The sequence below is a fragment of the Acidimicrobiales bacterium genome (genome assembly GCA_040219515.1).
In the GTDB taxonomy this organism is placed as follows: Bacteria; Actinomycetota; Acidimicrobiia; order Acidimicrobiales; family Aldehydirespiratoraceae; genus JAJRXC01.
The window spans coordinates 1-57671 of record JAVJSI010000014.1 but is presented as its reverse complement, the minus strand read 5'-3'; the positions used below and the strand labels follow the sequence as shown (position 1 = coordinate 57671).

49 protein-coding genes (1 of these 49 running past the window's edge) are annotated in these 57671 nt (G+C 68.5%); 16 read left to right on the top strand and 33 right to left on the bottom strand.

The annotated features are described in order from the left end of the window. On the top strand, positions 1-28 hold the end of the coding sequence (locus RIB98_13600) for a nuclear transport factor 2 family protein (GenBank protein ID MEQ8842011.1). It extends 596 nt beyond the left edge of the window; the window shows 28 of its 624 coding nt (coding positions 597-624); its start codon lies beyond the left edge, outside the window; its stop codon occupies positions 26-28. Positions 29-35: 7 nt separating this feature from the next. Here the strand turns inward: RIB98_13600 and RIB98_13595 are convergent, their stop codons facing one another. The 9 genes from RIB98_13595 to RIB98_13555 form a co-directional block, all read right to left on the bottom strand. Beyond that, positions 36-791: an SDR family NAD(P)-dependent oxidoreductase gene (locus RIB98_13595; GenBank protein MEQ8842010.1), complete on the bottom strand. Its 756-nt coding sequence runs from the start codon at positions 789-791 to the stop codon at positions 36-38. Continuing rightward, a complete protein-coding gene (locus tag RIB98_13590) occupies positions 788-2080 on the bottom strand; it encodes an NAD(P)/FAD-dependent oxidoreductase (GenBank protein MEQ8842009.1) in 1293 nt (430 codons plus the stop codon). Before RIB98_13590 ends, RIB98_13595 begins: the two co-directional genes overlap by 4 nt. A gap of 75 nt (positions 2081-2155) precedes the next feature. After that, positions 2156-2983, bottom strand: coding sequence for a sulfurtransferase (locus RIB98_13585; GenBank protein ID MEQ8842008.1), 828 nt, complete (start codon positions 2981-2983; stop codon positions 2156-2158). Positions 2984-3026: 43 nt separating this feature from the next. Beyond that, a complete protein-coding gene (locus RIB98_13580) occupies positions 3027-3785 on the bottom strand; it encodes an SDR family NAD(P)-dependent oxidoreductase (GenBank protein MEQ8842007.1) in 759 nt (252 codons plus the stop codon). A gap of 13 nt (positions 3786-3798) precedes the next feature. Further along, a complete protein-coding gene (locus RIB98_13575) occupies positions 3799-4614 on the bottom strand; it encodes an SDR family oxidoreductase (GenBank protein MEQ8842006.1) in 816 nt (271 codons plus the stop codon). After that, complete coding sequence (locus tag RIB98_13570; GenBank protein MEQ8842005.1) at positions 4611-5996, bottom strand: wax ester/triacylglycerol synthase family O-acyltransferase; 1386 nt, start codon at positions 5994-5996, stop codon at positions 4611-4613. Before RIB98_13570 ends, RIB98_13575 begins: the two co-directional genes overlap by 4 nt. Beyond that, on the bottom strand, positions 5993-7285 hold the full coding sequence (locus RIB98_13565) for an alpha/beta fold hydrolase (GenBank protein MEQ8842004.1): 1293 nt from the start codon (positions 7283-7285) through the stop codon (positions 5993-5995). Before RIB98_13565 ends, RIB98_13570 begins: the two co-directional genes overlap by 4 nt. Before the next feature lie 53 nt (positions 7286-7338). Next, positions 7339-8568 (bottom strand): hypothetical protein, encoded by a 1230-nt coding sequence (locus RIB98_13560; GenBank protein ID MEQ8842003.1) that lies wholly within the window; start codon positions 8566-8568, stop codon positions 7339-7341. Positions 8569-8606: 38 nt separating this feature from the next. Beyond that, positions 8607-9425, bottom strand: a complete 819-nt coding sequence (locus RIB98_13555; GenBank protein ID MEQ8842002.1) for a TauD/TfdA family dioxygenase — start codon at positions 9423-9425, stop codon at positions 8607-8609. A gap of 40 nt (positions 9426-9465) precedes the next feature. Between RIB98_13555 and RIB98_13550 the strand changes: the two genes are divergently transcribed. Both RIB98_13550 and RIB98_13545 read left to right on the top strand, forming a co-directional pair. Further along, positions 9466-9981 carry a GNAT family N-acetyltransferase gene (locus RIB98_13550; GenBank protein ID MEQ8842001.1) on the top strand — a complete coding sequence of 172 codons (516 nt, stop codon included), beginning with the start codon at positions 9466-9468 and terminating at the stop codon, positions 9979-9981. A gap of 40 nt (positions 9982-10021) precedes the next feature. Continuing rightward, on the top strand, positions 10022-11548 hold the full coding sequence (locus RIB98_13545; GenBank protein ID MEQ8842000.1) for an FMN-binding glutamate synthase family protein: 1527 nt from the start codon (positions 10022-10024) through the stop codon (positions 11546-11548). Between the two features lie 7 nt (positions 11549-11555). Here RIB98_13545 and RIB98_13540 read toward each other — a convergent pair whose 3' ends face one another. The 5 genes from RIB98_13540 to RIB98_13520 form a co-directional block, all read right to left on the bottom strand. Next, entirely contained in the window at positions 11556-12203 is a 648-nt protein-coding gene (locus tag RIB98_13540; protein MEQ8841999.1) for a hypothetical protein, read from the bottom strand. A gap of 229 nt (positions 12204-12432) precedes the next feature. Next, on the bottom strand, positions 12433-14016 hold the full coding sequence (locus RIB98_13535) for an alpha-amylase family glycosyl hydrolase (protein MEQ8841998.1): 1584 nt from the start codon (positions 14014-14016) through the stop codon (positions 12433-12435). A 68-nt stretch (positions 14017-14084) separates the two neighbouring features. Continuing rightward, positions 14085-17129, bottom strand: a complete 3045-nt coding sequence (locus RIB98_13530; GenBank protein ID MEQ8841997.1) for a UPF0182 family protein — start codon at positions 17127-17129, stop codon at positions 14085-14087. A 52-nt stretch (positions 17130-17181) separates the two neighbouring features. Further along, positions 17182-19107: a hypothetical protein gene (locus RIB98_13525; protein ID MEQ8841996.1), complete on the bottom strand. Its 1926-nt coding sequence runs from the start codon at positions 19105-19107 to the stop codon at positions 17182-17184. Between the two features lie 71 nt (positions 19108-19178). Beyond that, on the bottom strand, positions 19179-20336 hold the full coding sequence (locus tag RIB98_13520) for a S16 family serine protease (protein MEQ8841995.1): 1158 nt from the start codon (positions 20334-20336) through the stop codon (positions 19179-19181). Between RIB98_13520 and RIB98_13515 the strand changes: the two genes are divergently transcribed. Next, complete coding sequence (locus RIB98_13515; protein MEQ8841994.1) at positions 20320-20715, top strand: hypothetical protein; 396 nt, start codon at positions 20320-20322, stop codon at positions 20713-20715. The genes RIB98_13520 and RIB98_13515 overlap by 17 nt on opposite strands. Here the strand turns inward: RIB98_13515 and RIB98_13510 are convergent. Next, the gene (locus RIB98_13510) at positions 20712-21167 is read right to left on the bottom strand and encodes a hypothetical protein (GenBank protein ID MEQ8841993.1); all 456 of its coding nucleotides are present in this window, start codon (positions 21165-21167) and stop codon (positions 20712-20714) included. The genes RIB98_13515 and RIB98_13510 overlap by 4 nt on opposite strands. A 131-nt stretch (positions 21168-21298) precedes the next feature. Between RIB98_13510 and RIB98_13505 the strand changes: the two genes are divergently transcribed. Then, positions 21299-21901, top strand: a complete 603-nt coding sequence (locus RIB98_13505; protein MEQ8841992.1) for a HEAT repeat domain-containing protein — start codon at positions 21299-21301, stop codon at positions 21899-21901. Between the two features lie 10 nt (positions 21902-21911). Here the strand turns inward: RIB98_13505 and RIB98_13500 are convergent, their stop codons facing one another. The 3 genes from RIB98_13500 to RIB98_13490 are packed head-to-tail and all read right to left on the bottom strand — an operon-like array spanning position 21912 to position 23620. Beyond that, complete coding sequence (locus RIB98_13500) at positions 21912-22928, bottom strand: rod shape-determining protein (GenBank protein MEQ8841991.1); 1017 nt, start codon at positions 22926-22928, stop codon at positions 21912-21914. A 3-nt stretch (positions 22929-22931) separates the two neighbouring features. Beyond that, positions 22932-23141, bottom strand: a complete 210-nt coding sequence (locus RIB98_13495) for a hypothetical protein (GenBank protein ID MEQ8841990.1) — start codon at positions 23139-23141, stop codon at positions 22932-22934. Continuing rightward, positions 23138-23620 carry a molybdenum cofactor biosynthesis protein MoaE gene (locus tag RIB98_13490; protein ID MEQ8841989.1) on the bottom strand — a complete coding sequence of 161 codons (483 nt, stop codon included), beginning with the start codon at positions 23618-23620 and terminating at the stop codon, positions 23138-23140. The genes RIB98_13495 and RIB98_13490 overlap by 4 nt, the downstream gene beginning before the upstream one ends. 89 nt (positions 23621-23709) lie before the next feature. On the opposite strand from RIB98_13490, the gene RIB98_13485 reads away from it, so the two are divergent. Further along, positions 23710-25071, top strand: coding sequence for a S1C family serine protease (locus RIB98_13485; protein MEQ8841988.1), 1362 nt, complete (start codon positions 23710-23712; stop codon positions 25069-25071). Here RIB98_13485 and RIB98_13480 read toward each other — a convergent pair. Beyond that, the gene (locus RIB98_13480) at positions 25048-26109 is read right to left on the bottom strand and encodes an NAD-dependent epimerase/dehydratase family protein (protein ID MEQ8841987.1); all 1062 of its coding nucleotides are present in this window, start codon (positions 26107-26109) and stop codon (positions 25048-25050) included. The genes RIB98_13485 and RIB98_13480 overlap by 24 nt on opposite strands. A 76-nt stretch (positions 26110-26185) precedes the next feature. Between RIB98_13480 and RIB98_13475 the strand changes: the two genes are divergently transcribed. Beyond that, a complete protein-coding gene (locus tag RIB98_13475) occupies positions 26186-27391 on the top strand; it encodes a zinc-dependent metalloprotease (GenBank protein MEQ8841986.1) in 1206 nt (401 codons plus the stop codon). On the opposite strand, the gene RIB98_13470 is transcribed toward RIB98_13475, so the two are convergent. The 5 genes from RIB98_13470 to RIB98_13450 are packed head-to-tail and all read right to left on the bottom strand — an operon-like array spanning position 27388 to position 32793. Then, the gene (locus RIB98_13470) at positions 27388-28962 is read right to left on the bottom strand and encodes an MFS transporter (protein ID MEQ8841985.1); all 1575 of its coding nucleotides are present in this window, start codon (positions 28960-28962) and stop codon (positions 27388-27390) included. The two genes, RIB98_13475 and RIB98_13470, sit on opposite strands and share 4 nt — an antisense overlap. Continuing rightward, the gene (locus tag RIB98_13465) at positions 28959-29435 is read right to left on the bottom strand and encodes an NUDIX hydrolase (protein MEQ8841984.1); all 477 of its coding nucleotides are present in this window, start codon (positions 29433-29435) and stop codon (positions 28959-28961) included. Before RIB98_13465 ends, RIB98_13470 begins: the two co-directional genes overlap by 4 nt. After that, positions 29428-31566 (bottom strand): polyphosphate kinase 1, encoded by a 2139-nt coding sequence (gene ppk1, locus RIB98_13460; GenBank protein MEQ8841983.1) that lies wholly within the window; start codon positions 31564-31566, stop codon positions 29428-29430. The genes RIB98_13465 and ppk1 overlap by 8 nt, the downstream gene beginning before the upstream one ends. Then, on the bottom strand, positions 31563-32498 hold the full coding sequence (locus RIB98_13455; GenBank protein ID MEQ8841982.1) for an ROK family protein: 936 nt from the start codon (positions 32496-32498) through the stop codon (positions 31563-31565). Before RIB98_13455 ends, ppk1 begins: the two co-directional genes overlap by 4 nt. Positions 32499-32511: 13 nt before the next feature. Next, a complete protein-coding gene (locus RIB98_13450; GenBank protein ID MEQ8841981.1) occupies positions 32512-32793 on the bottom strand; it encodes a hypothetical protein in 282 nt (93 codons plus the stop codon). Between the two features lie 245 nt (positions 32794-33038). Between RIB98_13450 and RIB98_13445 the strand changes: the two genes are divergently transcribed. Beyond that, positions 33039-33281, top strand: coding sequence for a WhiB family transcriptional regulator (locus tag RIB98_13445; protein ID MEQ8841980.1), 243 nt, complete (start codon positions 33039-33041; stop codon positions 33279-33281). 18 nt (positions 33282-33299) lie between these two features. Here RIB98_13445 and RIB98_13440 read toward each other — a convergent pair whose 3' ends face one another. From RIB98_13440 to RIB98_13415, 6 genes are all read right to left on the bottom strand, one after another. Beyond that, the gene (locus RIB98_13440) at positions 33300-34121 is read right to left on the bottom strand and encodes a zf-HC2 domain-containing protein (protein ID MEQ8841979.1); all 822 of its coding nucleotides are present in this window, start codon (positions 34119-34121) and stop codon (positions 33300-33302) included. Further along, positions 34118-34603 (bottom strand): sigma-70 family RNA polymerase sigma factor, encoded by a 486-nt coding sequence (locus RIB98_13435; GenBank protein ID MEQ8841978.1) that lies wholly within the window; start codon positions 34601-34603, stop codon positions 34118-34120. Before RIB98_13435 ends, RIB98_13440 begins: the two co-directional genes overlap by 4 nt. A 47-nt stretch (positions 34604-34650) precedes the next feature. Next, positions 34651-34833: a twin-arginine translocase TatA/TatE family subunit gene (locus RIB98_13430; protein MEQ8841977.1), complete on the bottom strand. Its 183-nt coding sequence runs from the start codon at positions 34831-34833 to the stop codon at positions 34651-34653. Between the two features lie 60 nt (positions 34834-34893). Further along, positions 34894-35181 carry a WhiB family transcriptional regulator gene (locus RIB98_13425; protein ID MEQ8841976.1) on the bottom strand — a complete coding sequence of 96 codons (288 nt, stop codon included), beginning with the start codon at positions 35179-35181 and terminating at the stop codon, positions 34894-34896. Positions 35182-35298: 117 nt separating this feature from the next. Next, positions 35299-40428, bottom strand: a complete 5130-nt coding sequence (locus RIB98_13420) for an EAL domain-containing protein (protein MEQ8841975.1) — start codon at positions 40426-40428, stop codon at positions 35299-35301. Between the two features lie 59 nt (positions 40429-40487). Next, complete coding sequence (locus RIB98_13415; GenBank protein MEQ8841974.1) at positions 40488-42524, bottom strand: hypothetical protein; 2037 nt, start codon at positions 42522-42524, stop codon at positions 40488-40490. A 110-nt stretch (positions 42525-42634) separates the two neighbouring features. Between RIB98_13415 and RIB98_13410 the strand changes: the two genes are divergently transcribed. Genes RIB98_13410 through RIB98_13400 form a run of 3 tightly spaced genes read left to right on the top strand, consistent with a single transcriptional unit; the run spans position 42635 to position 45306 of the window. Beyond that, positions 42635-43240: a helix-turn-helix domain-containing protein gene (locus tag RIB98_13410; GenBank protein ID MEQ8841973.1), complete on the top strand. Its 606-nt coding sequence runs from the start codon at positions 42635-42637 to the stop codon at positions 43238-43240. Positions 43241-43256: 16 nt separating this feature from the next. Beyond that, positions 43257-44096 carry a MaoC/PaaZ C-terminal domain-containing protein gene (locus tag RIB98_13405; GenBank protein MEQ8841972.1) on the top strand — a complete coding sequence of 280 codons (840 nt, stop codon included), beginning with the start codon at positions 43257-43259 and terminating at the stop codon, positions 44094-44096. A 43-nt stretch (positions 44097-44139) separates the two neighbouring features. Further along, the gene (locus RIB98_13400) at positions 44140-45306 is read left to right on the top strand and encodes a family 1 glycosylhydrolase (GenBank protein ID MEQ8841971.1); all 1167 of its coding nucleotides are present in this window, start codon (positions 44140-44142) and stop codon (positions 45304-45306) included. Positions 45307-45381: 75 nt separating this feature from the next. On the opposite strand, the gene RIB98_13395 is transcribed toward RIB98_13400, so the two are convergent. After that, positions 45382-46800: a sigma 54-interacting transcriptional regulator gene (locus RIB98_13395; GenBank protein MEQ8841970.1), complete on the bottom strand. Its 1419-nt coding sequence runs from the start codon at positions 46798-46800 to the stop codon at positions 45382-45384. Positions 46801-46869: 69 nt separating this feature from the next. Between RIB98_13395 and RIB98_13390 the strand changes: the two genes are divergently transcribed. From RIB98_13390 to RIB98_13375, 4 genes are all read left to right on the top strand, one after another. Next, on the top strand, positions 46870-48975 hold the full coding sequence (locus RIB98_13390; GenBank protein ID MEQ8841969.1) for a hypothetical protein: 2106 nt from the start codon (positions 46870-46872) through the stop codon (positions 48973-48975). Positions 48976-49156: 181 nt separating this feature from the next. Beyond that, on the top strand, positions 49157-49906 hold the full coding sequence (locus tag RIB98_13385; GenBank protein ID MEQ8841968.1) for a succinate dehydrogenase cytochrome b subunit: 750 nt from the start codon (positions 49157-49159) through the stop codon (positions 49904-49906). After that, positions 49906-51828, top strand: coding sequence for a fumarate reductase/succinate dehydrogenase flavoprotein subunit (locus tag RIB98_13380; GenBank protein MEQ8841967.1), 1923 nt, complete (start codon positions 49906-49908; stop codon positions 51826-51828). The genes RIB98_13385 and RIB98_13380 overlap by 1 nt, the downstream gene beginning before the upstream one ends. Positions 51829-51895: 67 nt before the next feature. After that, entirely contained in the window at positions 51896-52666 is a 771-nt protein-coding gene (locus RIB98_13375; GenBank protein ID MEQ8841966.1) for a succinate dehydrogenase/fumarate reductase iron-sulfur subunit, read from the top strand. Here the strand turns inward: RIB98_13375 and RIB98_13370 are convergent. Next, positions 52638-55292, bottom strand: a complete 2655-nt coding sequence (locus tag RIB98_13370; GenBank protein MEQ8841965.1) for a hypothetical protein — start codon at positions 55290-55292, stop codon at positions 52638-52640. The genes RIB98_13375 and RIB98_13370 overlap by 29 nt on opposite strands. Before the next feature lie 442 nt (positions 55293-55734). After that, the gene (locus RIB98_13365) at positions 55735-56610 is read right to left on the bottom strand and encodes an alpha/beta hydrolase (GenBank protein MEQ8841964.1); all 876 of its coding nucleotides are present in this window, start codon (positions 56608-56610) and stop codon (positions 55735-55737) included. A gap of 61 nt (positions 56611-56671) precedes the next feature. Between RIB98_13365 and RIB98_13360 the strand changes: the two genes are divergently transcribed. Continuing rightward, positions 56672-57580 (top strand): DUF368 domain-containing protein, encoded by a 909-nt coding sequence (locus RIB98_13360; GenBank protein ID MEQ8841963.1) that lies wholly within the window; start codon positions 56672-56674, stop codon positions 57578-57580. The last annotated feature ends 91 nt before the right edge of the window (positions 57581-57671 follow it).

The window sequence follows — 57671 nt, the reverse complement described above, 5'->3', positions numbered from 1 at the left end:
GCCCGACCCCCGTATCCGGGTGCGCTGACCTGCGCTCAGCGTACGAACGGGAACTCGTGGCGTCGCAACGGGTCGTGGACGCCGAGCGTGACCCAGATGCCGCCGGTGTCGTCGAGCGCCTGATCGAGCACGAACTCGAGCGCCTCGGCGATGAACTCTGGGGGAGCGAGTTCGACCTCGGACCGGCGAACGTCGGGCGGGATCAACGGGGTGTCGGTGCCGGCCGGGCAGACCGCGCCGATCGTCACCCCCCGTTCGGCCAGCGAAGGAGCGAGCGCCCGGACGAGCGCGATGATCCCGGCCTTGGTCATGGAGTAGGCCGGGTCTCCCGGCCGGGGATCGAGACCCGACATCGACGCGGTCACGACCATCGACCCACCGTGGCGGGCCACCTCGTCGACCGTGGCGAGCACACCGAAGGCGACGCCGTCGAGGTTGACGCCACGGACCAGCTCGTAGCGTTCACGCATCCAGTCGATCGGATCGCCATCGTCGATGGCGGTCCCCCTGGGTCGCGACATCACCCCGGCGTTCAGCACGACGCGATCGAGTCGGCCGTGGTCGGCGACGATGCCGGCCACGGCCTGCGCCCATTCCTCGTGCGAGGCCACATCGAAACCCATGGCCACTCCGCCGATCTCGGCGGCCACGAGCGACGCGGCGGCCTCGTCGACATCGGCGACGACGACGCGGAACCCCCGAGCCGCCAACCGCGCACAGACGGCTCGGCCGATGCCGCCGGCGCCGCCGGTGACCAGGGCGACCAGTCCGTCTCGGTCGGTCTCGGTCAACGCGGCGTCTCCGGTCGGGCGGCGAGGATCTCGGCCGAGGGCACCACCACTCGGCTCCCCCGGTCGAAGGTCAGATAGTTCCACATCCAGTTCACGAGCACATTGGCGCGATTGCGGAAGCCGATCAACATCACGAGGTGCAGGCCGAGCCAGGCCGCCCACCCGAGCGGTCCGCCGAGGCGCCAACCGTTGGGCAGCTCGGCCACCGCGGCGTGACGCCCGATCGTCGCCATCGAGCCCTTGTCGCGGTACACGAACGGCCCGGGGTCGTCGGCCGTGCCGAGCGCAGCCGAGAGCACGGCGGCGACATGGCGACCGCCCTGCACCGCCACCGGCGCGACCTGGGGAAGGGCACGACCGTCGGCCGTCGGGCTCGCGGCGAGATCGCCGATGACGTAGACGCTGGGATGGCCGGGCACCGCCAGCGACTCGTCGACCACGATCCGCCCCGCGGGACCGGTCTCGAACGGTCCGTGCTCGCCGATCGGGTTGGCCCGCACGCCGGCGGCCCACACGAGCGTCTGGGTCGCCAGCTCCGTGCCGTCGGCGAAACGCACCGACGTCGCCGTCACCTCCTCGACCGCAGTGTGCGTCAGCACCTCCACGCCGAGTTGTTCGAGCGTTCGGCGCGCCCGCTGCGAGAGCGACGGGTGGAAGGTCCCGAGCACGCGGTCGGCTGCTTCGATCAGCACGATGCGGGCCATGGCCACATCGAGGGACGGGAAGTCACGGCGCAACACCCGATGGACGAGCTCGGCGAGTCCGCCCGCGAGTTCAACGCCGGTCGGCCCGCCGCCGACGATGGTGAACGTGAGCGCGCCGTCGCGTGCGAGTTCTGGCCGGGCATCGACCGCCTCGAAACGTTCGAGCACATGGGCCCGCACGGCGATTGCGTCGGCCGCGCTCTTCAATCCGAAAGCATGGTCGTCGACCCCCGTGACGCCGAACGTCGCCGTCACCGCCCCACAGGCCAACACCAGCGTTTCGTAGGCGAGTGTGGCCGCACCGTCGTCGAGTTCGACGAGCTTCTCGATCGGGTCGATCCCGGTGACCCGACCGAGCCGCACCCGAGCGTTTCGTTGGCGTTGGAACACGCCGCGCACCGGGTGGCACACGTCGTCCACGTCGAGCCCCGCCGTCGCCACCTGATAGAGCAACGGCTGGAACGTGTGGTGGTTGCGGGCGTCGACGATGGTGATGTCGACCGGGAGATCGGCCATTGCGCGGGCGGCTGCGAGCCCGCCGAAGCCGGCGCCCACCACGATGACCCGATGTCGTCGAGCGGCCATGTCCGCACCTCGTCTCGAGCATCCGGTGACGATCACCGGAGCTTGTGATCTACTTCACAAGCCTAGTCGTGGACGTCAGGGTTTCGAGCCGGTGGACGCCGGGCGGTCGTCGTCGGCCCCCCACTGCGACCACGAGCCCGGGTAGAGCCGCCCGTCGGGGAGGCCGGCGAGGCGGCGGCCCAGCAGGTCGGCGCAGGCGGTCACGCCGCTGCCGCAGTAGGCGATGACGTCCTCGCCATCGGCGTCGAGCGCCTCGTAGACCTCGAGGAGCCGGCGGGGCGACTTCCATCGGCCACCGTCGAGATTGTCGGCCACCGGGGCGTTGCGAGCACCGGGGATGTGGCCGGGTCGCGGGTCGACGGCGCCGCCGTCGGCGTAGCGCTCGGGGGCCCGCGCGTCGAGCACGACCGCACCCGCCGCCAGCGCGGCGGCCACGCCGTCGGCCGAGGCCCGCGCGTTCTCCGGCCACGGCCGCGGGGTGAACTGCGCGTCGTCGGCCTTCATGCGGGCCTTCGAGAGCTTTCCGTCCCAGGCCTGGATGCCACCGTCGAGTACGGCGACGTCGCGGCGCAGCACGTCGAGCATCCACCAGAGCCGGGCCGCGATGATGCCGCCGGCGTCGTCGTAGACGACAACGCGCGTGCGATCACCGATGCCGAGCCGGCCCATGGCCTCGCCGAACGCCAGCGGTGTCGGCAGCGGATGGCGACCGGCCCCCGCCGAAGCGGCGCCGGAGAGGTCGACATCGAGGTCGGCGAACACCGCACCGGGGATGTGGCCCTCGTCGTAGGCATCTCGTCGAGGGCCGTCGGCCAGCGTCCAGCGCACGTCGACGATCACCTGGCCCTCGTCGTGGAGGTGCTCGGCGAGCCACTCGGGACTGACGATCGGGCCGAAGTTCATGCAGTCAGTCAATCGCCCGCTGCTGCGCGCTCCACTCCCGGCATCAGCGCAGCGGGGCGAATTCGTAGCGCCAGATCGGTTCGTCGACGCTCATCGTGACCCACACCACGCCGGCATCGCCCACCGGCGAATCGAGAATCGTCTCCAGCGCGCCGGCGACATGGTCGGGCGGCGCGAACGAGTAGCCGGCCGCCCGGAAGTCGGGTGGCACCATCGAGGTGTCGACCCCTGCCGGGCACACCGTGCCGATCATGATGCCTCGGGCCGCGAGGGTGGAGCCGAGACTGCGGACCAACCCGATCACGCCGTGCTTCGTCATCGAGTACACCGGGTCCTCGGGTTGGGCGACGAGCCCGGCCATCGACGACGTCACACTGATGGCTCCGCCACCCCCGGCGGCCAGATGCGGAACGGTCGCCATCACCCCGTAGGCGACGCCGTCGAGGTTGACCGAACGCACGAGGTCGTAGCGTCGGGCCATCCACTCGAGCGGATCGTCACCCGCCATGTCGACGCCCTTGGGGCGACTCATCACTCCCGCGTTCAAGGCAACGAGATCCAGTCCACCGTGCTCGGCGACGAGATCGGCGACCGCGAGGTCCCATGCGGCCCGATCGGCGACGTCGAACGACGACGCGCTCCCGTCGACCGCCGCAGCCACTTCGGCGGCCCGGTCGAGGTCGACATCGGCCACGACCACGTGGGCGCCGCGAGCGGCCAGGCGCACGACCAGGGCCTCACCGATCCCGCCACCACCCCCGGTGACGAGCGCGATCTTCCCGTCCAGCCTGGTGTTGCTCATACCCATTCCCGTGTCAGAGACCGGATGTCTTGCGAATGGCGAAGTCGCGCAGACCGGTCGGCATCAGCGTGCCGGTGAGCACCTGGAGTTGGGCGTCGAGTCCGACCGGATAGCGGGCCTTCGGCGCCCGCGATTCGGCCACTTTCGCGATCACCTTGGCCACGGTCTCGGGTTCGGTCATGAACCGATCCAGACGACCGAACATCTCCTGGGATGCGGCATAGGCCTTCTCGTAACGAGAGCCACGGTGAGCCTCCAGGTCGACGAACTCCTCGGAGAGTTCGCTGCGAAACACCCCCGGCTCGATGAGCGAGACCGCGATGCCGTCGGCCGCCACCTCGAGGCGAAGGGCGTCGGATACGCCCTCGAGTGCGTGTTTCGCCCCCTGGTACCAGCCCATGAGCGGGAAACTCGCCCGGGCCGACAATGACGAGATCTGGATGATGCGGCCCCAACCCCGCTCCCGCATGTGGGGAAGTGACTGACGGGCGAGCCGGATGGGCGCCACCACCATGGTCTCGAGCAGGGCCCGGGCGTCGTCGTCCTCGACCTCCTCGACCGCCGAATAGAGCATGTAGCCCGCGTTGTTCACGAGCACGTCGGGTTTCACCGCCTCGATCAGAGCCGCTCCCGCCTCGGCGTCGGTGACGTCGAGGATCTCGACCTCGACATCGACGCTCTCGGCCCGGGCGGCCGACGTCACTTCCGCGGCCTTCGCGTCGGAACGCACGGTGCCCACCGAACGATGCCCACGGCGCGCCATCTCGATGACCGTGGCGAGCCCCAGTCCGCCATTGGCACCGGTGGTGAGAACCGTGCGGAGGGTCACGCCTCGCCCGCCACCGCGAGCAGCGCCTGGAGTTCCTCGGCGATGTCGTCGGCCAACTCGAAGGGTTTGTCGAGCATGTCGGCGCTGCTGAGAATGCCGATGTCCATCTGGTCCATGTAGCTCATGGCGCCGATGAACAGTCCGGCGCCGTCGTAGACGATGCCCATCGACTGGAACGCCTTGATCGGTGCGCCCTGGTTGTAGAGCGGCTCGCGCGGTCCCGGCACGTTGGAGATCACGACGTTGAACATCGGCGGGATTCGCTTGACCAGCTGGGTCTTGCCGTAGAACCGCGCGGCCAGCGCCATCATCGCCGGCGGTGGCACGTCGGCGAGGCTCATCATCATGTCGACTCCCATGGCCTCCTGCATCTCTTTGGATGCGCTGGTGCTCTCGTGGATCGCCTTCAGTCGGGCGCCGGGGTCGTCGAGGTCGGTGGCGAGCGATGCCGTCATGCCCGAGATCATGTTGCCGGTACCGCCCGATCCATCGGGGCGGGCACTCACGGGTATGGAGGCCACGAGCGAGTCGGTCGGCAGCTCGTCGCGGTCGGTGAGGTAGCGCTTGAGTGCGCCCGAGATCATCGCCACGTAGACGTCGTTGAGCTTCACCCCGAACGCGTTCTTCACCGTCTTCATCTCGCTCAGCGACACCGTCGTGTAGGACCACGCCCGCTTCTGCCCGACCGGCCCGTTGAACCGGGTGCGGGGGACCGCCTGAGGCATGGCCGCCCCGGTGCTGCGAATGACATGGGGCAGCCGCGGGATCATCGACACCATGTCCTTCGAGGCGCGCACGTGCGAGCGGGCGATCGCCGGCAACGAACTGAGCGCGATCGCGGCAGCCGACGGGAACTTCTCGGACCGCCATCCGTCGTCCTCGATGACATCGGGAGGACGCCAGTCGGGATCCGAGTCGAACATCATCTCCTGCATGCCGGCGCCGGCCATGCCGTCGATGCAGGCGTGGTGGATCTTCCAGAGCAGGGCGACGTGACCCTCGGCCAGCCCGTCGAGCACCCAGAGCTCCCAGAGCGGACGACGGCGGTCGAGACGATGCCGATAGATGTCCTCGGCGGTGGACGCCAGATCCTCGCGACCACCGGGCGACGGCACCGGCATCCGGCGAATGTGCCAGTCGAGATCGAACTCGGGGTCTTCGATCCAGTGCGGCGCCGTCAGCCCGAGTTGGGACTCGATGACCCGCCACCGCAGCGGCGGCAGCTGGTTGAGACGGCTGGCGAAAGAGCGCTTCAGCACATCGATGCTGAATCCGCCCGCGATCTCGGCCGGGTCGAAGATGGTGATGCAGGCCACGTGGGCCGGCCACTGCTTCGTCTCCGACGTCAGGAACGCAGTGTCCAGACCCGACAGCCGCTTCACGACGCCGCCCGCTCGCGCGTGACGCTCGCGTAGCCCGACGACCGCAGGGCCCGATCGATGAACGACCGCACCTCGCGCGACCACGCGAACGCGACGTGGGCGCCGCGATACCAGAGCACCGATGGCTGTTCCCAGTGCACCCACAGGCGATACGCCTCGCCGGGCGTTGCCATTCGGTCGGCCACACCGGCATAGACGAACCGGCGATCGTGGGGAACCAGCGGGTCGAGGGCCAGAGGCGACACGACCGAGTGGATGCGAGCCGCCCGCTCGCCCAGCAGCCGGTACTCGTCGGCCAGCACCCGGTCGTCCTCGGGGAGATGGCGGTTCATCACCCAGGAGAGGTCGACGGTCGGCACCCCGCTGATGACGCACCCGACACGCTCGTCGAGACCGGCCAGCAGGGCGGCGAGATAGCCACCCATCGAGACACCGTGGACGGCGACGGGTCCGGCGTCGGGATCGGTCGCCTCGATCCACGAGATGACCTGTCGCACGTCGGAGATGGCCTGGCTCACGGCGTGGACGTTGTTCAGATAGTCCATGGTCAGCGCGTCTTCGCCGCCGACCTCGGCCCGCGGACCGTGGCCCGGGAACACCGGCTGGATGACGTTGACACCGAGATCGCTGAACAGGTGACGGGCCCGCAGCGCAACGACGTCGCTCTCCTTGCCCATGCCGAACCCGTGGAGCTGCACGACCCACGGCCGCGGTGTGGGGTGGCGCAGCACATAGGCGTGCACCGTCTGGTTCGTGGTCACCGACATCCAGCGGGTGGTGCCGGGAAGCGGCACCGCGGGCGTGTAGCCACTCATGAACTGGAGGTGCTCGAAGCGCAGACCGCGATAGCGAGCCGGCGCGATCCGGGCTGTCGGCGCCTCCGGCCGAGGATGAAGAACCCGCGGGTCGTCGAGGGCTCCGGCCTTCTCCAGTGCCGCCAGCGCATCGGTGACCTCGTCGGAGATCCGAGCGAAATCGTCGTCGGACGCCGACAGTCGGGTGGTGGCCATGAAGGCCAGCACGAGTTCGTCGGCCCACACCCCGAACGCAGTGCTCCACGTCGGGATGCGTGTCGGGATCTCGGGCCGTTCACGGTCGCCGCCCCGTAGGCCTCTCGTGGCCGAACGCAGCAGGAAGCGCGATGCCCGCGGCCCGGCGGCCAGGATCTCGAATGGGGAGATACCCGACGTACGACTGAGGAGGTAGCCACCGGCAGCAGTGTCGAGCGGGCCCCTTCGCGGTTCGGCCTCGGCCTCGCGATCAGCCGGTGAAACCACCGGATCAGCCACTGATGGTGTCCTCTCTTCGACCCCATTCAGCGTACCGGGTGCGGCCCGATCCGTCAGGCGGTCAGCCGATAGGCGAGCCGGCACGGCTCCTCGCTCCTCGCCACGCCGCCGATCTGTCCTCGTCGGGGCCGCGGGTCGAGATCGCGCAGCTCGAGGTCGTACGTGCCCACCAACGCGACCAGCGTGTCGACGATCACCCGCAGCGAGAACGGTTGGGCCGGGCACGTGTGCGCACCGTGCCCGAACGTGGTGACCAACTCGCGGGCGGCCAGGTCCGCGTGGTCACCGAGGCGTCGACCGTTCCACCGCTGCGGGTCATGGGTCGCCAGGCCGGCCGCCGAGGTGGTGTTGGTCAACGGCAAGAGGGTGGCCAGCGTGATGCCGGGCTCGAGGTCGTGCACCGTACCGTCGACCTCGATCCTGGTCGGCCGCAGGACCTCGCGCAGCATGATCGACCGTTGCGCCAGGCGGATCGACTCCAACGCCGCGCGGGTGGCGAGATCTCGGTCGCCGTCGCGGACTCGTTCGACGAGGTCCGGACGGGTCACCAGATCGACGATCGACCAGCCGACGGCGGCGAAGAGGTTCGACATCGAGCCGAGGTGCACCAGCGCAACGTCGTGGGCGATGCCCTGGACCCTTTGCGGCGCGTCCACCCAGCGCCCGACGATGGTGCCGAACATGCCGTCGGTGGGCGCGGCGTCGTAGTCGGCGACGATCGGCTCGTAGATCGACGCAATCGTCTCGAGCGCAGCGCGCTCCGCTGCATGGTCGTTGGCGGCGATCGCCGCCATGGCTTCGGGGGTCACGAACGCGGCCGACGCGTCCAGCTCGTCGAGCGCCTCGACGAGCGGTTGGAAGCGGGGTTCCGCGGCCGCGCCCGGCCCGCCCCAGCTGGCCAGCCCGAAACGGTGGCCCAGCCGTCGGGTGAAGTCGAACACCTCGACCTCCCCCTGTTCCCCGAGTAGCGCCAGCTCCGTCGCGAGCGCGGCCGTCACCTCGTCCGCGAAGGCTGCAGCCAACTCGCGGGTGAACATCTCGTGGGGGATCGTCCGGCGATCCAGGAACAGGTCGGCCGGCACCTTTCTCGACAACATCCGCATGTCGGCGATGCCCTTGCTCGCCACCGATTCCTCGATCTCGTAGAAGGCCCGCACCCCGGCCGGCGAGAAAAGGAACAGGTAGGTCATCCCACCGCTCACCATGGTGAAGGTGTCGCCCAGGGCCGCCCGGTCCGCCGCGATCGCGCCGACCGGGTCGGGTACGGCCGCGTCCCATGGCATCACCGCAGCTCCCCGCGGTGCACCGTCAGCGGCCACGATCAGAAGGGCCGGTCGCCGATGACGGTGACGCGCTCCATGATCCGGTGGGCGGGGAGGAAGTCGGTGCTGGCCGCGTGCTGCACGGCCCGGTTGTCCCACATCACGAACGTGTCGGGTCGCCAGCGCACCCGGATCTGGATCGAGGGATCCATCATCTGGCGCTCGAGTCGACGAAGGGTCCGGGTCGACTCGTCGGCGTCCATCCCGTCGATGTGGGAGGTGAACCCGATGTTCGTGTAGATCCCCCGGGCGCCCGTCTCCGGGTGGGTGCGGATCACCGGATGCCGTTGCGGCGGATACTTCTCGCGCATCGCCGCCTGCTCCTCGGGCGCCACCCGGGCGCCGAACACCCTGGCGTAGTCGTGGATCGCGTAGGCGTCGTCGACGGTGTCCCTGAGATCCTGCGGCATCCGCTCGTAGGCCGCGGTCGCGTCGGCGAAGCACGTGTCGCCGCCGACGGCAGGGACGACCCGGCCCCGCAGGATCGACCCCATCGACGGCTCGGCCCGCCAGGTGACATCGGAATGCCATCCGGCGGCGACGAAGGTCTTGCCGCTGTCGCCGCCCGCCTCGAGCTTCACGATCTCGGGGTAGCCGTCGATGCCTTCGGTGAACGGATGCACCTCGAGCTCACCGAACAACCGACCGAAGGCGATGTGTTCGTCGATGGTGACCGCCTGGTCGCGCAGGACCAGGACCTTGTGGTCGAGCCACGCCTTGCGAAGCTCGTCGCGTGTCGAATCATCGACGTCGGCCATGTCGATGCCGCCGACCTCGGCACCGAAGTAGCCGTTGAGTTTCGTGACCTCGATCGTCATCGCGCTCCCCTTTCGCTCCCAACAGTGACACGATCAGAGAGTGAGCGCGCCACTGCTACGAACAGAGCGAACGATTCTGCTCCCGCTGAGCACGGCCGACCTCGACGAGGTCGGTGCCCTCTACGCCGACCCGGCGGTGATGGAATACGTCGACGGCGGGGTGCGCACCCGCGACCAGACCAAGTCCGCGCTCGCCGCCAACGAGCGGTGCTGGCGGGCCGAAGGCTGGGGACTGTGGTCCATCCGCGAGGCCGAGACCGGCGCGTTGATCGGCGAGTCCGGACTGCAGCGCCTCTTCGACGTCGAGGGTGCGACTGTCGACTTCGGGTTCACCCTCACGCGCCGGTTCTGGCGCGACGGCTACGCCACCGAGGCCGGCCACGCCATCCTCCTCGACCTCTGGGACCGCTTCCCCGGCGATCTCGTCCACGCCGTCGCGCATCCAGAGAACACGGGCAGCGAGGCGACGCTCCACAAGCTCGGGTTCCGCCTGGCCGAGGAGCGACTCGTCCACGGTCAGACCATGAACCTCTGGGAGATCCAGCGAACTCGCTGACGCCGCTCGCACGCGACGCCGGGCGCTAGGTTGGCGGGCGATGTCCTGGTGGCTGTGGACCCTTCTCGCGCTGGCGGGCCTGCTCGTCGTCATTGCGATCCACGACCTGACGCAGACCCGTCACGCGATCCTCCGCAACTTTCCGGTGGTCGGCCACTTCCGCTACCTCCTCGAACGGCTGGGACCCGAACTCCGGCAGTACATCGTCACCGACAACGACGAGGAACGGCCCTTCAGCCGGGATCAGCGTCGGTGGGTCTACTCGAACGCCAAAGGGGAGAACTCCTACTTCGGCTTCGGCACCGACAACCGACTCGACGCGCCCGGCTACCCGATCTTTCGCCACGCGCCGTTTCCTCTCGGTGACGACGAGACCGGGGCCGGCGTCGCCCACCGGGAACCGCTGAGCGACCTCGCCTCGGCCAAGGTCATCGGCGAGCGCAATGGTCGACCCGGCGCGTTCCGACCGGCCTCGATCATCAACATCTCGGCGATGAGCTTCGGCTCCCTCTCCGGCCCGGCCGTCGAGGCGCTCAACCGTGGTGCGTCGCTGGCGGGTTGCCTCCACAACACCGGCGAGGGGGGCATCAGCAGCCATCACCGGTGCGGCGGTGATCTCGTCTTCCAGATCGGCACCGGTCTCTTCGGCGCCCGCGATGCGGATGGTCGCTTCTCGATCGATGCGTTGCTCGAGTCCATGGCCGACACCCAGGTGAAGGCCATCGAGGTGAAGCTGAGTCAGGGCGCCAAGCCCGGCCTCGGTGGTGTGCTCCCCGCACCGAAGGTGACCAGGGAGATCGCCGCGGCTCGCGGTGTGCCGGTGGGTGTGACCGTCCACAGTCCGAGCCGACACGTGGACTTCAACGACATCGCCGGTCTCATCGACTTCGTCGAGCGCATCGCCGACGCCACTGGCGTGCCCGTCGGGGTCAAGAGCGCCGTCGGCGACCCGCGGTTCTGGGACGAGTTGGCAGCCGAGATGGCGACGAAGGACCGCGGGCCCGACTTCGTCACCGTCGACGGCGGCGAAGGGGGTACCGGTGCCGCGCCGCTCGTGTTCTCCGACCACGTGGCCCTGCCGTTTCGCGACGCCTTCCCCGTCGTGTTCGATGCGTTCGCCCGTCGCGACCTGCACCACGACGTGACCTTCATCGGTGCAGGAAAGCTCGGGTTCGTACCCGACGCCGCAATCGCGATGGCGATGGGGGTCGATCTGATCAACGTCGGCCGCGAAGCGATGCTGGCGGTCGGCTGCATCCAGGCCCAGAAGTGTCACACCGGCCACTGCCCGACCGGCGTGGCCACCCAGTCACCGCGCCTCACCCGCGGCCTCGACCCCACCGACAAGTCCGTCCGTGCCGCGGGCTACATCCGATCATTCCGCCACGACCTTCGCGCCCTGTGTCACGCGATGGGGGTCCTGCACCCGAGCCTGATCCGGCTCGACCAGATCGCCATCCGCGGTGCCGACGGCCATCTCGTGGACGCCGGCGAGGCCCTCCGTCTGGACACCCGCTGGTACGACGACGATCGCCGCAATCGGCTCGCCGCGACGCTCGCCGACTGAGCGGCTGTCAGCTCCAGCCCTCGGGGTCGGCCGCGAAGCCGCCGGATTCGATCGAGGTGTAGGCCGGGTCGGGCGTGACGAAGTCGTCGACCGACGGCCACAGGCCCGCCTCGACCGCGACCGCCGCGGTGGCGTAGCCGCCACTGCCCCATTGCACGTAGGACAGCAGCGCATCAGCCGACGCGGTGTCGGTGCCGCTGTGCACGGACACCTCACCGCCGGCGACATTGAGACCCCCGACCGTTTCGGCCGGCACCTGGAGGGCCTCGCCGGCGCCGAGGGTCTCGGCGACATCGGCCAGATCCACGCAAACGGTGGACTGGCAGACATTGACGCCGGCGAGGGAGACGCTCTCGGCCCCCGTGTTCACGATCTCGATGAAGCCCGCCGCAGTCTCGTCACCGAACTCCACGATGTTGAGCTGGATCACGTCGAGTGCCTCACCGCTCTCGGGGATCGGCGCGGTGGTCGACGGCAGTGTGGTGGAGGACGAGGTGTCATCGGTGGTCTCGCCACCCGCGCCGTCGCCGCTGCCCGCATCCCCGGAATCGTCGCCGCAGGCGGCCGCGAACAGCGCCAACAGGGCGAGCACAACGAGCAGGAACGGACGTGAACGACGCTCGGGCGGGCGGGCGGGCGTGGGGGAACGGTGCACGGCAGAAACCTCCAGGGATGGTTCGGCACAACGGTAGTCGGGGGATCGGACGCCGAGTGCGCAGCGATGGACGCGAGATCGGGCCTCTCCGGAGAGAGACCCGATGTCACGAGAAACCGGTGGAGGCCGCCGCGCCCCACACCGGCGTTCCCGGATCGCCGCCCCGGAACGAATTTCATTGTGTCGGAATCGAACACAACGAGATGTCACCGAGGCGACGCAGCGGACGTCAGGGTGCTGACACAAGCCAGCGGGTCGTCCAGGGGGCCAGCTCCACGACCGCGCGCACCGCCCGGCCGTCACTACGGTCGCACCAACCGTCACCGGCGGAGACCGACTGGGTTTCACCCGAGAGGTTGACGAGCACGAGGGCGGCGTCGTCACCGGCGGACCGATGCACGCCGACCACGCCGTCGGGTGAGTCGATCAACCGTTGCCCGGCCTCGGGATGAAACGCTGGCGACGCGCCGCGCCACGCCAACATCTCGCGCAGTCTCGGCCAGACGATGCCGCCGACCGGGTCGGTTTCCCGCCGTTCGCGAAACGCCGCCGGCGAGTCGAACCGGCCGCGGTTGAGATCTCTCGGCACCCCGCTGCCCTCGAACCGGGTCCGGTCGTTGACCGAGGCAACGAGGGAGTGCACGTAGACCAACGGGACACCGGCGAGCGCGAACGCCAGCGAGTGCGAGGCCACCATCCGGTCGGCGATCTGCTCCGTGCTGAACGGTCCGCCCTCACCCACCTCGCACAGCGATCGCCACGTCGCCGCCAGTTCGTAGGGCTCGTTGCCCGCAACGGTGGCCGCTTCGTTCACCACGCCGCCGGCCTCGACACAGCGAGCCGCAAGGTCTGCGATCTGTTCGGCGGACAACCAGCCCTTGGCCGGGCGCACGCCCACGCCGTCGTGGCTCGCCAGGAAGTTCAGCGCGCTGGTGCGCGGCCGCGCCTCGATGCCGGCGGCCCACCGCATCAGCGGGCCGGCGTCGCCGGTGTGCAGCGCGTGCAGGATCAGGGGTGCCAGGGTGAACTGATAGATGGCGTGGGCCTCGGGGCGGGCCTCGCTGCCGAGGTAGCCGACGTTGTCGGCGTGGGGCACGTTCGTCTCCGTGATGAGCACCACCCCGGGGTCGATCTCATCGAGGCAGGATCGCAACAACGCCACCACCGTGTGCGCCCCAGGAAGGTGGATCGAGCTCGTCGCCGGGTCCTTGCCGATGTAGGCGACCGCGTCGAGGCGCACGGCCGAGGCTCCGGCGACCACCAGGCGGAACACGGCGGCGAACACGGCGAGCAGCACGTCGGGCGATCGATAGTCGAGGTCGACCTGGTCGGCGCTGAAGGTGGTCCAGTAGTCGGCGGCGGTGCCATCGGCGCGGGAGAAAACGGTCACCGGTGGACCGGGGCGCGGCCGGGTCACCGAGGTGAGATCGGTGCCGGGTGCCACCACGCGGAAGAAGTCGGCGACGTCGGGATCTCCGGCCAGATGGGCACGGAACCACACGCCCTCGGCCGAGACATGGTTGATGACGGCATCGGCCATCAACCGTGTGTCGGTGGCGAGTGCACTGACGTCGTCCCACGATCCGACCGCGGGGTCGACCATGGCGTAGTCCTGCACACTGAAACCACCGTCGCTCGACGAGGGGTGGAACGGCAGAACGTGCACGCCGTTGATCTCCGGCGCCAGTTCCCGCGCGACCTCTCGCACCCCACGCAGTCCGGACGAGCCGAACTGGTCGGGATAGCAGATGAGCCACGCGTCACGCTCGGACCACCTGGGTAGCCGCGGCGACCGCGTCGCCGCGGCGACCATGACATCGAGTCGATCGGCGATGCCGGCGGCAGCCGCGCCGTAGAGCTCGGCGAGGAGCTCGCGACGACTCAGCTCTCGACCTCGCCGGGATCCACGGGCTCCGGTAATTCGGTGTCGGTGAAGGAACGGCTGAGCGCGAGGAGTTCGTCGATGCGGGCGAGCGCCTCGGCCGACGCGACTCGATCGGGCGGGTCCTGCGCCAGGGCGTCGTTGGACTGCCGCCAGAGCTCGTCGATCTCCACGATCAGGTCCTCGAGCGTCTCGGGCTGACCGTCGTCGGTCGGCGGATCCACCGGCTCCACCGGCTCCACGGGATCCACCGGCTCCACCGGATCGACCGGCTCGTCCGGCTCGACCGGATCGGGCTGGACGATGCCACCGGCGGTGCGATCGAGGATGTCGCCGAACTCTTCGCCGGGGAACAGATTGGACAGGGCTTCCGCCAGCGTCGAGCCGATGGCGAGCTGTTCGCCTTCGCCGACCGACACGATCACCTTCTCGAGTGTCGGCACACTGGTGCCGTCGGCGGCCACGTAGAGCGACCGCACCCACAGAATCGCATTGTCGATGGGCAGCAACAACACGTCGCTGAACTCGACCTTCGAGCCGGTGTCGTTGAGCAGGGTGAGGAGCTGGGCGATCTCCTCGTTCTGGGCGATGCTCGTGGCCACGAGCACGGGACCTGGTGCCGCCGCGCTGTTCATCTCGTAGCTGACGAGGCGCGACGACCCGTCGGATCTCGTCTCGCCGATCATGAACGCCTCGAGCTCCTTGCGTTCATCGGCCTCGTCGAAGGGCACGAACGTGCGGAGGTTGACGAAGGACACCTCGTCCTCGCCGGGAAGCTGCATCAGCGAGTAGTAGGGCTTGACACGACGTTCGCTGGTGGTCTGGACCCCGAACTCATCGGTGTTGGTCTCCTCGGTGCCACCGGCGCGGACGGTACGTCCGGGATCCTGGGCGACGTCCCACGCAAGCTGATTGATGATCAGCGCCGCGGGATCCTCGACCTGGTAGCGGGCGAACATGTTGGTCTGCACTCGGAACAGGTCCTGCGGGTAGCGAAGGTGGTCTCGCAGTTCGGTCGGCATCTCGTCGAAGTCGGAGAACAGATCGGGGAACGCGTCCTGCCAGGCCCTGATGATGGGGTCGTCGACCGGCATCACGTAGAACCGAACCGTGCCGTCGTAGGCATCGACCACGGCCTTCACCGAGTTGCGGACGTAGTTGAACGATGTGCCGGACAGACCGCCTTCGCTGATACGGCCGTTCTCGCTCTCCTGGCTGTAGGGGAAGCGGTCGGTGGTGGTGTACGCGTCGATCACGTAGTGGATGCCGCCGTCGACGATGACGGGGTAGGCGTCGGCGTCGAAGTCGAGGAACGGGGCCAGCGCCGCGACTCGATTGTGGACATCACGGTTGTAGATGATGCGGGTGTCACCGTCGACGAAGTTCGAGATGAGCGGATCGATCTGCTGAAAGCGCAGCGCGAATGCTGCCTTGCGGAGGAACGAGCCCATCTCGACGCCACCGACGCCGTCGTATTCGAACGGCACATCGGCACCGGTCTGGCTGTCGACGTAGTCCGTTTCCTGGACGGTCGTGTCGACCAGCGCGTAGCCGCCGAGATCCTCGCCGTGATAGATCTGCGGCTGCTCGATCGTGACCGCCAACGAGTCATCCACCGCCGTCGGCAGGCTCGACACGATGAAGTCGGGACTCCCCGAACTGGTGGGCGTGTTGGCCGTCGCCATGGCCAGGCCGTAGCCGTGGGTGAGACGAACGTGCTCGCGTTCCCAACTCAGGTTTTCGTCGAGACTGAGCTCTCGAGCACCGAGTACGACCTGACGCAACTCGCCGTCGACCATGTAGCGGTCGGTGTCGAGAGAGATGCCGACCTCGGGATCACTCGGGTCGGTGTCGACGCCGACGAAACGGTAGAAGTCGCGCTCGGTCTGTTCGCGCTCGAACGTGGGGTGTACGGCGACCGGATCCAGGAGACGGGCGTTGGCCACCGTCGCCTGGGCGTTGCGGATCTGGTCGGCCGTGAGTTCGTCGGTGTAGTCGAACTCCTGCACCTGCACGGCGTCGAGTCCGAAGGCGAACGTCGTGGCTTCGATGTTGCGGGCCACGAACTCGGCCTCGCGGGCGGTCTCGTTGGGCTCGACCTGGAACCGCTGCACGAACGTCGGATAGATCCCGCCGACGACGATGGCGGTGAATGCCCAGAGGCCCACGGCCAGTACCGGCATGGTCCAGCCCCGGAGCCGCAGGTTGATCACGAGGAGCACGACCGCCGACAAGGAGATGGCGATCAACAGGTAGATGGCCGGGAGCTGTGCGTTGACATCGGTGTAGAGCGCGCCATCGACGACGCCACGATCGGACACGGTGAGTTCGTAGCGGTCGAGCCAGTAGTCGGCGGCCTTGATGAGGGCGAGGACGGCGAGGATGACCGACAGGTGCACCTTCACGGCGGGCGTGGCCCGGCTGCCGGCCACCGCAGTGACCCGGATCGACCCGTTCAGGTAGTGGCTGATCGCAGTGAGGATGAAGATGATGACGAAGCTGGCGAAGGCCCACCCGACCACGAAGCTCAGGAACGGCAGCTGGAAGACGTAGAAACCGATGTCGACACCGAACTGTTCGTCGTCGATGCCGAAGTCCTGCCGGTTGGTGAAGAGCAGCCACTCCTCCCAATGGCTCGAGACGCCGGCCGACGCGACCAGCGCGAACACGGCAGCGACCCCGGTGCGCAGGAGTCCTTTCCTACCGGACACGATGTCGTGGTAGCGGGCCAGCAGTTCTTCCTCGGGACCGGCGGGGCGGAACGTGGGGGCCGCTCGGTCGGTGAGGAACAGGTTGAGCCACATGAAGACGAAGAACAGGCCACCGAAGATCGCGGTGAGCGCCACCTTCGCACCCAGGACCTGACGCCACAGCGACGCGCGACCGAGCGAGTCGAACCAGAGGTAGTCGGTGTAGAAGCCGGCGATACCCGACAGCGAGGCGGCCAGGAACAGCAGCGCGACGACGACCACCACGCCCACCACCCGGGCGCGACCGCTCAGACGGCTGGTTTCGCGGCGGGGCAGGTCATCGGCGGCGCGCATCGTTTCAGGAGACTATCGGCCGGTCGGCGCCAGTAAGAGTCGAGGCGGTGAATCAGTCGTCGGCCGGTTCGAGCCAGCACGTGCACGCCGGGTGCGCGGGAGGATGTCGGTCGCCGGTGGGGAACTCCTCGCCGACGGGAACCGCACCCGCGAGCGCGTTGTCCGCGCAGTCCGGCCCGCACGGCCCGCCGTCCACCATGTTCCACACGACCGAGCCGCTGACCGTGGCAAGCGCGACCAAGCCGTCGACGGCGACCGCGGCAGCTGCTGCGGCCTCGTCGATGCGCCGGCTGCGCGACTCTCGGTAGAGCGCCCGAACGGTGTCGGACAGCTCGTCGGGATCCTCGATCCGGTCGGCCACCTCTCGCAACCGTTGCCGCACCGGGGCGAGCGCGATCGTCTCGAGCTGGGCGTTGGCGTCGCCGAGCCCCATGCGCTTGGACCCACCGAGTTCGCCTGCCAGGTCCTTCAGGGCCGAAGCGGCCGCCTTCTCGTAGGGCGACCGATGCGCGGCGGCGTCGTCGATGACCACGCCCACTGCGTCGGCGCCGCTGCGCCGTATGCCGTCGAGCAGGGTGCCCTGCTCTTCGACCAGCACCTTCTTCATCGCCTTCGCCGCTGTGTCCGCCGCTCGCCTGCGCGCAGCGGCCCGGGCCTCGTCCAGCCCTTCGGGTTCCGGCGCCGGTTCGGGTTCGGGCTCCGGTTCGGGTTCGGGCTCGGGCTCGGGTTCGGGGGTGGACTCCTGGGCCGAGCGGAGCTTCGCGAACACGTCCTCGGCACTGTCGTCTTCTGGAGTGTCGTCGTCGGGAGTGTCGTCGTCGGGGCTGTCCTCTTCAGGACTGTCGTCTTCGGCCTCGACATCGTAGGGAGTGTCGCCCTCGGTGTCGTCGACCACGGACTCGGCGGCGAATTCGGCCGGGTCGGGTTCGAACTGGGCGGCGAACTCGGCCGGCGTCAACTCTTCCTCGAACTCGGCGGCGACCTCGGCGACGGCGACGGCGACGTCGCCTTCGGGGTCATCGGCGGTGACATCGGGTCCCTCGTCGGCGTCCGTGGCCTCGGCGTCATCGGCAGCGTCGGCCTGGATGTCCTCGTCGTCCTCGTTCTCGGCCTCGACAGCGACGGGCGCCGCCGGCGCGTCGATCTCGTCTTCGCCCGCCAGGACATCGAGGTGGGTCAGCGCTTCCATCTCGCCGGTGGTGAAGGTGTCCTCGACGTTCCCACTGTCGACGATGTCGTCGACCAGGGGGTGGCCGACGAGACGGGCAGCCTGGATCTCCGCCTCCAACTCGTCGGTCGTCGGCGTGGCCTCGGAGGTGACGCGGAGTCCGGCTCGCTCGGCCGCGGCACGCGCTTCGGGTACCGAGTTCACGAGATCGACCACTGCGGTGTCGAGACTCTGCTGGGTGATGGTCAACGACTCGAGCAGGCGGTCCCGGCCGGCGCGGAGTTGCTCGACCTGGGCCCGACCGGTCTGGCGCTTGCGAGCCAGGTCGCGCAGCATCCTCTCGCGCACGGTCTGGGCTTCGGCGACCATGTCACGGCCGCGCACCCGCCCGTCCTCGACCAACGCCTCGGCTTCGCGCTGGGCGGCCTCCAGTGTCGCTTCGCGAGCAGCCTGGGCTTCGGTGCGAGTGGCCTCCGCCGCCGCGATGGCTTCGTCGCGCACGGCCTCGGCCTCGCGCTCGGCCCGATCGGCCCGGTCCCGGGCGGCGGAGTGCGCGGCCTCGATCACCTGGGTCGCCTCGACGCCGAGCGCCTCGGCAACCCGATGGGCCTCGATGCGCTCGGGGCTGACACCGTCGAACTCGGCGAGGCGACCGGCCAGTGCATCGCGGTCGATTCGCAGGCGTCGGATCTCCTGGGCGGCGCGCTGAAGCTCGCCGCGTACCGCCGTGGGATCGAAACCCCGGCGAACCACTTCGAACGACGCCGACTCGAGATACGCCGGGTCGAACTCATCTGCAGGCGAATTCACAAGCCCGATCGTATGAGTGCAAGGGCCACCACGTGGGTATCCCCCTTCACCGCGCGGTCGCGCCGAGACCCTCAGCGGACGATGAGTTCCTGCGACGCGGGGTCGCCGCCCAGATCGGCCAGGACACCGAGCGCTTCTTCGAGGGTCGAGACGCCGATCACCGGCATGTCGCCGGCGTGGGGGGCGGCGATCGGAACCATGTCGAGCGGCACGATGAAGGCTGCCGCCCCGGCGTCACGCGCGGCCGCCGCCTTCTGCCCCGAACCGCCGACGGGACCGACGGTGCCGTCGATCGCGATGGTGCCGGTGACCGCGACGTCGAGTCCACCGGTGAGGTCGCCATCGGTCAGCAGATCCAGGATCGTGAGGGAGAACGCGAGGCCTGCGGAGGGGCCACCGATGCTGCCCGAGTCGATCTCGACCTCGAAGGGAAGCGGGAGTTCCTCCTGCCGCGGCACGATGTTCACACCGATGTAGGCATCGCCGGGCCGGTCGGGGTGTTCGCCCCACGCGAGTTCGACGACACGGCGTTCGAGCGTGTCGAACTTCTCCACCGTGATCACCCCGACGTCGCCGGGCGCCGCAGTCGCCAGGACATCCTGGAGCGACGCGAACCCCGTGATGGGAACACCATCGACAGCAACGATGACATCGCCCGCGACCAACACACCCTGAGCCGGGCCGTCGTCGCGCACGGTGTCGATGCCGAGCCCGGTCTCGTCGAAGACGGGGATACCGAGGTACTCCAGCGCCGCCACGACGGCGTTGTCCTTCGAGACCTGCATCATCTCGAGGTTGATCTCACGATTGTCGACGTCGGTCCTGTCGCCGAGCACGTCGCTGCGCCGCCGAAGGTCGATGTCGTCGTCGACCTCGCTGCTGAGCCAATCGAAGACGGAGATGCTGGTATCGAGCTGCACGGTGGTGAAGAGGATCGAGCCATCGGGGTCGTCGAGACCATCGGCCGCGATCGAGACCCGGGTGGCTGTCGGGTTGGCCGAACCCGGCTTCTGCGCGACGGTGTCGTCGTCGATCAACGCCCGACCCGGCACGATCGCGGCAAGGCCGCGAGCGGGTATGACCGCGCTGAGCATGACCGCGGCCGCCGTGGCGATCACCACCGTGACCATCTTCCAGGCGAACGACGAGGCCCGAACCCGGGAGAGGGCGCGCGCCGCCGGTCCCTGAGCGGGCGGTATTATCTCCGGCGACGTGCTCTCCTCGTTCATCTTGCTCGTGCTCGTCCTTGTGGCGGGAGTCTTCTCCGGCAGCGGTCGTCTGCCGTGGCTGCTTCAGCCTGCCATGGTGGTGCGGCGTATCGACACCAGGCTCTCGCCGCGGTCGCCCGGGTCGATCGTCGCCATGCTCCGTCTCGAGAAGGACGACGACACGTCGATCGTCATGGACTCGCTTCGAGCCCTCGGCATCGTGCGGCGCGGCATCGAACGCCCCGAGGTCGGACGGCGGGCCTATGTACGGGTCTGGGAGCGCGTACGTGCCTTCATCGTCCTGTCCGCCATCATCGTCACCATCGGCGTGATGCTCGCGGCGACCATCGGCGTGATGGTGCTGGCCGCGGGGTTCCTGCTCGAGCAGGCGATCGCCTAGCGGCCGAAGAGGCCCCGGCGGGAATCACCGGCCGGGGATTCGTCGCTGCGGCGCGTGCCGACCTCATCGGGTGCGAACGGGTCGACCGGCACGACCGACGCCTCGACGTACTCGATCACCTCGTCGTCCGGTTCGTCGGTGAAGACCTCGCCATCGACGATCGGGTTCTCGTCGGCGGTGTAGTCGTCGGCCGCCTGAGCCGCGTCGGCGCGGGCCGGCACTACTTGCGCTGCGGTCGCCGTGGTGGCGGACGTCGTGTCGGCTGCGCCGATCTCGATCCGGACGTAGGACTTGACGGCGAACTGCACGGGCTCGAGCGCGAACAGGCGGGCGTTGGTCCCCTCGTCGTCGGTGACCAGTTCCTCGAGGTACGACGCGGCTTCCTGCACGTCGTCGAACTCGACGTAGTGAGTGACGTCGTCGTTGTCGTCGTGGATCACGATGTGACTCATCGAGCTGTTCCTTCGCGAGGGGTTCCGTTCCATCCCGTCGGCACCGGGGCGGGCTTGTTGAGGGTTTCGAGGGCTCACCGGACACCACCGTGACGAGCGACCGGGCACCACCCCACGAGTACACTGCCGACGTGACGACGCCGTCGAGTGCCCAACGCCGCCGGCTGGTGGGGGTGGCCGGCCACACCGGCGACCCGGCCACCGCCCGTGGAGCGCTGAGCGACGAGAACGGGCCGGTTCGCATCGCCGCGCTCCGGGCACTCGAACGGCTGGGCGAGTTGGACGAGGCACCGCTGCTCGCCGCGTTGGTCGACCCGGACCCTGCGGTGCGTATCGCCGCGCTCGAACTGGCCGCGCCCCGAGATCGGCCGCCGATCGATCGGCTGCTCGACGACCCGGACCCGATGGTCGTCGAGTCGGCCGCCTGGGCACTCGGGGAACGAGCCGATGACACCCCCGCCGTCATCGATGCCCTCGCCGCGGTCGCCGGCCGTCATGAGGACCCCCTCGCCCGCGAGGCTGCCGTCGCGGCGCTCGGTGCGATCGGCGACGACCGCGGCCTACCCGCAGTGCTGCAGGCCACCCAGGACAAGCCCGCGATTCGACGACGGGCCGTCATTGCGCTCGTCGCATTCGAAGGGCCCGAGGTGGAGGCGGCCTGGACGCGAGCCCGCAACGACCGTGATCGCCAGGTGCGCGATGCCGTCGACGAACTCCTCGGTCCGGTCGACTGAGCACCAACGGTCAGCGACGAGAGCTGCTGCCACCCTCCATGAACATCGCCTGGACCGACTCGTAGTGTTCGATCACGCGGCCGGCACCGTAGGCCACCGCCTCGAGTGGCGAATCGACCAATCGCACCTCGACCTCGGCCTCCTTGGACAGCCGCGCGTCCATGCCCTTGAGCATGCCGCCGCCACCGACGAGGTGAATGCCCTGCACGATCAGGTCCTGGGCGAGTTCGGGCGGCGCCTGGGCGAGGCACGAGAGCACGGAGTCGACCATTGCGGTGACCGGCTCGTCGATCGCCACGCGAATCTCGCCCGGGGTGAGGATGACGGTCTTGGGAAGTCCGCTCATGAGCTCACGGCCGCGGACCTCGGCGTTGACCTCGTTCTCGGTGACGGCCGCCGACCCGAGAACGATCTTGATCTCCTCCGCGGTGCGTTCGCCGACGGCGATCCCGTACTCGCGACGGACATAGCCCTGGATCGCATTGTCGATGTCGAACGACCCGACCCGAACCGCTTCGAGCGCGACGACGCCGCCCAATGAGATCAGGGCCGTTTCCGTGGTGCCGCCGCCGATGTCGATCACCATGTTGCCGATGGGTTCGTTGATCGGAAGGTCGGCGCCGATCGCCGCAGCGACCGGCTGCTCGATGAGCCGCGCATCGGCTGCACCGGCGCGCTTGGCCGCCTCGGTGACAGCCCGTCGTTCGACCGCAGTGATGGCCGACGGCACGCAGATCACCACGCGGGGCCGGTTCAGTCGGCTGACGCCGACTCGCTGCAGGAGGAGCCGGATCATCCGCTGGGTCACGTCGAAGTCGGTGATCGCCCCTTTGCGAAGGGGCCGCACGGCAACGATGTAGCTCGGTGTGCGACCGATCATCTGCCAGGCCTCGTGGCCCATCGCCAGCACTTCACCGTTCCTGCTGTTGAGCGCGATCACGGACGGCTCGTTGAGCACGATGCCTTCGCCGCGGGCGTACACGAGCGTGTTCGCGGTGCCCAAGTCGATCGCCAGGTCTCTTGCCAGGGTTCAGTGCTCCTCTTCGGGACCGGACTCGTAGGGCACGATACCGCTCTGCCGCTCAGCCGGCCGCTTCGGGTTCTGCGGAGCGAGCGCACGGAGTTGTTCTTGGAAGTCCGGCGGACCCGGTCGGCGGACGCGATGACCGAAGTACAGGATCAGCGAGCCGGCCACCGCAGCGAGCGCCGCGACGACCAGGAACACTGCGGCGGTGTTCATCTCTCGACCTCGAGTCCGTCGACATCGGTGATGTGCTGCGCCTCGAGGCCCCATGACTCGCCGTCGCGCCACCGCTCGCGCTTCCAGATGGGAACCGATGCCTTCAGCGTGTCGATGCCGAAGCGGGCTGCGGCGAACGCTTCCGGGCGGTGCGGCGAGGACGCGACGACGACCACCGACGACTCGCCCACCGGGACCGAACCGATGCGATGCAGCAGCGCCACTCGGCCCAGGGTCGGCCATTCGTCGCGCATGCGCCTGACGATCTCGGCCAGGCGAGGGACGACGTGGGCCTCGTAGGCCTCGTATTCGAGCATCTCGACACCGTCCCGCCCGGGCGCGTGATCGCGCGCGGTACCGCTGAACAACACCAGCGCACCGCACCGTGGAAGGACAGCCCAGTCGGCGGCCGCACCCACCGGCAGCGGTGCCTCGGTGAGCGCGAGCCAGTCGTCGGCGTCGGCGGGCGGGTTGAGCACGGGAGAATTGTAGGGCCACCGACGGGCCGGCCAACCTCGGGACCGGGCCGCGCCCCCCAGACGGAAGCCAATCGGTACGCTCACCCTTCGTGGGATACGGGGAAGACGATGCCGAGGAGCCGGTCGGCCGTGGACCCCTGCCGCCCGACGACCGGATCTGGCGTCACCCGGCCGAGGTCGCCATGGCCGCCCGCCGGGCCGACATCGTCCGTCGGAGGGTGCGTCGTCTGAGGGCCGGCGCCACGCTCGCCGGTGGTGTGCTGGTGGTCACCGGGCTGGTGTGGATCTCCCAACGAGGTGCCGGCGATGCCGGGGTGCGAGCCGAGGCCGACCCCGCCGACGGTCTCGCCAGCATCGACACCGAAGGTGGCGAGGCATCCCGCGACCCCGGCACGGAAAGTGCTGCAACCGACGCGACGACGGCCGACGCCGGGCTCGACACGGAGCCTCCCGATGCCACCCCGGCCGATCCCGCCTCACTCGACGACGCCGCCGACGACGATCTGTCCCCCGACGCCACCACGCCCGCCACGCCCGTACCCACTTCGCTGCCCGTCGACGCCGATCCCGGCCCGGTGGCCACCGAGCCGGGATCGGATGACACGGATGCCGCGGATCTCGATCCGGCCGAGCCGGATGCGATCCTCGTCTACGCGGTCGAGGGCGACGAGCCGCTTGCCGGAGCCCTGACCGTTCGCGACGGCTATCTCGCCACCAGCGGCGACGCCCTCGGCGACACCACCGAGGTGGTCGTGTCGTGGGGCGACGCCCGGGCGACCGGCACCGTCGTCGGTCACGATGTCGTCACCGGAGTCGGCGTGATCCGCATCGACACCTCCTCCCCCGGCGTCGACCTCGTCGATGCAGCGGTGTCCGAGGGCGACGAGGTCAACATGGCCACCCGTCACGGTGGTCTCTCGACCCAACGCGTGGTCGCCGAAGCGTCGACCTCCGCGAAGGTGAACGGCGACCCGATGGTCGGCATCGTCGAGCTCGACGGTCGAATCGGCGATGTTCCACCGGGGAGCCCGGCCTATGCCGTCAACGGTCAGGTCGTGGGCATCACGACGGCCACCGCCGACGACGCCCCGGCCGCCTTCATCCCGATCGAACTCGCCCGCGAGGTCGCCGACGAGATCATCGATCTCGGATGGGCGACACACCCATGGCTCGGCGTCACCGCCCGCGATCCGAATGTCGCGGATCAGATCGACGACCCGGGTTCACTCGTGACGTTCGTGAGCCCCGAGGGTCCGGCCGCGGTCGGCGGCATGGTCGACGGCGATCTCGTCACCGTGATCGATCACCACGTCATCGAGAGCATGGCGGCCATGGTCGCCACCCTGCGCTCCTACGACCCCGGCGACAGCATCGACGTCATCGTCGTGCGAGACGGCGACCGCGTGAGCTGCCGGGTCGAACTGGCCTCACGCCTCGATGTCGAGGCCTGAGCCTTTCCGCAGCCGCCACACGATCGCGACGACCGTGCCCACCACGCCGAGGATCACCAGGATCGAGGCGACCAAGGCGAGTTCCTGCCGGCGACGGGCGGGCAGACGATCGAGAGGCCCCGGGTCGTGGCTCACGACCCATGCCTCCTCGTTGGAGTGAGTGGCTCGCCATCCCATGGAGGTCAAGCGATCGCTCGACACGACCCAACTGTGTGAGGTGTAGGGCACCACTCCGGGTGGGACCGGCGACACCCCGAATCGCCAACGGAGGGCGGCCACCGCGCGCGCCGCCCACGACGGCACTCGCAGCCGCGGCCTCGGCCCTTCGAGGTCGCTCAGCGCGTCCGGTGGGATCCAACCCTCGGGTGCGACATTGGCGACTCCGTCGAGACGGCCGGTGACCGCGATCACCACTGCCGCAGCCAGGTCGTCGATGTGCAAGTACTGCACGGGTGGATCACCGTCGGCGGCGACGCCGAGCCGGGCGGCGTGCAGCACCCGGGCCAGTTCGCCGAGGTCGTCGTCGGTGACGATCGCGGTCGGTCGAAGGATGGCGACCGCCGCGTCGGGGTGGCGGCTCCCCCACTCGGCCGCCAGATTCTCGACGTCGGCGCGGGCCACGGCCCAACTGAAATCGGGATTCGGGCGAACGGCGGCTTCCTCGGTGATCGGCACCGGATTCGCCGCCCAGGCGCCATAGACCATCGCCGTCGACAGGATGACGATCTGACCCACGTGCGCGTCGCCGGCTGCGTCCAGCACTCGCCGGGTGATGGCCAGGTCGAGTTCCTCGGCGGCCGGCTCGGGCCGACCCGGCGTGGTTGCCGAAGCGAGATGCACGACGACATCGGCGCCCGAGAAGATGGCATCGAGCGGCCCGGCGGCGAGGTCGACCCGCTTCGATTCGACATCGGGTGCCACCGGTGTGCCGACGCGATCGACGGCGAGTACCTCGGTGACGGCGTTCGTCTCGACCAGGCGACGAACGACCCGGGATCCGATCGCTCCCGCCGCGCCGGTGACCACGACCCGCGTCATCGAGAACCGGTACCCGGGCGGCCGAGACGGATTGCGGCGAGGCGGAAAGACGCGGTCACGCACCTACCATGCCGTCATGAGCGACGATCTGCCACCCGATGGCGACCCGTTCGGCGGTGTTCCGTTCCTCGGTGAACTGATGAAGATGCTGCAGGGCCAGGCCGGCGGTGGCGTCGACAGCGCCCGCCAACTCGCCCGGTCGATCGCCAACGACGGCGAGTCCGAGTCCAACATCGACCCTGCGGATCGCATCGCGCTCGAGGGCCTCGTGCGTGTCGCCGAGCTCCAGGTCCAGAGTGCTACCGACCTTCCGGTGGCCCGGAGCGGGCCGCTGCGGGTCACGGTGGCCAACCGGTCGCAATGGGCCGACCAGACGATCGAGGACTACCGGCCGCTCTTCGAGGAGCTGGCGGCGGGTATGACCGCCACGATGGGCAGCCCCGACGACCTCCCAGCCGGCGACCCCATGGCCCAGATGATGGCCTCGTTGTCGCAGATGATGGGCCCGATGATGCTCGGGATGACGACCGGTTCGATGGTCGGCAATCTGGCCCGCTCGGCCCTCGGCGGCTTCTCCCTGCCCGTGCCCCGACCGGCCGACGCGCCGATCCTCGTGCTTCTGCGCAACCTCGATCACTTCGGCGACGAGTGGTCGCTCGACCGCGATGATCTCCGGCTGTGGGTGTGCCTCCACGAGGTGGCTCACCATGCCGTCATCAACGTGCCCCACGTACGCGAGCGCCTGACCGATCTTCTGCACCGCCACGCCCGTAGCTTCGAGCGCGACCCCGACGCCCTCGGCGAGGCGTTTGGCGGCTTCGACATCTCGGCCGGGCCCGACGCGCTCGCCGACCTCCAGGACAAGCTCGGCGATCCCGATGCCATCCTCGGCGCCGTCCGCTCATCGGCCCAGGAAGCACTTCAACCCGAGCTCACGGCGACCGTCGCCGCCATCACCGGCTACGTCGATCACATCATGGACCGCACCGGCGGCGCCCTCATCGGTTCGTATCCGATGCTCACCGAGGCACTCCGACGACGCCGGGTCGAGGCCGACGCCAGCGACCGATTCGTCGAACGGATCCTCGGACTCGAGTTGGACCGCGCCCACTACGAGCGCGGCACCGCTTTCGTCGCCGGCATCGCCGAGCGGGCAGGCGACGAGGGGGTCAACCGGCTCTTCGCCGACCCCTCCCACCTTCCGACGCCCAACGAGGTCGATGCGCCGGGCCTCTGGCTCGCCAGGATCGAACTGGCCGACGACACCGACCCGCCCGACTAATCCCGCTCGTCGTCTCGGGCACCGTCGTCCCGGGCACGGTCGTCGGCCGGCGGTGTGGGGTCGACCTCGACCCCGTCGATCGACGACACGTAGGGCGTCGTGTCGTCCCAGAACTCCGGCACGTCGATCTCGGCGGCCGCGGCCGGCGGCGACGGCTGCGAGGGTCGGAGGTCGTCGTCGGGCAGTTCCACCGTCGGGTCGTCGTCGTCGTCGGACGATCGTCCGCGCGAACCGGCCACGTTGGCGATCTCGGTGCGCAGCCGCCGGGTGAAGGCGCCCCGACCGGGTCCACCGGCGATGTAGGAGAACAGGGCGACGCCCAGCACGGTGGCGACCAGCCACGACCCCACCTGCACGCCCATCCGGACCATGACCGGCACGAAGGCGCCGGCCGCGAACGCCAGCTGGAATCGCGCCTCGAACCGGGCGAACGATCGCCCGTAGTTCGCGTCGGGCGCGTCGCGTTGCACGAGGGCGTCGAACGAGAGTTTTCCGGTGACCGTTCCCATCGACACGATGAAGGCGAGCAGGGCCGTGGCGAAGATGGAGCCGCTCACCGCCGAGAAAAGGGCGACACCGACGATGGCCGCGAGCGATCCTGCGAGCATCCGTTCCTCGGTGGCCCGGTGGCGCAGTGCCGGCGCCGACCGAGCGCCGGTCAGCGACCCGACGACGGCGAACGCACCGACGAGTCCGAAATGCCATACCGGGGCCCGGGGGTCGCCGGTGATGTCGATGCCGCGCACCGTCGCCGTGGCCCCGCCCAACGCGGCGCCATCGCCCGAGGTGTTGAGTGCCTCCTTGCCGCCGCGCAACTCGAACATCAACAGCATCGTGATGAAGCCCACGGCGCCGCGAATCGCGGCCATGGAGGTGGCGGCGAGCAGGATCTTGGCGTCACGGAGCTCGGCCCGCTCGGCCGGCTCCACCGGCTCCGGCGCGACCACGACCTTCGGCAGCTGCAATGCCAGCACGGAGGCGAAGATGAATCCGAGCATGGCGATCGCGGCAGCGATCGCCGGCCCGCCGACCACGCTGAGGGCGCCCGCGATTCCCGCCCCGACCGGTCCGGCGATCGAACTGAGGAGCGCGAGCCGACTGTTGGCGCTCACGAAGTCCTGTTCGTTCTTCACGAACTGGGGTACCACGGCACTCTTGGAGACGGCATAGCCCTTCTGTAGGACGAGGATGCCGAACGCTTCGGGGAACAGCAGCAGCGTGTCGAAGTGCCGGATCATCAAGAAGGCGAGGACGGCTCGTGCCGCCAGCGTGCCGAGAATCATCATCCGGCGTCCACCGGCCACCCGATCGATGACCGGGCCGATCAGGGGCGTGACCACGGCGAACGGCGTCATCGTCAACAGGAGGGCGAGAGCCACCCGTCCGCGTGACTCGTCGGGGCTGATCGAGAAGAAGATCGAGCCCGCCAACGCCGCCGTGATGGCGCCGTCGGAAGCGGCCGCCGCGGCATGCACCCGGGCGAGGCGCACGAACGGCGTGACGACGAAACCCTCGGCACCTTCGGGCTTGGGCTCGGGTCGCCCGAGTGGGCGCCAGCCGGAGTCGTTCACGCCAGCAGTCTAAGTTGGCGCTCGGTCGGACGGATCGCGTCGAGCAGTTCGATGTCGCGTTGGTAGGTGAGCATCGGTTCCGCGGCCGGAAGGGTGAACCAGCCGAGGGAATCGACCTCGTCGTTCAGCACGAACTCGCCGTCGAGTACTTCCATGGTCCAGTAGACCACGAGCTTCTCTCGGCCCTTTGCGTCGACGTAACGAACCTCGGGCAGGCGGTGGAGTCGGCGACACCGAAAGCCGGTTTCCTCCTCGACCTCGCGTTCGGCGGTGTGGCTGAGCGCCTCGTCGTCGTCGACCTTGCCCTTGGGGAACGACCAATCGTCGTGCTGCGGGCGATGGACGAGCAACAGTTCGAGCTCACCGTCGTGGTCTCGCATGACGAGGCCGCCGGCGGCCCACACGACGACATCGGGATACTGATCGGCCAGTCGGGCGCGAAGCTCGTCGACCGGTGGCGGCCCGTCACCCATGGGTGGCTCGTCGGGCTCGGGCGAGCTGCTGGAACCGCTCCTGGCCATCGATGCCGACCGTTCCGCGGTGACGGGTCCACGTTCCCGATCCGTCGAGGGTCCACGCAAGGCGGTCATCGGTGCGATTGATGTCGACCACTTCCTGGAGTCGCCCGAGTGCCACGGGATCGGTCACTTCCAGCAGCACCTCGATTCGGCGATCGAGATTGCGGGACATGAGGTCGGCGCTGCCGATGTAGGTGAGCGGTTGGCCGACACCGTCGCCGTTCGCGAAGTGGTAGATCCGGGAGTGCTCGAGGTAGCGACCCACGATCGATCGCACCCGGATGCGATCGGACAGACCCGGCACCCCGGGCCGGAGACAACAGATGCCCCGCACGATGAGGTCGATGTCGACCCCGGCCTGCGACGCGGCGTAGAGCTCCTCGATCATCTGCGGGTCGACGAGACTGTTCATCTTGAAGACCAGCGCGCCCCGTCCGGAGTCGGCCTCGCGGCGGATCAGTTCGGTGAGGCGCGCCCGAAGGTGTTGCGGGGCGACCAGGATCCGCTGGAACTCGTGTGACTGGCTGTAGCCGGTGAGCCCGTTGAAGAGGTCGGCGAGATCCTCGCCGACCTCGGGATCGGCGGTGAGTACCGCGAGGTCCTCGTAGAAACGGGCGGTGCGATGGTTGTAGTTGCCGGTGCCCAGGTGGCAATAGCGACGAATTCCGTCGGCTTCCTCGCGCACGACCATGCAGATCTTCGAGTGGATCTTCAGCCCGACGATGCCGTAGGCGACATGCACGCCGGCCTTCTCCAGGCGTCGGGCCCAACCGATGTTCGCGGCCTCGTCGAAGCGTGCCTTGAGCTCCACCAGCACCGCGACCTGCTTGCCCAGCTCCGACGCGTTGATCAGCGCGTCGATGATCGGACTCTGACCCGAGGTGCGATAGAGCGTGAGCTTGATCGCCAGCACATCGGGGTCGAGTGCAGCCTGACGGATGAACTCGACGACCGACGCGTTGAAGGACGAGTAGGGGTGGTGGACCAGCACGTCGCCCTTGCGCAGGACCTCGAAGAAGTCGACGCGACCCTCCTCGGCTTCGAGCTGGGGTTCGGTGATCCCCTGCCAGTCGGGCCAGCGGAGGTCGGGGCGGTCGAGCGTGGCGATCTCGAAGTAGGAGGTGGCGTCGAGCGGCGCGGCCGTGGGATAGACCTCGGACTCCTCGATGTCGAGCTCTCGCTGCAGGAGGTCGAGCACCTCCGGTGACATGGTGGACGCGACTTCGAGCCGCACGGCCCGTCCGAATCGACGGCGACGAAGCTCGACCTCGACTGCGGCGAGCAGATCCTCGGCCTCGGTGTCCTCGAGGGTGAGATCGGCGTTGCGGGTGACCCGGAAGACATGGGACTCGACGATCTCGAGCCCGGGGAAGAGGCTGCCGAGATGGGCCGCGATGACGGACTCGAGCGACACGAAGCGGTCGGCATCGCCGAGCTGCATCCAACGAGGAAGCGTGTTCGGCACCTTCACGCGTGCGAAACGGTCGCGCCCGTCGACCAGATCGCGGACGACCACGGCGAGATTGAGCGACAGGTCGGAGATGTAGGGGAACGGATGACCGGGGTCGACCGCGAGCGGAGTGAGCACCGGGAAGATCCGGGCGCGGAAGCGCTCCTCGATCTCCTCGACCTCGGCTGGGGTCAGTTCGGCATGGTCCACCAGTTCGATGCCGTGCTCGCGCAGTGCCGGGAGCATCTGCGTGAGCACCACCCGTTCGTGTTCGGCACCGAGCTCGGTCACGACCTCGCGCACCGCCGCGACCTGCTCGCGCGGGGTGCGGCCGTCCGGGGCGCGGGTGTGGATGCCCGCCGCGACCTGATCATCCAGACCCGACACACGCACCTGGAAGAACTCGTCGAGGTTGCTGGCGTAGATGGCCAGGAACGCCAGCTGCTCGAGCAACGGCACCTCGTCGTCGATCGCCAGCGTGAGCACCCGGGCGTTGAACGCGAGCCAGCTCAGCTCCCGGTTCAGGAAGTCGGTGTCGTTGTCGTCCCAGCCACCGACCTGCGGCGAGGCCGCCGCCAGGGGGGACGTCGAAGGTGAGGTGGGCGACCCGATCGGGAGGTGAGGGTCCTGTGTCACGCGGCTTCCTCCATTCGAAGGGCGGCGCCGATCGCGCCGCCGGTGGAGCCGAGCCGCGCACTGCGGATCTCGGCGGTGGCACCGGCGAGCGCGCGCGAGGCCAGCCGTTGTTCGAGGTCGAGCCGGAACGATTCGCCCAGACGCTCGGCCATTCCCCCGCCGAGGACGACCAGTTCGATGTCGACCAGGGCGACGGCACTGGCGATGGCGGCCGCCATCGCCTCGGTTGCCTCGGTCAGAATCGTCGCGGCCACCGGATCATCGGCGGCGAGCGCCGCCTCCCAGGTGGACGACTTCATGCGACCCTCGCCGGCCAGCTCCACGAGCATGGTCGGGGCCCCGTCGCGATGGGTCGCCCGGGCCCGCGCCTCCATCATCCGCCGACCGGCATAGTCCTCCAACTCGCCGCGCCCGAGCTCGACGTCGGCGAAGTCGCGGAAAGCGACATAGGCGTGGCCCAGCTCGCCCGCCATGCCGCGGGGGCCATGGCGCAGCTCACCATCGAGCACCAGCGCGGCACCCACCCCCGTGCCCATGAACACGCCGAGCACATTGTCGGCCCCGACCGCGGCGCCGACGCGCACCTCGGCGAGCGTGCCCACGTTGACGTCGTTGTCGACGACCACGGCTCGTCCGTCGCAGCGGTCGCGCAGACCGGCGGCGACATCGACGTCGTGGTCCCACCCCGGGAGGTTGCCCGCCACCGGCACCACGCCGGTGCCCGGCCGGACCGGCCCCGGCACCCCGATGCCGATCGCGTCGGCCCGCCGGTCGGGATCGACCTTCCCGATCGCTGACGCGATCGCATCCAACACGTCGGCGGGAGTGCCCACCCGGGGGGTCGGGCGCTTGACCTTCTCGATCACGCGTCCGTCGACGACAAGCACCGCCATGATCTTCGTGCCGCCCAAGTCGACGCCAAGGCTCGGCATCAGGAAGGAGTGCTCACGAAGAAGCCTCGTCCTCCGGATAGCCCAGGTCCCATTCGACGACGATGCGCTCTCGTTCGCCGTCGCGATTCACGCGCTCGCGATTGCGGCGAAACTGCGGGTCGTGCGGGGGAAGAAGGAGCAGTCGGGCGTTGACACGGTCGCGGAAGCCGTCCATCACGTCGCGTTCGCCGTAGACCGCTCGAATTTCCCAGTGCGGGGCAGTCGGACCGAGATAGACGATGGTCGCTTGACCGATCGGCGGTTCTTCGGTCTCGAGGGCTGCGGTGTCGGTCATTGACGATTCCTCCGGATCTGGCGAAGCGACAGGGGCCAGACACCGGAGTGTATCCGGCCCGTCCCGAGCCCGGATTTCCGTTCACCACCACTTTGAGTGAAGTTCATCCTTCAGTCGGTGGTAGTTGCGCGTCGATTGGGGTTTTACGGGAACTTTCCACCGGATCTGGGCGTAGTACCCCTACCGACCGCGGGCATCGGCGACCGGGCACAGTGCGTGAGAGCCGGCCCTGAGGAGAAATTCGCATGGACACCAGCTGGATGGCAGTCGGAAATTGCGCCACACACCCCCCGGAAACGTTCTTCCCCTCCGACGGTGTGGGCGTCGAAGTCGCCCGGCGCATCTGCGACGGCTGCCCCGTGCAGGAGCGCTGCCTCGAGTACGCGCTGCGCAATCGCATCGACCATGGCGTCTGGGGTGGCACCAGCGAGCGCCAACGTCGGCGAATCCTCAAGGCCCGTCGCGACGCGGCCACCGTCGCCGCCTGACCGTCGATTCCCCTCGGCTCAGAGCCGGAACGGATCCACCACTGCGTCGGCTGCGGCGCGGAGTCGTTCGCCCATCGACGGCGAACGCGACGGCAGGTCGTGCACCATCACGTCCATCATGTCGTCAGGAGGTTCGGTACTGATCACGGTCCAGTAGTAGCCCGATCCGTCGACCACGGCGACGTACGCATCACCCATCGGCGCGGTCCACATCTCGACGCCGTCGTCGGACATCATCGCACCGTCGCCCAGCGCGTCGAGATCCGCCTCGCCGTCCTGGCGGATGACCGAAACCGGATCACCGTGGGCGGTGCGATAGACGAGGTGCACCGTCGACCCGTCGAGGAAGGCGTCGGCCATCGAGTAGTCGGCCGGCATCACCAGCGCGGCCGCTGCGGCGTCGTCCATCGGCATCTTGTCCATGTGACCCATGTCGTCGGGCATCTCGGCGCCGTCGATCACCGCCGCCGCGACCTCGTGGCGGGCCACGAGGTCACCGAGCGCCGGGATCCGCGTGGCGCCGCCGAGACCGCCGACGACACCGGCGATGATCACGAATACGGCCGCCGCCGCGGCGAACGTCGGTGTCCGTCGACGGGTGGGGAAGGCGAGGACGGCCGCCGGCGCGCCGGCGTCGTCGGACCCGACCGCGGCGAGCACGCGACCGAGCGCCGCGTCGGGCATCGTCACCGATGCGCCGCGGAGACGCGAGCGGACATCGGTGAGTTCGGCATGGGTCGCAGCGAGAGCCGGGTCGGCCGCGATCGCCGCCTCGAGTTCGTCCCGCTCGGCCGGTGCGAGCTCGTCATCGAGATACGCCGAGAGCCACTCCTCGTTCACGACAGGACCTCCCGCAGTCGCATGCGGCCCCGATGGACCCGGGAGCGAACGGTGCCGACCGGGACGTCGGTCTGATCGGCGATCTCGCGATAGGAGAGGCCGCCCACATCACACAGCACCACTGCGACTCGGTACTCCTCCTGGAGCTCCGCGAGCGCCGTCTGGAGGTGATCGGGCAGCGACTCCATGGCCAACGCGTCGTCGGCTCCGGGCGCACCCACCAGAACCCGATCGGGGTCGTCGGGAAGGGCCGTCTGCGGTCGTCGCTTTCGGCGCCGGGTCTCGTCGAGGAACACGTTGGTCACGATGCGGGCAAGCCATCCTTGCAGGGAGCCTGGGGTGTAATTGACGAGGCCGCGCTTCACGCGCAGCAGCGACTCCTGCACAACGTCTTCGGCGTCTGAATGGTTCCCTGCAAGTCGGTAGGCCACCGAGTACATGAACCGGGCGTGGTCCCGCGCGACCTCGTCCCAGGTGGGCACGGTCCCCGCCGCATCGGTCGGGTCGGGCCCGGTCAAAGGACCGGCGGTCAGCTAGTGGACTTGGACTCGTCGTCGTCGGCGCCCTCGGCGCCCTCGGAGAGACCCTGCTTGAACTCGTTCTGGGCCTGGCCGAGCGACCTCGCGAGCTTGGGAAGCTTGGCGCCTCCGAAGATCAGCACCGCGAGGGCCAAGACAATGAGCAACTCGTTGGTCTGGAGGAAAGCAACCATGCCGCGAGAGTACCCGTTCGCGAGTGAATAACGTATGAGGGCAGCGAGATTGCGGGAGTGCTAGGCGGTGACGCTGTCGGCCTGCGCAGCCGCCGCCGCACGAGCCAGGGCCCGCTGACGCCGGATCCGGCGTCGTTCACGCTCGCTCATCCCGCCCCAGATACCGAACTTCTCGCCATTTTGCAGTGCGTACTCGAGGCAGTCGTCTCGCACGACGCAGCCGCGACACACTTCCTTCGCCTCACGAGTGGAGGCGCCACGCTCGGGAAAGAACAGATCAGGATCCACACCAAGGCAGTTCGCGTAGTCCTGCCACGCCTTTTCTTCGGTCTCGATTTCTGAATGCATGGCCATGGGGTCCTCCGTGGCACTCGATGGAATCCAGCCTGGATTCCCTCCGCCTGCTGCCACGAGTGTAATTACAGCACTGTGTTTCCGCACTTGTAAAGGCCGCGCCTCGACTTTTCACTCCTGCGGGCCCGGCGACCGGGTCGACAGATTCTCGGTCAGCAGCTGCGAGACCTCCTCGGCGGGGGCCGGCCGGGCGAGATAGAACCCCTGACCGCGACTGCATCCCAGGCGCACGAGTTCGTCGAGTTGGGTGGCGTCCTCGATCCCCTCGGCGACCACGTCGAGTCGCAGCGTCTGGGCGAGACCGATCACGGAGCGCACGATGGCCGTGTCGTCAGGATCGACGCCGACACCATCGACGAAGGTCCGGTCGATCTTCAAGATGTCGACCGGGAACCGCTTGAGGTAGGCGAGCGAGGAGAAGCCGGTGCCGAAGTCGTCGATCGCCACCTGGACACCCAGATCCCGGAATTGACCGAGTATCCGGGCCGACTCCTGGACGTCGTCCATGATCGCCGTCTCGGTCAGTTCCAGGCAGAGCCGATCGGCGGGAAGCCCGGCCGTGGCCAGTGCTTCCTCCACCTCGCTCACGATGGCCCCTCGGAGCTGACGAGCCGACAGGTTCACCCGGGTGATGACGCCATACCCGTCGTGCAACCATCGGGCACCCTGCTGGGTCGCCTGGGCGAGGACCCAGGCGCCGAGTTCGACGACCAGCCCGGTCTCCTCCGCCAGGCTGATGAAGGACCCGGCAGCCAGCAGTCCGCGCTCGGGGTGCCGCCAGCGCACGAGTGCCTCGGTGCCGACGATCGTCCCGGAGTCGAGGAGGAACTCGGGCTGGTAGTGCACCTCGAGCTGGCCGTTCTCGATGGCGCGCCGCAGATCGGCCTCGGTGCGGACCCGTTCGACCACGGCTTGACGCATCGAGCCGTCGAAGACCTCCCATCCGTTGCGGCCGCGTGCCTTGACCTGGTACATCGCGGTGTCGGCATGGCGGAGGAGGTCCTCGGTGGAGTCGCCCGGCTCGGGGAGGGCAACGCCGATGGACGCGCTCGGGAAGAGCTCGTCGCCCTCCACCGTCACGGGCTCGGCGAGCAGTGCGAGCAGACGCTCGGCCACGACCGCGGCCACATGGTGGTCGGCGGGCGAACGCAACAGCACGGCGAACTCGTCGCCACCGAGCCGACAGACCGAGTCACCGGGACGAAGTGACAGGCGGATCCGATCGGCACAGGCGATCAGCAGCTGGTCACCGGCGCTGTGGCCCAGCGAATCGTTGACCACCTTGAATCGGTCGAGGTCGAGAACGAGCACCGCGCAGTCGCCCGGCCGACCGAGCTCCGTGGCGATCTCGCCGACCAGCGACCGCCGGTTGGGCAAGCCAGTCAGCTCGTCGTGGGTCGCTTGGTACTCGAGCGTCTCGCGATTGCGCCGCCGCTCGGTGATGTCCTCGGCATAGGTGAGCATCAGCGGCCCGCGCCGCCCGGGTAGTCGCACGGGCGAGCAGCGAACCGACGCCCATCGCACCGTCCCGTCAGGGCGACGGTACGAGGTCTCTATCTGGCGTGTCTCTTCGAAGCCGTCCTCGAAGAGCGCGTTCATGACCGCAGCGGTGTCGGCCGCCATCACCTCGCCGAAGCCGGTACCGCGCAGCTGCGCGACGGATCGCCCGACCAGCTCCGAATAGGCGGCGTTGCAGTGGATCAGGGAATGATCGGCCGCGCGCAGCGTGATGCCGATCGGGGAGGAGTCGAACGCAACGCTGAACCACCGCTCCGCGGCGACGCGCGCCTCGTGCTGGACGAGGATCGAGTGAGCCGACCGGAAGAACTCGATCTCGTCGCTGCCGAAGGGCACGGACCCCGGTCGCGAAATGAGAAGGAATCTCATACCTCCCTCGGGGTCGGTCCCCGGGGACCGGAGGAACGCGACCTGACGGGGTCCGACAGCCACCGACTCCCGCAGCAACCTCTGCATCCCGGCCGGCGCGTCGTCCAGATCCCAGATGCTGACATCTCGCGAGAAGTGTGGCGCGTGCTCGTGGAGGGTGAAACCGGCCGGCATGCGGAAGTGGACGAACTCGTCGCCCAGGGGCCGGGCGTCGCCGAGCGTGACCACGTGCACGGCATCGACCAGGAACCCCTCGTCGTCGGGTTGCCAGAGCCAGATCGACGCGTGGTCGACCTCGACCTCCGCCATCAGCCGACCCAGGGTCTCGTCGATCCGGTCCGTCTCATCCGCGTCCGCATCGACCATCCTCGTCGCGAAACGACGGAGCAGATCCTCGAAGCGCAGCTGACGCACCACGGCCCGATCGGCCTCGGCTCGCCGCAGGAGCTGTTCCATGAGCCTCGCCACCCGGGCCAACACGTCACCCAGGACGTCGACATCGGGGATCAGGTGGCGGGCGCGCGGTGTCCATGCGACCAGGACACCCGCATGGGGACCGTCGCTGTCCACGCGCTGGAGCGCCACCGTGTCGGGGAGACCACGGCCGCCCGGCGTGTGATCGGGCAGATCGATGGTGCCGGCCTCGCCGAGAGCGGCGAGTACGTCGCGCAGCGAACCCGCCTTCTCCAGAGCCCCGGGGTCGGTCAGCATCTCGTGTTCGTGGTCCGGACTCCCCCACCAGCCCTCGACGGTGGCGGGCCCATCCCCGTTCACCGCCCACCACCCGACTGCTCGGAGGTCGAAGAACTCACCGATGAGGCGAAGACCGTGCTCGACCGCGCGCTCGTGGTTGTAGGGCGGCTGCTCGACGAAGGCCCGGGCGATCTCGGCGACCAGCTGGTCGGCCGCGGACCGTCGGCGCGATTTCGACTCGAGCAGGAGCCGATGACGAAGCTGCGCGAGCAGTGCCATCAGCGCGGCGAGGATCGACCGGATGTCGGTGTCCAGGGGCCTCCCGGGCGCGGTCGCAGCCAAGAGCACCGTCAGATCACGACCCTGAACGGAGGGGACGACGACCACCGAAGGTGCCCCGCGGCCGGTGCCGTCGAACAGGTCGGCGAAGCTCCACGTCTCCGGCCCACCCGGGTCGAGCATCCGAGCGATGGCCCGTGAGTCGCGCGACGCCGGGAAGCAACCGCCGAAAAGGTCCATGCCGTCGTCGGCCGCCTCGACCACACACCGCATCGACACGCCTGCCGGGTCGAGCTCGACGAGACAGAGCGACGCCAACCGCAGGTGGACCCGCATCGATTCGAGTACGCCGGCAATGGCCTCGGGGGCATCGTCGAGGGTCGTGTCCACGAAATCGCGGGATGCCGTGGCGAGCACGGCATCGACGGCCTCCTGCCGGGCGAGGCGCCGGGTGACGTCGGTTCGAAGCCGGAGTTGATTCAGGGTGTCGGTGAACGCACGGACCGAGGCGATGCTCTCGTCCTGCCACCGGCGCGCCATCGGATCGATCAGCACGAGCGCTCCGGGGATCCGATCGGTGTCGTCGAGGCCGACGATCAGGACCGGCGCGTCGTCGGCCTCCGGGCGCGTCGCATCGCCGTCGTGGAGATCGCCGAGCCGAGCGACGACGAGACCCTCGTGGCGGAGGCGGTTCAGGTCGGGGACCGACACCGGGGCTCCCCGCGTCGGGTCGTGTCCGTCGCGACGGACTCCGTTCCAGCACGACATCCGGCCGTCCTTGATTCGCCACATCGAGGCCTCGACGACGCCGTAGTGATCCAACGCGAGCCGGAGCATCTCCTTGACCCGATCTTCGATGTTGGCGAGGTCGATGTCGACCGAGCGGGACGCGATCGCGGCGGCGAACCTCTCCTCGCGCAACCGGCTCCGTATCATCGTCTCGGTGCTCAGTCGCGCTCGAGTCTGCTCGGCGATGTTGGCGAGCGCCTTGGCCGCGGCGATGTCCTCCCCGGACCAGTGACGATCCGGATCGACCAGGACGACAAGGCCCGCGGGCTCCGCTCCGATCGGGACGACGAGCGCGAGACCATCGTCGGGATCCAACGAATCGGTGTCGAGCGTGGCGATCCGAACGACAGCGTGGCCGTTCTCCACGAGGGCGGCGCGCTCTGCCTCCGACAGCGCGATGGTGGCAGGCCGACGGGTCGTCCGGCCGTCGTTCCAGCGTCCCATCACGCGCACACTGTGCTCCGGCCCTACGGCCCAGAGTGCGGCACCCCGGATGTCCAAACGCTCGATCGCGAGGCGCAACGCCTCGTCGACGATCCCGTCGAGAGTCTCGAGGGTGGCCGACGACGCCAGGGAGGCCGCGTCGGTCACCAGCCCGTCGAGCGCTCGACGCTGACGGTGCTCGCGCTCGCGCTCTGCTCGGAGCGTGAGCTTCTGAAGGCTGCCGGCCACCGACTTCGCGGCACCGATCTCCGCCGCCGTCCAGCTCCGTCGGTTCACATCGGCGAACACGACGAGCCCCTCGACCCCCTCCGGCCCGACGCTCGGCACACTCAGCACCTCACCTTCGGCGCGGAGCGAACTGGGGCGATTGTCGAACGAGCCGAGCGATCGGATGGAATGGCCCGCCGACATCAGGTCATCGAGCTGCTTGAGGTCGGCCTTGATCCGACTGCCCGGCTCCAGCACCGTCGTACCGAGGAAGTCGGTGGTTGCGACGAGCAGGTACTCGTCACCATCGCGAACCAGGGTCGAGGCCGACGAGACTCCGAAGCGGTCGCGGGCACTCTGCAGGAGTTCGAGCAGCGTCGCGTCGTCCGCGGCCGCAACGGCGGCGCGGTGGGCGAACTCGCCGAGGAAACGCTGGGTTTCGACCTGTTGACGCAGATTGTGCTCGGCGATGACGCGTTGGCGAGCGGCGCCCACGACCGAACTCACGACCTCGAGCCCGATCACCACATCGCCACTCGCCGCCACATGAGGTCGCAACGAGGCTGCTGTGAACCGGGAGAATCCGCCACTCTGGGCAGGAGCCGCGAGGAGCGTCGTCCCCGGACGGCCGAGCACCGAGAAGGGACCGTCGCCTGCCGGGCACCGTCGCAACAGATCGCCGTCGGCCGCCACCGCCGCGGCGTCGGTCTCGTTCGCATCGAACCAGAGGACCCCCGCGTCGTCCATCGTCGACTCGCCGATGACGACGAGATCGAGCAGGCCGGCGAACTGGGCGAAGACCTCGTGCAGTTCCGTTTCGAATTGCTCGGCTTCGGATCTCGCCAATCGGGCGATCGCTTCGTTCACGTACGCCGCGAATTGGCGGTGCCAGGCCATGGAGCCGATCTCGGCTCGCTCGGAGTGTCCCGCAGGAGCGTTCACGTTCTGCCAATCGGCCGGATCGACCTCGGTTTGAGCCCGGTTCGAGCCCGGGGCGATCGCTAGCGGCGGCCTCGGACCATGGAACGCTTGTGATCGACGAAGTCGTACAGGAGATAGTCGCCGAGATTCTCGTTCGTCGTGAAAAAGGCCCGTCCACCGTTCATCCGCGAGATCTGCTCCACGAAATCGCGTAGATAGTGGGTGACATCGAGGACGAACGTGTTGATCCGTATGTCCTCGCGGGTGCACTTCGCGACCTCGGCGAGCGTCAGATCGACCGTCTCCTGCGACGGTGGATAGTTGAAGAAGGGTTGCCCCGATCGAGTGATGTGGGCGGTCGGCTCACCGTCGGTGATCATGATGATCTGCTTGGTGCCGGTCTCGCGGGCGAGCATCCTGCGGGCGATCTGGAACGCGTGCTGCATGTTGGTGCCGTAGACGTAGTCCCAGCTCAGCTCGGGCAGGCTCGCTGCGTTGAACTCGCGGGCCACCTCGCTGAACGACACCATCCCGAGGAAGTCGCGCGGGTACTGGCTCGAGATCAACGAATGGAGCGCCATCGTGACCTTCTTCGCCGGAAGGAAGTTGTCGCGCATGGCCATCGACATCGAGATGTCGAGCATGAGCACGGTGGCGGAGCGCACCTGCTGTTCGGTTCGCTCGATCTCGAAGTCGTCGGGGTGGAGCTGGATGGGGGTGCCACCGCCGGTGCGGGCGATCGAGTTGCGCAGGGTCTGCTCGATGTGGAGGTTGAAGGGGTCGCCGTATTCGTAGGCCTTGGTCTCGTACTCCCGCTCATGACCCTGGCCGGCCTTGTGGAGCTCGTGCTTTCCCATCATGTCCGACGACATCTTCTTGAAGATCTCCTCGAGCGCGCCGTTGCCGATCTTGCGGATGGCGCGAGGCGTCAGTTCGTAGCGCCCCTCCTTGTTCTCGATGAGACCGGCCTCCTCGAGCATCCGGGCGATCTCGGCCATTCGTTCGAGCGACTCGGCTGATTCCTCGCCGAGCAGGTCACGGGCCCGATCGATGTCGACCTCGGCGAGCGCGCCCGGGTTGGTGGCCCCCCGGAGCAGATTGTCGAGCTGATCGATGTCGCCGAGTTCGCCCATCATGTCCATCGCCTGCGACATGTCGAGGGGGTCCTGGCCCTGGAAGTCGTAGGACTGACCCCAGCCCATCTGCGGGAACTGCTCGCGCAGGTTGTCGGCGAGCTGCTGCATCTGGAAGTTCAGATCCATGTCCTCCATGAGCTGGTTGCTCAGCTCCTGGAGTTGCTGGCGTTGCTCGGGCGACATCGAGTTGAGCATCTGTTGTGCCTGCGCCATGCGCTGCGCCATCACCTCGAGCAGCTCGTCGAGCGTCTGCGGATTCTCCGGGAAGAAGTCGCCGAAGTCCTCCATGAACTTCTCGAAGTCCGGTTCCTCACCGTTGGCCCGCTGCTCCAGCATGTGGTTCAGCTCGGCCATCATGTCCTTCATTCGCTGAAGGTCCTCGGGTGACATGTTGTTGACGCCCTCGGCCATCTGATCGAGCTGCTGCTGCATCAACTGCTCCCGCAGCTGATCCATGAGCTCCTCGAACTTCTGCTGCGCCTCGGCACTCTCGAACTCGTAGTTCTGGAGCCCCTTCACCTGGCCGGCGAGGTCCGGCGGCAGCATGTCGAGCTCCATGTTCTTCATGGTGGCGGCATCGCTCGCCAGCTCCTGGCGGCGTTCGTCGCCGGACTCGTTGGCCTGTTCGACCATGTCCCCGAGCGCGGATCGCTCCTCCTCGACGACGTCACGCAGCGCGTCGGCGATCTCGTCGAAGACACCGCCGAGGTCGTGCTGGTCCAGGAGCTCGCGCCGGCGTTCCCGCAGCTTGTCGAGCATCTCGCGGATTCCGTCCATCTGGCGACCGTCGCGATCGGTCATCCCGCCCTGCATCATCTGCCGCAGGGCGTTGTTCACATCACCGTGGTAGAGCAGGTCATCGGCCAGCTCGTCGAAGAGATGGTCGGCATCGAGCTGGAAACCCGTCTGCGAGCCGTCCCAGCGCGAGTACGTGAAGTGTGGCGGCTGGCGACGTTGACGGCGACGACGGCGAAGGACCATGCCCGGACCCTAACCCGCTGCGAGTTCGCGACACCTGTCGGTGTCGAGGAGCAGGCGGGTACCCGCTGGGCGTGCCCGGCGGGCCCGCTGCTTGTTAACGTCCACTAACCATGTCCGACGCCGCCCGCGCCCTCGACCCGGATTCGCCCACGCGGCGACCCTCGAACCGTCGTGAGCTGATCCTCGAGGCGGCGATCGAATTGTTCCACCAGCACGGGTACCCGGCGACGGGGGTGGACGACATCGGCAAGGCCGTCGACGTGAGCGGGCCGGCGATCTACCGCCACTTCTCCTCCAAGGAGGAGATCCTGCTCGAGGCCATCCAGCTCGCGGCCGACGAGGTGCACGAGGCCAACAACAACGCCCGCACCGGTGGCGGCGGACCCACCTCCGTACTCGAGGGGTATGTGCGGGCCTACGCCCGCGTGGCCATCGAACGATCGGCCCTCATCTCGGTGTGGACCAGCGAGGCGCGCCACCTCTCGTCGGACCGTCGCTCCCCGATGAGCCGACGGCTCCGCGCCTGGTCCAACGAGTGGAACGACGAACTCCGCAAGGTCCGCACCGACCTCAGCGCCGAGCAGGCCCGCATTCTGGTGGCCGGGGCCATCGGTCTGATCTCGACCACGGCCGCGGCGGAACGAAAGAACGTCGGTCTCCTCGAGGACCGCATCACCTCCATGGCGATGGCGACGCTCGCCGCGCCGATCAACTGACACAGGAGCACCACCAATGCCCATCAATCCCGATGCCGTCGGCAACACCAGCGAGCCGGCCGAGATCTCATGGACGTCGAAGGACAGCCTGCTCTACGCCCTGGGCGTCGGGGCGGGCGTCACCGACCCCACCGGATTCGAGCTCGAGTTCACCACCGAGAACACGAAGGACACGCCGCAGCGTGCGCTTCCCACGCAGGTCGTCGTGATGGGGGCCGGCGGCATGCCCTCCTTCGGCGACTTCAATCTGGCAGCGCTGCTCCACGGCGAACAGTCCATCGAGATCCACCAGACCGTGCCGGCCGAGGGCACCGCCACCGGCCAGGGCAAGGTGGCGGCGATCTACGACAAGGGCAAGGCCGCCCTGGTCCGGTTGGAGACCACCGTCACCGACACCGCCGGGAAGCCGCTGTGGACCAGCCGGTCCGGACTGTTCATCTCCGGCGAGGGCGGCTGGGGCGGCGACCGCGGACCGGCGAGCGAGTGGGCGCTGCCCGAACGCGACGCCGACGAGGTGGTCGGCTACACCACCCGCGACGACCAGGCGCTGCTCTACCGGCTCAACGGCGACCGCAACCCGCTGCACTCCGACCCGTCGTTCGCGTCGATGGCCGGGTTCGACAAGCCGATCCTGCACGGCCTCTGCACCTTCGGGTTCACCGGCCGAGCACTGCTCCACGCGTTGTGCGACAGCGATCCCGATGCCTTCGGCACGATGGGCGGTCGTTTCAAGTCACCGGTCATGCCCGGCGAGCAGCTGGACGTGCACATGTGGAACAACGGCGACGAGACCCTGTTCCAGACCCGCGTGGGCGATCGCGTGGTGTTCGACGCCGGTGTCTTCACCAACCGCTGAGTTTCGCTGGGGGGTCACGTCATCCTCGGTTTCGGCCGAAGGCGTGGCCCCCACGGCCGATTGGTCCGAGTGGGAGCGCGAGAAGCTCACACCTCCCTCGGGTGACGGCTACGGACTGCACGAGGACTTCCGCGACGACGTCGCCCAGTACGCCGCGCTGGGCTGCACCGACTGGCGTCTCACCATCGAATGGGCGCGGGTCGAACCGGCCGAAGGCAAGCTCGACAGCGACGCCATCGACCGCTACCGCGACATCCTCTCGGCCGCCCGGGACGCCGGGCTTCGCAACTGGCTGACCCTGCACCACACCTCGCTGCCCGGCTGGTACCTCGACGACGAGGGCGGCCACCGGGACGCCGATGCGCGGGGTCGGTTCTGGACTCGTCACGTCGACCGGATCGCCGAAGCACTCGACGAGTTCGCCGACGGCTTCGTGCCGATCGACGACCCCATCGGGTGGGCGCTCCGGGGCTACGGGCTCGGTTCTCGACCGCCGGGACGCAGCGACGCGAGGGCGATGCGCGAAGCCGTCGAGGGCGCGGTACTGGCCACCCACGATGCCGTGCGCCTGCTCTCGTCGGGGCATCAGCCCGTCATGACGGCCTGGCGCGCCGACCCCGTCCACCCCCTTCCCGACGAGGACCGCCGGACCTCGCCGGAAGCCCGAAAGGCCGCCGGCCGCTGGGACGAACTCCTGTGGGGCACCTGGCTGCGGGCCCACGGCGAGGGCATCCTCGCGATCGACGGGCGCGCCCCCAAGGAGGTGCCCGCGTTCGTCAACGAGGTCGACTGTGTCGGCATCGTGCACGATCATCCCGTGGGCATCACCGACGAGGGCAGCATCGATCTCTGGCCCCGCAAGGGTCGACGAGACGCCAGCGGCTTCTCCCCCGAGGCCGGCGAGTTGGCCGAGGCGATCCACCGGACCCACGAGGCGCTGCCCGACCACGAGATCGTCGTCGCCGGTCACGGCGTCCCCACCGACGACGACGCCTGGCACGACGATCAGATCGGGCGGGCCCTCGACGTGGTGCTCGAGGCGGCCGACGAGGGTCGTCTCGCCGGCTACTTCCACGACGCGGGCGTCGACGGCTACGAGTGGAAGAAGGGCTTCGAGGCGCCGAGGGGACTCCTGCGGCGCAACCGCACCCGCCGCCCCGCCGCGTCGACCTTCGCCGACGCCACCACCACCACCCTCCCCCCAAATTGAGGTGGGCTGACCACCTCTGCGGTGGTCAACTCCATCAAGTTCGGGGTCTCGGGAGGGTGGGAACAGGGGGATGGGTCAGCTGCGAGACCGGAACTGGGACTTTCCGGCGGCGCCGTCCTTGTTGAGCCGCTTCGACAGGTGCAGGCCCTCGAGCACGAGCTCGATGGCGCTGGCGATCATCGCCGGTGACGCGGCGTCGCCCGGATCCTCCTCGGACAGGAGCGCGTCGACCGGGGCCCGGAGTGCGGGGATCGACTCGAGCATCGCGGCATAGGCATCGTCGGTGACGTCCTCGCCGGTGTCGATGACGGTGTCGCCCTCGAAGGCGTCGACCACCCCCCGATGCGAATCGGTCGGCACGCGGTCCTTGAACACCGCCAGCACGGCCGCCCGTACGAGGTTGTCGAGGATCTCACCGTCGCGGCCCTCGTCGAGTGTCTCGATCTCGATCTTTCCCGCCGTCGACGCAGGCAACGCGTCGAGGTCGACGATGCGCGGCACCACGCTGGTGGCGCCGGACCGCAGTGAGCGTCGGACGGCGTTGGCGACCATCACCTCGGTGTTCGAGATGGACAGCCGGACCGACACGCCGGAGCGCTGGTTGATGTGCTGGCTGGCCCGAGCGGCATGGCTCAGGGTGGCGCAGATCTCGGTCATGAACGACGGCACGGCGACGTCGAGCCCGTCGGCCGACGCCAGGTCGGCCTCCTGCTCGATGATCGCCACCTCGGTCTCCACGTCGAGCGGATAGTGGGTGCGGATCTGCGACCCGAACCGATCCTTCAGCGGCGTGATGAGACGACCGCGATTGGTGTAGTCCTCGGGATTGGCCGACGCGACCAGGATGACGTCGAGCGGCAGGCGGACCTTGTGGCCGCGGATCTGCACGTCGCGCTCCTCGAGCACGTTGAGCAGACCGACCTGGATGCGCTCGGCGAGATCGGGCAGCTCGTTCATCGCGAAGATGCCGCGATTGGTGCGGGGGACGAGGCCGTAGTGCAGCACCAGTTCGTCGGAGAGGTAGCGCCCCTCGGCGATCTTGATGGGATCGACCTCGCCGATGAGATCGGCGATGGCGGTGTCCGGGGTGGCCAGCTTCTCGCCGTAGCGATCGTCGCGATGGACCCACTCGATCGGGGTGTCGTCGCCCTTCTCGGCGACGAGGTCACGTGCGTGTCGCGAGATCGGTGCGTAGGGATCGTCGTTGATCTCCGAGCCGGCCACGATCGGCATCCACTCGTCGAGCAGTCCGGTGAGACCACGGATCATCCGCGTCTTCGCCTGGCCCCGTTCACCCAGGAAGATGATGTCGTGGCCGGCGAGCAGCGCGTTCTCCAGCTGCGGTGTGACCGTGTTCTCGTAGCCCAGCACCTCGGGGAAGAGGGGCTCGCCCGAGCGGATGCGGGCGATCGCGTTGCGCCGGATCTCCTTGCGGATCGGGGTGGACACCCACCCGCTCTCTCGGAGGGCACCAAGGGTCTCGGGTCTCGACATGGCGGCGACCCTACACGGGCCGACCGACTCGTCGGCAAGCGCCCGGCGCCTGCCGCTAGCCTCCCCGCAATGGATCTTTCCGGGGCATGGCGGGCCACACCGGCCACCGAAGAGCTCCGGCGCACCTTCCACGAACCCGAACTCGACGATCGCAACTGGACGAGCGTGCCGGTCCCCGGACACTGGTCGACCCAGGCCGGCCTGGAGGACGCCCGTGCGGTGCTGCATCGGACGGCGTTCGACCTCGAACCCGTACCCGCGAACCGACGGCGTTTCCTCTGCTTCGACGGCATCGCCCAGCAGGGCGATGTGTGGCTCGACGGCGGCTACGTGGGCGACACCGACGGCTACTTCGTGCCCCATCGGTTCGACGTGACGGACCTCCTTTCCGCCGCCGGTCACCATGTGCTGGCCGTCGATGTGAACTGCAGCCGATTCAGCGACCCCGACAACCGGTCGTCGATGATGGGCGCGCTCCAGGACCCCGAGCTCTCCGGTGCCGCCGGCGCCAATCCGGGCGGCATCTGGCGCCGAGTCCACATCCACGAGACCGGCCCCATCGCAATCCTGCACTTCCGCGCCGTGTGCCTCGACGCCAACCCCACTCGGGCCCGGCTGGCCATGCGCTGCGTGTTCGACGCGCCCGACGGCGGCACCGTCGTGCTGCGCACCCGGGTCGCCGGCCACGACCACGAGCAGACACACTCGGCCGCCGCGGGCGAGAACCGGGTCGAGTGGACCATCGACGTGCCGGCGCCGGCCCTGTGGTGGCCCCACTCGCTCGGCGACCAGCCCCTCCACGACCTGCGCTGTGACGTCGTCGCCTACGGCGAGATCATGGACTCTCGCGAGGTCCGGCTGGGCTTCCGCAGCGTCGCCATGAAGAACTGGGTACTCCGGGTCAACGGCGAGCCGATGTTCCTCAAGGGCGCCGGCATGCTGCCCACCACTCCCCGTCCCGGCGATGCAACGCCCCAACAGGTGACGGGCGACGTCGGCGCGGCCGTGGAAGCCGGACTCGACCTCCTTCGGGTCATCGCCCACATCGCCCGACCCGAGCTCTACGCCGCGGCCGACGAGGCCGGTCTGTTGATCTGGCAGGAGCTCCCGCTCCGCGGCGTGATGGCTCGCGGCGTCCGTGGTCAGGCGGTGCGACAGGCTCGCGAGGCCGTCGACCTGCTCGGGCACCATCCCTCCGTCGCGGTGTGGTGCGCCCACGACGAGCCGTTCCGCCGGGCCGAGCAGCCCGCAGCGACACCGCCGATCCTCGGCCAACAGCCGCCGTCGTGGAACCGCGACGTCCTCGACCGCTCCGTGCGCCGGGTCCTCAACCGCACCGACGGCAGCCGCCCGGTGGTGCTCCACACCGCCGTGCCGCCCCACTTCCCGACGCTCGACGGCACCACCAGCCATCTCTGGTTCGGCTGGCACGACGGTCGCGCCGCCGACCTGGCCGCCGCGGTGGCCCGACTGCCGCGCATGGGTCGCTTCGTCACCGCGTTCGGCGCCGCCTCGGTCAACCCGCGCGCCGAGGTCCTCGAGGACGCTCGTTGGCCGTCGATCGACTGGGATCGGGTGGCGGCCGAGACCGGCGCCCGATCGGTGTCGCTGCACCACCTCGTTCCCCCACGCGGGGTACTCGACGGCACCGCCTGGGCCACGCTCACCCGGGTCGCGCAGGCGGAGGTGGTCAAGACGAACATCGAGCTGCTGCGCCGGCTGAAATACCGGCCGACGGGCGGCTTCGCCCAGTTCTACCTGGCCGACGCGTCACCGACCGGCGGCTTCGGGGTGCTCGATCACGATCGCCGACCGAAGCCGGCGTGGCAGGCGATGGTCGACGCATGTCGGCCGGTGATCGTGGTGGCCGACCCGCTGCCACCGCTGCTCGAACAGGGTGACTCGCTCGAGCTCGCCGTCCATGTCGTGTCCGATCGCCGAGACCCCATCGAGTCCGCACAGGTTCGGGTCACGGTGCGCGCCATCGATTCCCGGGGCGACGAGGTCGGCGAGTCGAGCCAGGCATGGACCGGCACGATCGCGGCCGACGACTGTGCGCTCATCGGTCATGCCGAGATCATCGTGCCGTCGCGGGCGAACGAGCTCGTCGTCGACCTCGAGCTCACCAGCGCCACGGTCACCGCGACGAATCGCTATCGGGCCGCCGTTCGCTGATCGGCCCCGGCTGAACTGGGCCGACGACGCCAGGGGGAAGTACCGTGCCCGGGTACTCCGCCCGTGAGAAGTCCGGGTACTCCGTGAGAAGAAGGTGCACGCTTTCATGGCACAAGCAACATCACCGTCGCGACACGACGTTGCCCCGGTCCGCAGGCGACCGGCTCCGCTGCCGTGGCCGTTGAACATCTACCAGACGGCCATCGGCAAGAAGTACGTCATGGCGCTCACCGGTATCGGCCTGCTCGGCTATGTCGTGATCCACATGATCGGCAACCTGCACCTCTACGAAGGCCCGCGCCAGGTCCACGAATACGCCGAGGCGTTGCGCGACCTCGGTGGGCATCTCGTGCCTCGCACATTCCTTCTCTGGGTGCTGCGGATCGGCCTGATCGGCATGTTCGTGCTCCACATCCAGAGCGCGTACTCGCTCAGCCGCATGAGCCACAAGGCCGACAGCGCCTACGCCGGCGGACGTACCTACACCGCCGCCAACTTCGCCAGCCGCACCATGCGCTGGACCGGCCCGATCATCCTGCTCTACGTGCTCTTCCACCTGGCCGATCTCACCTGGGGCTGGATCGACGACGACTGGGTGCGCGGCGACCCCTACCACAACGTCTACAGCTCGATGGACGCCCTGCCCATCGCCCTGATCTACATCGCCGCCAACGTGGCCCTCGCGGTGCACATCTTCCACGGGGCCTGGTCGATGTTCCAGAGCCTCGGCATCAACAACCCCAAGTACAACAGCCTTCGTCGTGGTGTGGCCCAGGGCCTCGCCGGCCTCATCCTGGTCGGCAACCTCAGCTTCCCGATCGCCGTGCAGACGGGGCTGATCGACGAGGACAACCGCGCCGACCCGATCGGTTTCGTGGACGAGAACGGCAACTCGGTGCTTGATTCCCACACCGAACAAGGAGGCGAGTGATGGTCACGCTCGATTCGAAGGTTCCCGACGGTCCCGTCGCCGAGAAGTGGGACAACCACAAGTTCTCCATCAAGCTCGTCAACCCGTCGAACAAGCGCAAGTTCGACATCATCGTCGTCGGCACCGGGCTCGCCGGTTCGTCGGCCGCCGCCTCGCTGGCCGAGCTCGGCTACAACGTCAAGGTCTTCACGTACCACGACTCCCCGCGGCGGGCGCACTCCATCGCCGCCCAGGGCGGTATCAATGCCGCGAAGAACTACCGCAACGACGGCGACTCGGTCCACCGGCTGTTCTACGACACCGTCAAGGGCGGCGACTATCGCTCCCGTGAAGCCAATGTCCACCGTCTCGCCCAGGTGTCGGTCGACATCATCGACCAGTGTGTCGCCCAAGGCGTCCCGTTCGCCCGCGAGTACGGGGGCTTGTTGGCCAACCGTTCCTTCGGAGGCGCCCAGGTCAGCCGCACGTTCTACGCCCGCGGCCAGACCGGCCAGCAACTCCTGCTCGGCGCCTACCAGGCGCTCGCGTCGCAGATCGCGACCGGCAAGGTCACGCTCTACAACCATTCCGACGTGCTCGACATCGTCACCAAGGACGGCGAGGCCTGCGGCATCGTCACCCGCGACATGCTCACCGGCGAGGTCCACTCGCACTCCGCGCACGCCGTCGTGCTCGCAACCGGTGGCTACAGCAACGTGTACTACCTCTCCACGAACGCGATGGCGTGCAACGTCACCGCGGCGTGGCGGGCCCACCGCAAGGGCGCCCTGTTCGCCAATCCGTGCTTCTCGCAGATCCATCCGACCTGCATCCCCGCCAGCGACGAGTTCCAGTCGAAGCTGACCCTCATGTCGGAGTCGTTGCGCAACGACGGTCGGATCTGGGTCCCGCGGGACCGTGACGAGACCCGCTCCGCCGACCAGATCCCCGAGGACGATCGCTACTACTACCTCGAGGAGAAGTACCCGAGCTTCGGCAACCTCGTTCCGCGCGACGTCGCCAGCCGCAACGCCAAGACCGTGGTCGACGAGGGCCGCGGCGTGGGTCCGCTGAAGAACGGGGTCTACCTCGACTTCGCCGCCGCCATCGCCCGAGACGGCGCCGAGGCGGTCAAGGAACGCTACGGGAACCTGTTCGACATGTACGAACGGATCACGGGCGAGGATCCCTACTCGACTCCCATGCGCATCTATCCGGCGATCCACTACACGATGGGTGGGCTCTGGGTCGACTACAACCTGATGACCACGGTGCCCGGGCTCTACGCCATCGGTGAAGCCAACTTCTCCGACCACGGGGCCAACCGACTCGGTGCCTCGGCGCTCATGCAGGGCCTCGCCGACGGATACTTCGTACTGCCCTACACCATCGGCGATCACCTGGCCCCGAAGCTCGGCAACACGCCGGTGCCGACCACCGATGCGGTATTCACCGAAGCCGTCCAGGCCGTCGACGACCGAACCCGCCAGTGGACCACGAAGAAGGGTGGCACCCACGGCGTCGAGTACTACCACCGCGAGCTCGGCAAGATCGTGTGGGAGTACATCGGCATGGCCCGCAACGAGGCCGGCCTCCAGAAGGCACTGTCCGAGATTCCCGCCCTGCGCGAGGAGTTCCGCAAGAACGTGAAGGTTCTCGGATCACCCGACGGCATCAACTCGATGCTCGAGAAGGTCAACCGGGTCGACGACTTCATGGAGTTCGCCGAGCTCAAGGCGCGCGACGCACTCCAGCGCGAGGAGAGCTGTGGCGGGCACTTCCGAGAGGAATCACAGACCCCCGAGGGCGAGGCGTTGCGCGACGACGAGAACTTCGCCTACGTGAGCGCCTGGGAATGGAAGGGGCCCGACCAGCCCCAGGAGCTCCACAAGGAGCCGCTCGAGTTCGAAAACGTCAAGCTGACCCAACGGTCTTACAAGTAGTGGGCAACGCGCCGCGTTGCTCGGAGTTGCGGCTGCGCCGGAACTCCCGCTGAGAAAGAGATCACTCATGAGCAAGATGCTGAACCTCAAGCTGAAGATCTGGCGCCAGGACGGCCCGCACTCGCAGGGTGCGTTCCTCGAGGTCGACGCCAACGACATTCCCGAGGACGCCTCGTTCCTCGAAATGCTCGACGTGGTCAACGAGCGACTCATCGACGACGACGTCGAGCCCATCACATTCGGCCACGATTGCCGCGAGGGCATCTGTGGCTCCTGTGGCGTGATGATCAACGGTCAGGCCCATGGTCCCGAGAAGGCCACGGCCACGTGCCAACTCCACATGCGCAAGTTCAACGACGGCGACGAGATCGTGGTCGAGCCCTGGAAGGCCGAGGCGTTCCCGGTGCTCAAGGACCTGATGGTCGACCGTCGGGCGTTCGACCGGATCATCGAGGCCGGCGGCTACATCTCCGCACCAACCGGTACGCCCCAGGACGCGAACGCCACGCTGATCCCCAAGGAAGTGGCCGACACCGCCATGGACGCCGCCGCCTGCATCGGCTGCGGCGCCTGCGTGGCTGCCTGCCCCAACTCGGCGGCCCAGCTCTTCACCTCGGCCAAGCTCGCCCATCTCAACGTGCTGCCCCAGGGTCAGTCCGAGCGGTGGAAGCGCACCGAGAACATGGTCGAGACGATGGAGGACTTCTTCGGGTCCTGCACCAACCATGGCGAGTGCCACGACGCGTGCCCCAAGGAGATCAGCCTCGACTTCATCGCGTTCATGAACCGCGACTACGTCAAGGCCAAGGTCAAGAACCGCTCGCTGGCCGCGCAATAGCGGTCGCCAGCCGTTCGAGCTCCTGTTCGAGCAGGGGCGTCAGCAGGTGTTCGACGACGGTGGTGTCCTCCACCGTCGAGCGAGTTGCCGCGACCCCGGTCAGCTCCTCGAGTCCACGACACAGTTGCAGCGTGTGCGGGCCGCGTGTGGTCACCGGCTGGGCGATCAGCGCGGCGGCATCGTCGTGTCGGTCCTGGAGGACTGCCACCCACGCACCGACCAGGATCAGATCACTGCGATGGCCCGGGTGGATCGAACCGAGCACCCGCTCGATCGAGGTCCGGAGCAGCCGGTCGGCTTCGCCATGCCGACCCAGATGGGCGAGCGCGAGGATCTCGACGTAGCCGAGGGTGTCGCCCCAATACGTGTATCGGCCTCGATCGGGGTGACCCGTGACGATCGCCAGCGCGTCGTCGCTGCGATCGAGCCGCACCAGTGCCATCCCGCGGTTGGTAGTGAGGATCATGTGCCATACGTTCTCCGCTGGCACGTGGCTCAGTCCTTGGTCGCTGGCCTCCAGCGCGTCGCTCCACCGCCCGGCCAGTAGATGGGCCCAGCCGTGGTACGCCTCCACCGCGGCCCGTTCGTAGCGCACACCGCTCCGCAGCGCCGCGTCACGAGCGAGCTCGAGCATTTCCAGAGCGAACGGACTGTCCTCGCCCTCCGCCTGTGCTTGGACCATCGCACCCAGCGCCGCACTGCGATGGGCGAAGGACAGTGCGGGGTGATCACCGAGCTCGAGCTGGTAGAGCCCGACCACCGCAGCAGTGGTGTGAACGACCTGCATGGATCCGATACCAGCCAGCGCGTACGAGACGAGGATCTCGGCCTGCTCCTCGATCGGGAAGTCGGCCAGCAGATGCATCCGATCCGCCATGAGGTCGACCACTCGACCGGCATCGGCGTACGCCATGGAGGCGCCGGCGAACTTGGCGACGAACGACAGGAGTTCCCGGTCGTCGCCTCGACGTTCGAGCCACTCGGTTGTTCGCCACAACGTGGGGAGCAGCGGCCGTAGTCGATCGAGCGTGGTCCAATCCCAGTAGCCGCCGCCGTACTCACAGCTCAACTCGGTGCGAAGGCCGTCGAGGAAGACGGTCATCGCATTGTCGAACTCACCACGTTCTTGCAGGAGCGCCTTCGCCACCTGACGCACGGGCTCGAGCATGCGGTAGCGAAGGTCGAGACCGTCGCGCTCGGGCACGAGCAGCGAACGACGGACGAGGGCGCTGAGGAACCGGGGATCGGTGCCGCCCAGCAGACCCACATCGGGAGGGCCGAAGGTGCCCTCCAAGAGCGCGACGCGTTCGAAGAGCCGCTGCGCCGGCTCGTCCAGCGTGGACTGGCTCCACTCGACCACTTCGCGCATCGTGCGTCGTCGGCCCAGCGCGTCAGCGGTGGTGGCGGTGTCGGAGACCATGAGGTGGTCGAGGTCGGTGACGAGCTGTCCGAGGCCGATCTCGGTGAGCCGGGCCGCAGCGAGCTCGATCGCCAATGGGAGCCCGTCGAGGCGGCTGCAGACGTCGACGATGGCCGCGTCCACCTCGGGGCTGTCACCGAGTTCGACGCCGTGGGCCTCGGCCCGTTGACGGAACAGCTCCGCACCGACATCCATCGACGGCAGCAGCCAGAGGTGTTCGCCACGAGCGTCGAGCCGTTCCCGTGAGGTCGCGAGGATTCGCAGTCTCGGGCATCGGTCGAGCAGCTGGTCGATCTCATCACGCGCGGACGCGAGTACGTGCTCACAATTGTCGAGCACGAGGAGGCGTCGCGAGTCGCCGAGATGTGACGCCGTGTGGCGTCGGATCGCGTCGAGACCGGCGGATGGCGCCAAGCCGTCCATGTCGACACCGGCGCCGTCGGCCACCTGCCGCGCGACTTCGACGTCGTCGTGGCTGAGCACCAGATCCACGAAGCCGGCCTCGGGCTCCTCCGCCGCCGCTTCGATCGCCAGACGGGTCTTTCCGGCGCCACCGGTCGCCACGATCGTGACGAGGCGGTGTTCGGCGACGAGCTTTCGCACCCGGGTCATCTCATCCACTCGACCGACGAAGGACGATCCCGGCCGGGGCAGCCGTCCCCCGTTCGACGGCCGTTCCTGTTCCGCCAGATCGGCGCCATCGAGCCCGACCAGACCGGTGGCGACATCATGGCTCCGGAGGACGATCTCGCCCAGGTGGTCGCCGGGCTCCGTTCGTCGCATCACCTCCGCCGATGCCTGGGTCATGACCACTCCGACGGACGTGACCAGGTCGGTGACGCGCGCCACCCGATTCACGCCGGGGCCGAACCAATCGCCGGCGCGAGACGTCGCCCATCCGGTGTCGATCGCCATTCGGACCTGGAGGAACGACTCGAGCTCGGGTGCCGCCAGCGGCAGCCCGGCACGAATCGCACGGGCTGCGTCGACCGCGCCGTCGGGATCATCGAACTGGGACAGGAATCCGTCGCCCGTGTGTTTGAACACCACGCCGCCCGCGTTCGACACCGACGAGGCCACCAGATCGTCGTGGAAGCGGAGCGCCTGCTCCATCAGCGCCGGTGCGGCGAGCCAATTGGTGGTGCTGCCCACGAGGTCGCCCATCAGGAAGGTCGTCAGCCGTCCGCCGTCCTGCGAGCTCTCCATTCGAGCACTGTAGGCCCGACGAGGCTCGTTCGCCGGTTCACAAACGACCACCGCGCGAGGTTGTCCTTGACCTCGTGCGCCTGAGGCGCGACGGTGACTCTTGTCACACCAAGTGGTCTCGTCGACGTCACCCGTTCGATGCACTCGCCTCGACACGTCGCCCCGATCAGTGACCTGAAGGAAGGACGGCGCCACTACCGCACGGAAACGATCCGGCCAACGGACCCCGTGCCACATCAACGCCACACGAACCCACGTTCAAGCGTGACCGGAACCGCTCCCACGAACTTCTCGCGCCCGATGCACCTCTACGAAGGTGCCAGGAGAAGCGTTCAAGAGAGAAGATTCCACGTCACGGGAATGTGGTGAGGACCTTGCTTCACAGACGAGGCGTCCCCGCCCCGGGGCGTCTCGTCTGATCGTTTTGGCCGATTCGCCGGCTTCAGCCGGGTTCGGTCCAACCCGCCGACGAACGCAGGTGGTGCTCGAGCACCGGCCACAGCTCCTCGATCAGTGCGTCGGGCACCTCGTGACCGAGGCCGTCGACCTCGACGAGTACCGCCCCATCGATGCCGGTGGCCAGCGCCCGTCCGTGGGCCGGCGGGAACACCGGATCGGCGGTGCCGTGGACCACCAGGGTCGGTGCGGTGATGACGCCCAGCCGTCCGAGGCGATCGGGACTCGAGTGCACGGCGATGCCATGTCCCGTCTCTGCGGCCCAACCGGTGGCCACCTCGGCCTCGGCCAGCGCCCGTTGCCGCGACGGATCCAGCGGGTAGAGCGGCCCGCACAGGAACCGGTCGAGTTCGACAAGCCATTCGACCTGCCCGGCTGCATCGACGGGAGGACCGGCGAAGAGCCGGGCGGTCATCGCCTCCACGAACCCGTCGTCGGGTCCGCCGAGGGTCTCGTCGCCCGGCGCGGGGCTCGAGCCGAACATGGTGAGCGACCGGACCCGATCGGGATGGTCGATACCCAGGAGCTGGGCGATCATTCCGCCCATCGAGCGGCCGATGACGTGGGCCCGATCGATGTCCAGCCGATCGAGCAGCCCGACGACGTCGGCCACGAGATCGTCGAGCAGGTAGGCATCGTTGGCGCCGAACCGGGTCGAACGCCCGCAGTCGCGATGGTCGAAACGCACGACGCGGTGCCCTTCGCCCACGAGTCGATCGACGAGGGCAGGCGTCCACCGGAAGCCCGGGGAATCGGCTCCGGCGATCAGCAGCACGGTATGGCCGGCGACGGGCCCCTGCTCGTCGACCCAGAGCTCCACCGCCCCCACATCGACGAGCCGACCGCGCCGGGCGTCGTCCATCGCGGTCATCGTCGGCGTGCCGCGTTCATCATGGGGCCGAACGGTACCCTCGGCAGCCGTGATGCAAAAGATCGGTGCCCAATTCGCCCGGGGATTCCTCATGGGTGCCGCCGACATCGTCCCCGGTGTCTCCGGCGGCACGATCGCCCTGGTCCTCGGGATCTACCAGAAACTGATCGACACGATCCGCGACGGGGCGAGGGCCCTGGGCACGCTCGCCAAGGGCGACGTCCGTGGGTGCTGGGAGAAGCTGCGGGCCCTCGACTTCCTCTTCATTCTTCCCCTCGGCGCCGGCATCGCCGTTGCCGTCAAAGGGCTGGCCTCGGTGATCGAAACCCAGCTGCACGACAACCCCGAGAACATGGCCGGACTCTTCTTCGGGCTCGTCGTCGCCTCGATCGTCGTGGCGCTCGGGATGCTCACCGAACGCACCGCGGCCGGCTGGCTGATCATGGCTGTTGCCGCGGTGGTCGTCTTCGTGCTGCTCGGCTTTCAGTCGGGGCCCGTCGCCGACCCGTCACCGCTCATCCTCTTCGGCGCCGGCGCGCTGGCGATCTGCGCCATGATCCTGCCCGGCATCTCGGGCAGCTTCATCCTGTTGATGATCGGCATGTACACCGTCGTGATCCAGGCCGTGAAGGACACCGAACTCCTGGACATCGCCCTGGTCGGCATCGGCTGTGTCGTCGGCCTGGCACTCTTCAGCACCGTGCTCGGTTGGGTGTTGGAGCGGGCATTCAACCCGGTGATGGCCGGTTTGATCGGGCTGATGCTCGGCTCGCTGCGGGTCCTCTGGCCGTGGCCCAACGGCGTCGGCGTGATCTCCGAGGACCAGAGCGAAGTGATCGACGGCACCGGCCTCGAGTGGCCGGCCGGCGACGAGTGGTTTCAGCCCGTCGCGCTGGCCGTGGCGGCCGTGGTCCTCGTGCTCCTCGTGGCCGAGATCGGCAAGCGCTACTCCGACGCCTGAGTCGGCCCGGACGGTGGATCGAGCTCGATCCACCCCGGCCGCGACCCGCCCACCCACCCCCGCCCCTCCATAATCGCCAACCCCCGGCACG

What these genes read in the sequence shown, in the direction of transcription:
- RIB98_13465 (MEQ8841984.1), bottom strand. Translation starts at nt 29,435, where the DNA reads ATGGGTGACGGGCCGCCACCGGTCGACGAGCTTCGCGCCCGACTGGCC.
- RIB98_13530 (MEQ8841997.1), bottom strand. Translation starts at nt 17,129, where the DNA reads ATGCGCGCCGCCGATGACCTGCCCCGCCGCGAAACCAGCCGTCTGAGC.
- RIB98_13365 (MEQ8841964.1), bottom strand. Translation starts at nt 56,610, where the DNA reads ATGGACGACGCCCGGCGCGGTCGGCTCGTCGATGTGGGGGCGGTGGAG.
- RIB98_13380 (MEQ8841967.1), top strand. Translation starts at nt 49,906, where the DNA reads ATGGTCACGCTCGATTCGAAGGTTCCCGACGGTCCCGTCGCCGAGAAG.
- RIB98_13585 (MEQ8842008.1), bottom strand. Translation starts at nt 2,983, where the DNA reads ATGAACTTCGGCCCGATCGTCAGTCCCGAGTGGCTCGCCGAGCACCTC.
- RIB98_13370 (MEQ8841965.1), bottom strand. Translation starts at nt 55,292, where the DNA reads ATGGAGAGCTCGCAGGACGGCGGACGGCTGACGACCTTCCTGATGGGC.
- RIB98_13390 (MEQ8841969.1), top strand. Translation starts at nt 46,870, where the DNA reads ATGGATCTTTCCGGGGCATGGCGGGCCACACCGGCCACCGAAGAGCTC.
- RIB98_13430 (MEQ8841977.1), bottom strand. Translation starts at nt 34,833, where the DNA reads ATGGTTGCTTTCCTCCAGACCAACGAGTTGCTCATTGTCTTGGCCCTC.
- RIB98_13455 (MEQ8841982.1), bottom strand. Translation starts at nt 32,498, where the DNA reads ATGCCGAGCCTTGGCGTCGACTTGGGCGGCACGAAGATCATGGCGGTG.
- RIB98_13560 (MEQ8842003.1), bottom strand. Translation starts at nt 8,568, where the DNA reads ATGCCATGGGACGCGGCCGTACCCGACCCGGTCGGCGCGATCGCGGCG.
- RIB98_13475 (MEQ8841986.1), top strand. Translation starts at nt 26,186, where the DNA reads ATGAGCGACGATCTGCCACCCGATGGCGACCCGTTCGGCGGTGTTCCG.
- RIB98_13375 (MEQ8841966.1), top strand. Translation starts at nt 51,896, where the DNA reads ATGAGCAAGATGCTGAACCTCAAGCTGAAGATCTGGCGCCAGGACGGC.
- RIB98_13360 (MEQ8841963.1), top strand. Translation starts at nt 56,672, where the DNA reads ATGCAAAAGATCGGTGCCCAATTCGCCCGGGGATTCCTCATGGGTGCC.
- RIB98_13450 (MEQ8841981.1), bottom strand. Translation starts at nt 32,793, where the DNA reads ATGACCGACACCGCAGCCCTCGAGACCGAAGAACCGCCGATCGGTCAA.
- RIB98_13495 (MEQ8841990.1), bottom strand. Translation starts at nt 23,141, where the DNA reads ATGAACACCGCCGCAGTGTTCCTGGTCGTCGCGGCGCTCGCTGCGGTG.
- RIB98_13405 (MEQ8841972.1), top strand. Translation starts at nt 43,257, where the DNA reads ATGCCCATCAATCCCGATGCCGTCGGCAACACCAGCGAGCCGGCCGAG.
- RIB98_13510 (MEQ8841993.1), bottom strand. Translation starts at nt 21,167, where the DNA reads ATGAGTCACATCGTGATCCACGACGACAACGACGACGTCACTCACTAC.
- RIB98_13395 (MEQ8841970.1), bottom strand. Translation starts at nt 46,800, where the DNA reads ATGTCGAGACCCGAGACCCTTGGTGCCCTCCGAGAGAGCGGGTGGGTG.
- RIB98_13410 (MEQ8841973.1), top strand. Translation starts at nt 42,635, where the DNA reads ATGTCCGACGCCGCCCGCGCCCTCGACCCGGATTCGCCCACGCGGCGA.
- RIB98_13445 (MEQ8841980.1), top strand. Translation starts at nt 33,039, where the DNA reads ATGGACACCAGCTGGATGGCAGTCGGAAATTGCGCCACACACCCCCCG.
- RIB98_13520 (MEQ8841995.1), bottom strand. Translation starts at nt 20,336, where the DNA reads ATGAACGAGGAGAGCACGTCGCCGGAGATAATACCGCCCGCTCAGGGA.
- RIB98_13555 (MEQ8842002.1), bottom strand. Translation starts at nt 9,425, where the DNA reads ATGACGATCGAGGTCACGAAACTCAACGGCTACTTCGGTGCCGAGGTC.
- RIB98_13425 (MEQ8841976.1), bottom strand. Translation starts at nt 35,181, where the DNA reads ATGCATTCAGAAATCGAGACCGAAGAAAAGGCGTGGCAGGACTACGCG.
- RIB98_13580 (MEQ8842007.1), bottom strand. Translation starts at nt 3,785, where the DNA reads ATGAGCAACACCAGGCTGGACGGGAAGATCGCGCTCGTCACCGGGGGT.
- RIB98_13545 (MEQ8842000.1), top strand. Translation starts at nt 10,022, where the DNA reads ATGTCCTGGTGGCTGTGGACCCTTCTCGCGCTGGCGGGCCTGCTCGTC.
- RIB98_13590 (MEQ8842009.1), bottom strand. Translation starts at nt 2,080, where the DNA reads ATGGCCGCTCGACGACATCGGGTCATCGTGGTGGGCGCCGGCTTCGGC.
- RIB98_13535 (MEQ8841998.1), bottom strand. Translation starts at nt 14,016, where the DNA reads ATGGTCGCCGCGGCGACGCGGTCGCCGCGGCTACCCAGGTGGTCCGAG.
- RIB98_13480 (MEQ8841987.1), bottom strand. Translation starts at nt 26,109, where the DNA reads ATGACGCGGGTCGTGGTCACCGGCGCGGCGGGAGCGATCGGATCCCGG.
- RIB98_13415 (MEQ8841974.1), bottom strand. Translation starts at nt 42,524, where the DNA reads ATGGTCCTTCGCCGTCGTCGCCGTCAACGTCGCCAGCCGCCACACTTC.